Here is a 57,671-nt window from a genome sequence, read left to right as displayed (position 1 = left end):
TTTTTCTAATAAACATACTTGGTATTGTACTATTACATATGTAATGACTTTCGGGACATTTGCAGGTTTATCAGCAGCGTTTCCGTTAATGATCAAATTTTTATACGGAGATTTTCCTAATGCGCCGGATCCTTTAGTTTATGCTTTTTACGGTCCGCTTATTGGTTCTGCAAGTAGAATTGCTTTTGGTTTTATAGCCGATAAAGTGGGAGGAGCAATATTGACAACAATTACAGGTTTAGGAATTTTGGCAGGTTCAATATTATTAGTTACAGAAGGATTAGTGGCGCCAACAAGTATGGATCAATTCCCTCTTTTTGTAGCCGTAATTTTAGGAATGTTCTTCTTTACCGGAATAGGAAACGCAGGAACTTTTAGACAGTATCCAATTATTTTTGCCGAAAATCAGCGCCAGGCAGCCGGAGTTATTGGTTGGACAGCAGCAATCGCAGCATTTGGACCCTTTATCTTTTCTAAATTAATAGGAAATAATCTTTCTGCTAATGGTACTGTAAATCAGTTCTTTATTGGCGTGGCAATTTTCACTATCTTAGCTACAGGTATCAATTGGTGGTTCTATAATCGTAAAGGTTGTGAGAAACCAAGTTAACTAGTAATCATTAAATAAAATTAAGGATGAAAAATAAAACGTTTAATACCAAAGCTTTACTTGTTGCAACTCTTGTTTCTGCATTAACTATTGTACTAGTTTTTTACGGATCAAGACAATTGCAAAATTTTGATGCCGCATTAGTCACCTATTTATTCGGAACCATATTCGCTTTCTTCGGAATCGTTTACAGATATTCAGTTTGGATACAGCGTCCCCCAACGTGGATGTATTTTAAACGAAGCATTAAATTTCTGTTTACGGGAAAAATCTTTTCTCATATGTGGTTTTTAGGTAAAGAATCCGTAGAAAATATTGTAGTTCAAAAATTCATTTATCCCAGAAGCAAATACCGTTGGGCAGCACATTTTTGTATTGCCATAGGATGTTTGTCGGCATTTGCAATTACGATTCCGCTCACATTTGGATGGATTCATTTTACGCTGGCACCCAATTCCATCTCAATTTACGAAGCTCATTTTTTTGGATTCAAAATGATGGATTTCCAGATAGGATCTGTATTAGCATTTTTGATTTTTCACGCCTTAAACTGGTCTTCATGGCTGGTAATATTTGGCTCAGTTTATTATTTACGAAGACGATTGACAAATCCCGGTTTAATTGCAACCCAAACATTTGAGGGAGATTTATTACCGCTTATTTTACTGATTGCGATATCAGTAACAGGATTGTGTCTTACGTATTCATATCAGTTTATGAAAGGATTTGCATATGATTTCCTCGCAGTAATTCATGCCGTAACAGTAATTATGTTTTTAATATGGATTCCGTTTGGGAAATTCTTTCACATAATTCAGCGTCCGGCACAAATTGGAGCGCATATTTACAAAAAAGAAGGTATCAAAATGGGAATGGCAGTTTGTCCGCATACAGGAGAAGAATTTGCAACACAGCTTCATATCAATGATTTAAAAATCGTTACCAAACAATTAGGTTTTGATTTTACCCATGAAGACGGAACTTCACACCTCGATTTAAGCCCCGAAGGAAAAAGATCCCGTTTAGCAAAAGCACATTTAAAAGCAAGACTTGAAAATGGCGGGAATTTATTTGGATAAAGAAAAGAGTTTCAGGTTTCAGGTTTTTTTTGTTTCAGGTTACTTTACTTGGAACATAATTTTACCGCAAAGTTCGCAAAGGTTTTTCGCAAAGTTTTGAAGTTTTTAGGCTTGTGTAAAGTTGTTTTCTATCAAAAAAGGTTCGCCAAGCTACGTTCTAAAATCTTTGCCCAAAGCTTTGTGAACTTGGATAAATATTAAAAAATTAATTTAAAAAATCTCTGCGAAACTTTGCGAAAAACCTTTGTGAACTTTGCGGTTAAATCAACACAATCCAAAAACCTGAACAAACAAGCACGAAACAGGAAACCTGAAACAAAAGAAACCTGAAACAAAAGAAACAAAAAAGAAATGGCAAAATTACCCGTATCAACAGAAAAGATTATTGAAGATTTTGGACCGCATTTAAACTATGCACCAAAAGATGGTTACGCAGGTAGAGATGAACCGGACGAAGTGGTAAAAACACATTGTTGTTTTTGCGGAATGCAGTGTGGAATTCAATTGTTAGTAAAAGAAAATAAAGTAGTAGGATTTGAACCCTGGATGGAATTTCCTTTTAATGAAGGGCGTTTGTGTCCAAAAGGAGTTCAGCGTTATTTACAAAATAACCATCCGGATCGTATTCTAAGCCCTTTAAAAAGAGTAGAAGGAAAAGGCTTTGAGAAAACGACCTGGGATGAAGCAATGGATAAAACCGTATCTGAAATTAAAAGAATTCAGGAAAAATACGGTAAACATGCCTTTTCGATGTTATCAGGAGTTTCGCTAACCAATGAAAAAAGTTATTTGGTTGGAAAGTTCGCCCGCGTTGCATTAAAAACCAGAAATCTGGATTATAACGGAAGACTTTGCATGGTAAGTGCCGGAGCCGGAAATAAAAAAGCTTTTGGTCTGGATCGTGCTTCAAACAATTATTCAGATTTAGAATATGCTGAAGTAATTATCGTAGCCGGAGCAAATATCAGTGAAACTTTCCCCACATTAACGCATTGGATCTGGAAAGCAAGAGATCGCGGTGCCAAATTAATAGTGATCGATCCAAGAATGATTCCGTTAGCCAGAACCGCTGATGTGCATTTAGATGTAAAACCCGGAACCGATTCGGCTTTGTATGGTGCGATGCTAAAATATTTAGTCGATCACGATATGCTTGATCATGATTTTATTGACAATTATACGTCAGGTTTTCAGGAAACAATCGATGCCGTAAAAGATTATACGCTGGAATGGGCAGAAGAAATTACTGGAATTGATAAATATAAAATACAAGAAGCTGCAGAATTATGGGGTAAAGCAAAAACAAGTTTTTTACTTCATGCACGCGGAATCGAACATCACTCAAAAGGTGTTGATAATGTTTTAGGCTGTATTAATCTTGTTTTAGCAACAGGAAGAATTGGCAGACCATATTGTGGTTACGGAACTATTACCGGACAAGGAAATGGGCAAGGAGGTAGAGAACACGGTCATAAATGTGATCAATTACCTGGAAATAGAGATATTGAAAATCCTGAACATCGAAAATATATATCTGAAGTCTGGGGAATCGATGAAAAAGATATGCCAGGAAAGGGACTTACGGCGTATGAAATTATCGAAGCCATTCATAGTGGAGAAATCAAAGGATTAATTTCGATTTGTTTTAATCCGCTCGTTTCGCTTCCAAATAATAATTACGTAAGAGCTGCGCTTGAAAAATTAGAGTTTTACGTTTGTATTGATTTCTTTTTGAATGAAACTGCCCGTCATGCGGATATTATTCTCGCGGGATCATTACAAGAAGAGGAAGAAGGGACAACAACATCGGCAGAAGGGCGTGTGATTAGAATTCGTCAGGCAGTAACTCCTCCCGGAGATGCAAGAACTGATACATCGATATTTCTTGAATTGGCAAAAAGATTAGGTGAAGAAGATAAATTTACCTATGAAAATAGCGAAGCCATATTTAATGAATTGCGCGTTGCCTCAAAAGGAGGAACGGCAGATTATTTTGGAATATCGTATAAAAAAGTAGAAGAAAATATGGGTATTTTCTGGCCTTGTCCAACAGATGATCATCCGGGAACACCAAGATTATGGGAAGATAAGGTATTTGCAACTCCAGACAAAAAAGCACATTTTAATCCTGCGCCTTATAGAGAACCGGGAGAAATTACAAACGATGAATTCCCTATAACACTTACTACAGGTCGTGTAGTTTCGCAATATTTAAGCGGAACACAAACACGCCGAATTGGTAAACTGGTAGATCAGTTTCCGGAACCAATGTTAGAAATTCATCCGGAACTGGCGGCAAAATACGGTATAAAACAACGCGAATTAGTAAGAGTTGCAACTCGAAGAGGAGAAGGATTATTTCCGGCAAATATTGTAGAGACGATTAGAAAAGATACTGTTTTTATACCCTATCATTGGCCTGGAGCAAAATCTGCAAATCAACTCACAACCGGTATTTTAGATCCTATTTCAAAAATTCCTGAATTTAAAGTTTGTGCCTGTTTATTAGATCCGCAAGGAGTAATTGCTCCGCCATCGACAGAATCTCAAGCTTATGCAAGTGTTTAATCTATAAAAAAATGACACGATGAATTTAACTAATTTCAATAAAAACGAAGAGTTTTTTGTAGATCTGCAACGCTGCATCGGCTGTAAAGCCTGTGAAATGGCTTGCGCAGAATGTGAAACAAACGGTCAGGAATCTCTGATAAGCGTGAATTATGTGGAACGTTCTTCAACAATTCAAACAACCGTACAAGTTTGTATGCATTGTGAAGATCCGGTTTGTGCAAATGTTTGTCCTGCCGATGCAATTTCGCAAGACGAGTTCGGGATTGTTCATACCGCAAATACCGAGAGATGTATTGGCTGTTCTAATTGCGTTATGGCTTGTCCGTTTGGGGTTCCTAAAAAAATGGAAGAGTACGATTTAATGATGAAATGTACCATGTGTTATGACAGAACCAGCGTAGGCAAAAAACCAATGTGTGCAACAGTTTGCCCAAGTGGCGCTTTGTTTTACGGAACAAGAGCAGAAATCGAAGAAATGAGACCAAATAGTTCCCCAATCAATACGTTTATTTTCGGTAAAGAAACAGTAAATACCAAAGTGAATATTATGATGCCTAAAGGAAGTAATGAATTAAGAATATATTAAATCTATATCCATGTCAAAAGAAGATAATTTAAATGAAAACTGGAAAAAAGATTTCCCAATAAAAAAACAGGAATCCACACAAGTTAGCCGCAGGGATTTTGCCAAGTTCCTGACTTTTGTTTCCGGCGGATTAATGGTGGGCAGCGGATTTGTTGCCGCAAAAGCTTATTTATTACCAAAGGAAGGTGTACAAGGCGAACATTTTGTATGCAATAAAAGCGAAGTTCCGGTAGGAGGAACGAGAGGATTTGTGATTGAAGGAAGTACAATTCCGTATATATTAATTCACCTTGAAAGTGGCAATTTCAGGGCTTATGAACAAAAATGTACTCATCTTTCCTGTTCTGTGTTCTACAAACCCGGAACCGGAATTATTCATTGTCCGTGTCACGAAGGTTCATTTGATGCCATGACCGGAGATGTAATTGCAGGACCGCCGCCAAGGGCTTTACCGCAATTAGAAGTATTTTTTAAAGACAATGCCGTTTACGTAAAAGCACTTGTAGAACACAAAGAAAGTTAGTTATAATCCTAAATTGAATCAATATGAGTACTTTTAGAAGAAGTCAGAATCGGGTTAATCCAAATAAACTAAACAATATACTTTCGACACTTATTTTTATTTTAATATTGAATGTAAGTATCCAAATTTGGTTGCTATATGCTTCATTAAATAATGCATTAGATAATAATAAAGAGATATTATTACCTGCATTTATAGCTTCTGCGGTTTTGTTTTTCATTGGATTTGCATGGTTGTATTATTTACCTTCCGGAAATTTTAAAGGAAATAATTCGAATAATCTTCGCTAATTAAAATTCAAAAAGCTATTTATCGTTTTTTCTGGAAGTATATGAAGAATTAAGCCTAAATTTATATTCTTTAAAATTTTTAGATTATTAATGATTTAAACTAAGTAAAAGTACTTATATTTGTAATAAGTATTTTTTGCTTAATAAAATAGCAAACCATGATCCAAGTCGAAGAAGCCTTATTGATTATTGCAGAGAATAGCATTAAAATGCCTGTTCAGAAAATTCAAGTGAATAAATCACGGGGATATATTCTGGCAGAAACAGTTTATTCGCCAATTGCAATGCCGCCATTCCGCCAATCGGCTATGGATGGTTATGCATTTATTCACAGCGAAAAACATCAATATGATATAGTAGGGATTTCACAAGCCGGAGATCATTCAAAAATTAAACTGAAAGAAAACGAAGCTGTTAGGATTTTTACAGGAGCATTTGTTCCTAATAATGCTGATACCGTTGTCATGCAGGAACATGTAATGGCTACTGATGATTCGATTTTGATAACCAGAATGCCGGAGCAATTTGAAAATGTTCGAAGTAAAGGAGAACAAATTGGTAAAGATGAAGTTGTTTTTAATGCCAATACTTTGATTACTCCAGCAGCAATTGGTTTTTTAGCTTGTTTGGGAATTACTGAAATTTCAGTTTATAAAAAACCTAAAGTTGCTATTTTGGTAACCGGAAATGAATTAGTAGAACCGGGTGAGAAATTATCAAAAGGAAAAATTTACGAAAGTAATTCGGTAATGTTGCAGGCTGCTTTGCAAAATGTCGGAATAAAAAAAGCAAAAGTTTATAAAGTAAAAGATAATCTTAAAGCAACTAAAAAAGCTTTAAAAGAAATTTTAAAAAAACATGATATTGTTTTAATCTCAGGCGGAATTTCTGTTGGAGATTATGATTTTGTAAAAGAAGCTTTAGTTCAAAATGATGTAACAGAACTTTTTTATAAACTCAACCAAAGACCCGGAAAACCAATGTTTTTTGGATCGAAAAATGAAACTTTAGTTTTTGCTTTGCCAGGAAATCCAGCTTCGTCATTAACTAATTTTTATATTTATGTTTATCCGGCAATCAAAAACAGAATGGGATTTTCAGACATTCATTTAAATAAATTGCTTCGAAAAATAAATGATAATATTACAAATACAACTGGAAAAACATTGTTTTTAAAAGCATTATATGACGAAACCCACGTTACAGTTTTGGGCGGGCAAAGTTCAGCTATGTTAAATACTTTTGCAATTGCGAATTGTTTACTAGTTGTGCCACATAATGTTGAGTCGATTAATAAAGGCGAATTGGTAACGTTATTGCCGATAGATTAGAATTAGAAGAGAGATTTTAGAAGCAAGAAAATAGATTGCAGAGAGTAAAGATTCTAGAAATAGGATTTTTAATCGTAGAGTGCAGTGTGTAAAATAAAGCATATAGCAACCTGAAAGAAAGAAAACTGAAACAAAATTAAATCTGAAACAAAAAAAACAATTTTAAAACTTATGAATCTCCTTAGTTCCGAAAATATTGTCCTGTTTAGCTTTGCCTTAATTGTGATTGCTTTTTTATATTCTAGTGTTGGACATGGCGGAGCATCGGGTTATTTGGCTTTGATGACGATTTTTGCTTTTCCGGTGGCGATTATGAAACCTTCGGCTTTGTTGTTGAATTTGTTTGTTTCGAGTATTTCGTTTTTCTTTTATTACAGAATGAATTATTTCAAACCAAAGCTGTTTTATCCATTTGCTATTGCCTCAGTTCCGGCAGCATTTATTGGCGGTTTTGTGACATTAGACAGTACAATTTATAAAATTGTTTTAGGAATCGTATTGGTTTTTGCAGCGCTAAGATTATTCGGGATATTTAATTTTAAAGAAAAAGAAGTAGTTGAAATAAAATTACCTTTTGCATTAGCAATAGGATTTGCAATTGGTTTATTGTCCGGAATGTTAGGCATTGGCGGCGGAATTATTTTAAGTCCGATTTTATTATTTTTAGGATGGGCAACAGTCAAAGAATCAGCGGCAATTTCGAGTTTATTTATTTTCGTGAATTCATTTGCCGGAATGTTAGGATTCTTTTTGGGAGGAAAAACAATTCCAATCGAAAGTTTTTATTTAGTCCCAATTGCAGTTATTGGTGGAGTTCTTGGAGGATTCTACGGAAGTGGATATTTTTCTAACAGAACACTAAAAATGGTTTTGGGAGTTGTGATTTTAATGGCGAGTATAAAATTGATTTTTCCGTAAAGTATAAAAATTTATTGAATTATTTTTTGCCACAGATTTCACAGATTAACATGATTAATCTTTTTAATCCTTTAATCTGTGGCAAAAGAGATATAGTTGGAAAGTTATTTTTTCTCGCAGATTTTGCAGATTAAGCTGATACGGCTTTGCGAACTTTGTTGCTAAATTTTAGCCATTAATAAGCATGAAACTTTGCGAACTTTGCGAAAAACCTTTGTAAATTTTGCAGTAAAATTTTTTGAAACAGATTTTATAGAGTATTTAAAAATAAAGTTGACGTAGTTATTTTTTCTCGCAGATTTTGCAGATCGAGCAGATACTGCTTTGTGAACTTTGTTGCTAAATTTTAGCCTTTAATAAGCATGAAACTTTGCGAACTTTGCGAAAAACCTTTGTAAACTTTGCGGTAAAATTTTTTGAAACAGATTTTATAGGGTATTTAAAAATAAAGTGGACGTAGTTTTTTTTTTCTCGCAGATTTTGCAGATCAAGTAGATACAGCTTTGTGAACTTTGTTGCTAAATTTTAGCCATTAATAAGCATGAAACTTTGCGAACTTTGCGAAAAACCTTTGTAAAATTTGCGATAAAATTTTTTCTCATTTCAATTTGAAACCTGAAACCAAGAAAACCTGAAACAAGTATATTATCATGGAAACACTAACAGTATTTATTCTTTGTGGAGGAAAAAGTTCTCGAATGCAATCAGAGAAAGGATTAGTATTGTTTCAGGGAAAACCATTTATTGAACATATAATCAAGGCCATTTTACCCATTACATCAACAATAAAATTAATAACAAATAGCAAAGAATACGATTATCTGAGTTATCAAAAAATACCCGATATTATTATAGATAAAGGTCCGTTAGGCGGAATTTATACGGCGTTGACAAATGCTGAAACCGAATTTAATCTGATTCTGAGTTGTGATATTCCGTTAATTTCGACCGAATTATTATCGGAATTAATGTCAAAACATAATAAAGAGGCTGAAATTACTGTTTTTGCTTCTGAAAGCAGAATGCATCCGTTGATTGGGATTTATTCTAAAAAAGTATTACCCGTTATCAAAAGCGCAATTGATAGCGACGATTTAAAAATGATGAATTTAATAGCAAAGGTTCCGCATCAAATCATCACGATTGAAGAAAGTGAAAACTTTCATTTAACCAATATTAATTCGGTTGACGAATTAAATGACCTGAATATCAATTTAAGTTAAATGCTATGTGAGATTTAAAAACACAAAAACTGACCATTGTAGGCGCAGGTCCCGGAGATGTTGAATTGATTACTTTAAAAGCGATAAAAGCGTTAGAAAATGCTGATGTTGTTTTTTATGATGCTTTGGTCAATGAAGAATTATTACAATACGCGACAAAAGCAGAAATTGTTTTTGTAGGCAAACGTTTGGGATGTCATGCTTATACACAAGATCAAATTAATGAATTGATTGTTTCAATGGCAAATCGTTACGGACATGTGGTGCGTTTAAAAGGTGGTGATCCGTTCATTTTCGGAAGAGGAAGTGAAGAAATTGAATATGTGGAAAGATTTGGAATTGCAACAGAAGTTGTTCCCGGAATTTCATCTGCTTTAGGCGTTCCGGCTTCGGTTGGGATTAGTTTGACACAAAGACAAATAGCCGAAAGTTTTTGGGTAATTACAGGAACAACATCCAATCACGAATTGTCTAAAGATGTTAATTTAGCCTCAAAATCGAATGCAACGGTTGTTATTTTGATGGGAATGCATAAATTAGGGGAAATCATTTCGATTTATCAGGAAAACCGAACCGACGATTTGCCAATAGCAATTATCCAAAACGGAACAAAAAATACAGAGCAAAAAGTTGTTGGAACAATAAGTACGATTAGTAAATTAGTATTAGAAAATAAAATTTCGTCACCTGCTATTATTGTGATTGGCGAAGTGGTTAAAAATACTTCGGGACTGACTTCTTATTTTCAGGAACAAAAAGTTAAGAATTTATCCCGATAGCTATCGGGATTCAGAATTTAAATTTAGAATAATGATTGAGATAAAATATTTTGGAGCAGTTGCGGAAAAGACAAAATGTGAGTTCGAAAAAGTATTTTTTTCTGAAATATCCCTGAAGGAATTACTGCAGGATTTAGAAGAGAAATACCAATTTGAATCATTGTCTTTTAGTGTGGCAGTCAACCAGAAAATAGTGCCAAAAGCGACCGATTACACTTTACAAACAAGTGATATTGTGGCGTTGTTACCTCCTTTTGCAGGAGGATAAAATCAGTTTTATGAATACGAAAGATCGTTATAACCGACAAATTATACTTCCTGAGATAGGAGATTCCGGTCAGGATAAATTATCTAAAGCTAAAGTGCTGGTTATTGGAGCAGGAGGTTTAGGAGCTTCAATATTGCCTTATTTAACGGCGGCAGGCGTGGGTGAAATAGGAATTGTTGACGATGATGTAATTGAAATTTCGAATTTGCATCGTCAGGTGATTTATAAAAGTTCAGCTGTTGGAAAATACAAAGCTGATGAAGCTAAATTGATGCTCGCGGATTTGAATCCATCAATAAAAGTGAATGCAATTGCTGAGAAATTATTTGGAAATAACGCGATTTCAATCTTTGAAAAGTATGATATTATTGTTGATGCAACGGATAATATTGCCATAAAATATCTTATAAATGATGCCTGTATTGTAACAAATAAACCAATGGTTTACGGTTCTATTTTCAGGTTTCAGGGTCAGGTTTCGGTTTTTAACTATCAAAACGGACCCACTTACAGATGTTTATATCCGGATGAAAATACTCAATCTGTAAATTGTGAAGATGCCGGCGTAATTGGAATTACAGTTGGAATTATTGGAATGTTACAAGCCAACGAAGTCATTAAAATGATTCTGGAAATAGGAGAGGTTTTAAGCGGTAAAATTTTGGTTTATAATATTTTGAATAATGAACAGCAAAAGTATGATTTTGAAAAGAATACGACTGTTGTAATCAATAAAAAGGCTTTTGAAGAAAAGTATAACGTTGTTGAAAATCAGGTTGAAGAAGTTTTAGCCAAAGAAATTCTGGATAAAATAAATAATGGTGAAGTCCTTTTTTTAGATGTTAGAAACGAAGATGAAGTTCCGAAAATTAATTTCAAAAATGGAGTTCAGATTCCGTTAATGAATTTAAGAAGCGAAATGAAAAAACTAAATCCTAATCAAACTATTTATGTTTTCTGCCAATCCGGAATCAGAAGTAAAATAGCTGTTGAATTGCTTCAAAAACATCAATTTAAAAATGTAAAAAGTATAGCCGGAGGAGCTTTGGCATTGAATAAATTATTGAAAAGAAAAGTATAGCTAAAGATATAGCCCACAGATTTAACGGATTAAACAGATTAACACAGATTTTTAATTTTTAATTCTTGAAAATTTGTGTAATTGCTTCGCCTGTTCCCTTCGGTCGGGTCGTGGTAAAAAGAAAACCCGTTAAAATCAGTGTAAATCTGTGGGCCGACTCGCAATCTATGATTTATAAATCTGCGGAAAAAAAATAAAAAATGAGTAAAAATGTATTTGTAGAAGGACCAATTGCTCCTGAATTTATTGCGGAGTCAATTGCAAAACATCAGTCGAAACATACGATTGGTGCGCATAATATTTTTCTGGGTCAGGTTCGTGCCGATGTTATTCATGATAATACCGTTGTGGCAATCGATTATTCGGCGTATACAGATATGGCGAATGAAGCTTTGCACACAATTCGTGAAAAAGCTTTTGCCAAATTCGACTTAACCTGCATGCATATTTACCATAGTTTGGGAGTTGTAAAAGCAGGCGAAATTTGTTTGTTCGTATTTGTTTCGGCAACGCGAAGAAAACAGGTTTATGAAGCGACAGAAGCTATTGTAAACTGGATCAAAACCGATGTGCCAATTTTTGGTAAAGAAATATTTGAAAACGATACATTCACCTGGAAACAAAATACCTAATAAAATATAATGGTAGATATTACGCATAAAATAAGCACCTTAAGAACTGCAACAGCCACGGCAATTGTCAAAGTTAGCAAACAAGAAACAATTGATGCTGTAGTGAATAATCTGGTTCCGAAAGGGAATGTGTTTGAAATGGCAAAAACAGCCGGATTATTTGCGGTGAAAAACACGCATTTATCGATTCCGGATTGTCACCCCATTCCAATTGAATTTACATCGGTTGAATATAAGATTGAAGGTTTAAATATTGAGATTATTTTCCATGTAAAAACCGTTTACAAAACCGGAGTTGAGGTTGAGGCAATGCATGGCGCATCAATCGTGGCTTTGACAATGTACGATATGTTGAAACCAATTGATAAAGAAATTGAAATTTCAACAATCAAATTAGTGAATAAAGAAGGTGGAAAATCATCTTTTAAAAATAAATTCCCGAACGTAATAAAAGCAGCAGTTTTTGTTTGTTCTGATTCGATTTTTGCTGGCGATAAAGAAGATCGTTCCGGTAAAATTATAGTGGAAAAATTAATTTCGTACGGAGTTGAAACAGCGCATTATGAGATCATTCCAGATGAAATCGATATTATTCAGGAACGAACAAAAGCTTTCGCGAAAGAACATCAACTGGTCATTTTTACAGGCGGAACAGGTTTGTCGCCAAGAGATGTAACGCCCGAAGCATTATCACCATTATTAGAAAGCAGAATTCCGGGAATAGAAGAAGCCATTCGAGATTACGGACAACAACGAATGCCTTATGCCATGTTATCCAGAACTGTTGCAGGAACATTAGGAAAGAGTTTGGTTCTAGCTTTGCCGGGATCAACAAACGGAGCAAGGGAATCTATGGATGCTGTTTTCCCTCATGTTATGCACGTTTTTCATATTTTAAAAGGAAAAAATCATGATACCCTCTAAAACCATTTTAACAGATGATTTTGGGCGAAAACACAATTATTTGCGTATTTCGTTACTGGAGAAATGCAATTTGCGTTGTACATATTGCATGCCTGCTGACGGAATTGTTCTATCTCCAAAAGCCAGTTTAATGACGGCGGACGAGATTTTTTCAATTGCCCGGACTTTCGTTGAAAATGGTGTGGATAAAATAAGATTAACGGGTGGCGAACCTCTTTTAAGAAAGGATTTTCCTGAGATTGCATCAAAATTAGGAACGTTAGGAATTTCTCTATCCATTACAACAAATGGTATTTTGATTGATCGGCATATTGATGTTTTAAAACAAAACAAAATCTACAAAATCAATTTGAGTTTAGATACTTTAATTGCGTCTAAATTTCATTCTATAACGCTTAGAAATCAGTTTGATAAAGTAATTGAAAATTTGCATTTGCTTTTAAAACATGATTTTAAAGTAAAAATCAACGTGGTTCTGATGAAAGGTTTTAATGAAAACGAAATTATTGATTTTGTTAAACTAACTCAATTTTTGCCTGTTTCGGTTCGTTTTATTGAATTTATGCCTTTTGCAGGAAATGAATGGGACAGAAGTAAAATGGTATCTCAAAACGAAATTTTATCTGAACTTCAAAAAGCTTTTTCATCTGAAGAAATTCAAAAACTGGAAGATGAAAAAAACTTCACTGCGAGAACTTATAAAATAAATGGTTTTCAGGGAGATTTCGGAATCATAAGTTCTATTACAAATCCGTTTTGTGATGGCTGTAACAGAATCCGCCTGACGGCGAATGGAAAAATTAAAAATTGTCTTTTTTCTAATTCCGAAACTGATTTACTGACTGCTTTAAGAAATAGCGAATCAGTTACGAATTTGATTTCAGAATCTATTAAAAATAAAAAGAAGGTCAGAGCCGGAATGGTTACAATTGAAGAAATGGATGATCCTAAACTTCATTTTGATAATAGAAGTATGATTGCGATTGGGGGATGATTCTTCGATTTCGCTCAGGAGGATAGCTCAATTTTGTCATTTCGACAGAGGAGAAATCACATTAGAAACTCCGCAAATTAGATTGCCAATCTTTGTCGAGTTTTTTTGATGAGATTCCTCGTTCCTCCTTTAGAATGACAAACTTTACGAATAATAATATTCTAAACAAAAAAAAGGTTCAACTTACTAAGTCGAACCTTTTTTCGTAATTATTTCTTCTTTTTAGCTTTTGCCTTTTTTTGAGACTTTGCTTTCTTTTTTGCTATTTTTTTTGCTTTCGCCTTATCCTTAGCTTTTTTCGCTTTTTCTTTTTTCTTAGCGGCAGCTTTTTGTTTTGCTTTTTTAGCTTTCTCTTTCTTTTTATCCTTTTTAGCCTGATCTTTTTTCTTAGCTAATTTCTTTTTCTCTTTTTCCTTGTCTTTGTCTTTCACTTTTTTCTTCTTTTTATCTTTTGATTTATCCTTATTATTTGTTTCTGTTGATTCAGCTGAATTCTTGATTTTATTTTTCGAAGTTTTTTCTTTTTTCGTTTCTCCTATAATTACTTTTGGAGTTGATATTTCTTCGGTTTTTTCTATAGCAGCGGGATTTACTTTTCTTGCCGGAGCAGTTCTTGTTCTATTAGCCGGAGCAGTTGCAGCACTTTTTACTGTAGTTGCAGCTGCAGTTTTTGTTGCAGCTTTTGGCGTTACAGCAGTTACTGGCTTAACAGGCGTTTTTGCTGGAGGTGTATTTGCTTCTTTATTTTCTGAAGCAGGCTGAATATTTTCAGGTTTTGTTAAATCGGCTTTTGGTGTAATTTCTTCGTTGTTGTTTTCCATAATAATTGCGCTTTTGATAAGGATTTTGTTAACAATGTAACTAAATTGTTAATTAACAGTTAAGTAAAGATAATCATTAAACAAGTCCGCCAATGTTAAGCTTTTCGAGATAAATAAAAGTTAAACTATTTATTTTTAGTTGATTAAGTTTTTGGCGAATTTTAAAAACTAAAATCTCTTAACAATTATGCTGAGAAATGAAGTAAATACCTGATAAATAAAAAGAGTTGAAAATTATAACTTTAAAAGATTTATTGAAAACGAATGTCCTAGCCCAGATCGAAGTGATATCCTTTTGTTTTTTTCTTTAAAAAATAAAAGATATAGCGGAGAGCTGGAAATAGCTCCTGATTAACATCTAAGTAATTAAGTCTTTAATTAACGACAACTTCTAAAATCTTAAAATTGTTTTTAGGTGATTCGCATAACGGGCAACAGTAATTTTCAGGTAAATCAGTAAACAATATTCCTTTTGGAATTCCCTGGCTTTCATCACCATATTCTGATTTGTAAAGCGTTAAGCATTCCTGACATTGGTAAATGTCCAATTGTTGTTTTTCTTTTTTCTGAAGATTCTCTGTTGTTTCGGTAACAGAAGTTCCAAGTTCATCGAAATATTTTCGGCTTAATTCAATTAAAATATTTGGTAGTTCGAGTTTGTCGATGTCTTGTGAATGTACAATATATTCACGTGTATTAGGATCGAAATTCTTCGCAAACAGAATATTATAGGTATCTCTGATTTTAATAGAAGCCAAATCTTTTGGTAAATCATTTTTTTCGACTACAATCGAAGTAAAATAATGTCCGTCGCGATTGTATTCGGATAAACCAAAAGTTAATCCGTAAGTACTGATATCAAACTGATCAAGTGTTCTAACAAGATATGTTTTAAGATTTAGCGCCCAATCCATCGCTACGGGCAAATGCCAGTTAAGCTCTAATAATGAATGACGGACATTGATTCCTCTTTTGCCTAAAAACTTCTCCCATTCCAGTTTTCGATCTTTTGGGATTCCTTTTATTATGAAGGATTTCCAGGGCGTAATACATATTTTGCCAATTTTGCAATCAAAACATAGATCGCACATTTCTTTCAGAAACTCTAAATCGTATAAATTATTTCTCCAATATAAACCGAGCCAATATTGATCAATTCCCATTCTGTTCATGCCTTCGTAATAAGGAAAAGGATAAAACGGAATATTCAATGGTTTGTCTATTGTTCGATTATTGGTGTCTAAAGTTTCGCTTACAAGTGCAAATATCATATCGATACCAATAGATTCTTCGGCTGTTATTTTTTCGATTTCGTAATAAAATTGAGCAATATCCCAACTGTAAATTAAAATTGGATATACCTCCATACGCTCCCAATTTGGTAAACGAATGTATAAATACCAGTAATCTTCATGTTCTGAAGCAATAAAATTAAGGTGACCTGTAAACAACGGAACCAGTTGTTGCTTTGGGTCATTAATATTGACTTTTAATCTTGGCTGTTCTTTGAATTGCTCTAAAATATATAAAAACTTATTGCCGGTAAGCCAATTGGTATTTCTGAAAACATCTGTAGAAACATAAGACGAAACGATATTATTGCCGCTTTTTTGTTCCGGAAAAACAAAATGATGTTTGCCTAGTTTTTCTTTATCCAAAATTTTAAATCCTTTTGGGAAAATGATATCCTGTCTTGAACCAAAGGAAATCGAATCTAAACCCTGATCGATAGCCATATTGACTACTTCTTTTAATTCTCCAGGGGAGATTACGCCACCTTTTACTATAAGTCTTGTTAGTTCCATATTTTTTTAGTTTTCAGTTTTCAGTCTCAGTGTTCAGTCTCAGTTTTCAGTTTCAGTGTTCAGTTTCAGTGTTTGGTCACAGTTTTTAGTCTCAGTCTGTTAGTTTACACAGCATATTGCGACTGTGAACTGCGACTGCGACTGTCAACTGAAAACTGTGACTGTAAACTATTTACACTTCGCTAAAATCTCTTTAACCTCTGTTTTACAACTTCCGCAGCCTAATCCGGCTCCTGTATTTTTACATAAATCGGTAAAATTATTGACACCGCTTTTAATAGTTTCTTCGATGTTTCCGGCTCCAACCTGACTGCAGGAACACACTAATTTTCCCAGAACAGGTTTTGCGGTTGAACTTCCTCTGAGTAATAAATTTCGTTTGTCTGATAATTCGATTTTACTTTCGATCATGGTTTTGAATTCGGCAAACTCATTTTTATCTCCCATTAAAATTGCACCCACAAGAAGATCATCTTTTACGATACACTTTTTGTAATAGCGTTTTTTCAAATCGGCAAAAATGATTTCTTCATACGAATCATCGTTTTCGGGAATTTCGATATCGCCAATACTGCAAAGATTAATATCCTCGAGTTTTAGAATATTCATTAAAATCGAACCTTTGTAAAAACTGCTGATATCGCCAGCCAAAAAATTGGCCAAAATATCAGCTTGTTCTTCGGCAGCAGAAGTGATTCCAAATAATTTATTGTTGAACTCGGCGATTTCTCCAATAGCAAAAATATCAGGATTTGAAGTCTGTAAATACTGATTGACTTTTACGCCACGTCCGCAGGCAAGACCGCTTTCACGGGCAATTTCGATATTTGGGATTGTTCCAATGGTATAAACAATAGCATTTGCCGTAATGATTCTGCCACTTTTTAAGGCGATTTCAATTTCGTGTGGATTATCAGTTTCAAAAACGGTACTGACTTCATTATCAAAATAAATCTGAATGTCACGAAGCTGAACTTCCTCAGCCAATAATTTACTTGAAATTCTATCCAATTGGCGTTCCATCAAGCGGGAAGCTCTTTGAATAATAGTTGTTTTTACTTTTTTATGTTTTAAAGCTGCTGCTAATTCTAAACCTAACAATCCTCCACCAATAATAACAACATGCTGTTCTTCAGGAGGTAAATTAGTACTGTCAAGATGTTTTTTTAAACGATCAGCATCTTCTTTTCTGCGTACTGTAAAACGACCCGGAAGATGAAGTTGTGCATTTTCAGGAACAAAAGGTCGGCTTCCTGTGGCGATGATTAAAGAATCAAAATGGTGTGTTTCGCCTAAATTATCTATTATTGTTTTTTGATTTGTATCTATTGTGGTAATGGCAACGCCCGCTTTCATGGTAATTTTCAACTTGTTTAAAGCCTCGCCATCTTTTACTTTTAGCAATTGCTCCCAGGTAAATTCTCCCGTCATATATTCCGGAAGTAATACACGATTGTAAAACGGATTTACTTCATTCGAAAAAACAATTATTTCATCGGTTTGATTGAATTCGCGATAATTTTGAATGAATCTAAAAGATGCTGCGCCTGCGCCAACGATTGCAATTTTTTGAAATGGTTTTACATACTTATTAATATTAACCGTAGTGTATTTAAAATCAGGTTCTTTTGAAACGGGATCAACAACGGTATTGGTTAAATTATTGGTTCGGTTCAAATCATTTTCGAGTTGTTTCCCCCAATGCATGGGCAGGAAAACTACTTTTTCTTTTATTGAATCAGTCACTTTTGCTTTTACCCGAACTTCTCCGTTTTTACTCGAAACAACCACGATATCGCCATTTTTTATCTCATTTTTGAAAGCATCAATTGGGTTGATTTCTAAAACAGGACTTGGCGTATGCGTCATTAATCTGGAGACTTTTCCGGTTTTTGTCATCGTATGCCATTGATCACGAACTCTTCCTGTGGTTAAAATAAAAGGAAATTGGGGACTTGGTGGTTCCGATGTATTTTCAATATGTGTTGGCAAATTAAAAATCGCTTTTTGTGATGGAGTATAGAATTTTTTATCGGTGAAAAGGCGAGGAGTTCCAGGATGTCCATAATCAGGAACCGGCCATTGAAAAGTGCCTTCGGTTTTTAAACGATGATAATTTAAGAATGAAATATCGATGTTTGTATTTTTCGTCAAAGCGCAATGTTCCTTGTAAATTTCTTCGGCACTATTAAAATTAAAACCGTTGAAATTCATTTTTTTAGCAAAGCGAATTAAAATTTCAATATCCGAAAGTGCTTCGCCCGGAGCGTTAATTCCTTTAGGCAAATACGAAATTCGACGTTCAGAATTTGTCATTGTACCTTCTTTTTCTAACCAGCCGGCGGCCGGCAATAATAAATCAGCATATTTTGAGGTATCTGCATTATGCGAAATATCCTGAACCACTACAAATTTGGCATTTTGCAAGGCTTTTTCGATTCTGCGTGAATCGGGTAAACTTACTAACGGATTGGTGCAGATAATCCATACGGCTTTCATTTTTCCGGATTCTAATGCATCAAACATTTCAGTTGCGGTTAATCCGGGTTTGTCTGAGATTTCATCAACGCCCCAAAAATCAGCAACTTCTTTTCGATGTTCAGGATTTGCAATGTCTTTGTGTGCGGCCAAAAGTGTTGCCATTCCGCCCACTTCACGTCCGCCCATTGCGTTGGGTTGTCCTGTTAATGAAAATGGTCCTGAACCTGGTTTTCCTACTTGTCCGGTTAATAATGATAAATTCAATAAAGCAGTATTTTTATCTACGCCAACTGCACTTTGATTCAATCCCATTGCCCAAAGCGAGATAAATCCTTTTGCTTTGCCAATAATATCCGCTGCAAGTTTGATATCGTTTACGGAAATTCCGCAAATCTTAGACGCTTTTTCTAATGATGTGCTTAAAACTAAGTCTTTGTATTGTTTAAAATTTTCGGCATTATTCTTTACAAAATCATGATCTACGTGGCCTTTTTCGATAATGCGTTTGGCAATGGCATGATACAAAATAATGTCTGATCCGGGAATAATCTGCAAATGCAAATCGGCGAAAGCAGCTGTATCTGTTCGTCTGGGATCAATAACGATAATTTTTATTTTAGGGTTTTTCTCTTTGTGTTTTTCAATTCTTCTAAATAAAATCGGGTGACACCACGCTGGGTTTGCGCCTGTAATAAGGAAAGTATCGGCAAGTTCAATATCGTCATAAGCAATAGGAACTGAATCTTCACCAAAAGTTTTTTTATATCCCACAACGGCAGAACTCATGCAAAGTCTGGAATTGGTATCGATATTATTGGTTTTCAAAAATCCTTTTACAAGTTTGTTTACCAAATAATATTCTTCGGTTAAACATTGACCTGAGATGTAAAAACCAACGCTGTCTGGTCCGTGTTTTTTAATAATAGAAGTGAAAACCGCCGCGGCACGATCTAATGCTGTATCCCAACTTACGCGTTCCAGCGGGTAAGATTTACTGCCACGCATTTCCGGATATAAAATCCTGTCTGAAGTATCGTTAACTACGTAGTGCAAATTCATTCCTTTAGAACATAACATTCCTTTATTGACAGGATGGTTTTTGTCGCCCGTTACCATTACGCCATCCTTAGCGTCTTTGGTTACGATTATGCCACAGCCAACGCCACAATAGGAACACGTAGTTTTAATTTTGGGATTTTGCATTTACATTTCTTTTTAAGTACTACTGATCGAATTTTAGTTCAAATGTAGATAATTCACTTATTTATCTTTAAACAAAAATAAGTATTTATACGTAATAATACTTATTTTTTGAATTTATTTTTCTATTTTTGATAAAAATAAACAGAGAACAACAAATTAGTTTTTAACTGCAAATAATTATAACTCATGAAAGAAGATCAGCCAATTTGTTATAGTTGTCTCAATGAAAATTGTTTTATCAAAAAACATTTACATTTAGAAAAGATGAAGCAATATGTTATAAAAAAAGAGAGTTTTGTTTGTAAAAAATCGAATCAGTTTATTACCGAAGGGGATTCAATTCAAGGACTTTATTTTATTTGCAGCGGAAAAGTAAAAACAATAAAAACAGGAATTAACGGACGTGAACAAATCGTTCGATTAACTAAAAACGGAGATACTATAGGTTTTCGCGGATTTGGAACCAGTAAAAAATACTTAATTGGCGCTTCTGCATTAGAAGATACCGTTTTGTGCAATTTTAGTAATGAAACTATGTTTGAGATTTTGCAAAACGTTCCTGAATTTACGTACGCATTAATGCTTTTTTATGCCGATGAATTGAATAAAAGCGAAAACAACATTCGGAAAATTGCTCACATGAATGTGCGGGAACGTGTGATAGATTTGTTATTGTATATTCATCGCAAATTTGGACAAATAAATGACTTAATTGACATTGAACTTTCGAGAAAAGAAATTGCAGATTTTGCCGGAACTACAGAGGAACAGGCAATTCGTGTCATTTCTAATCTAAAAAAAGAAATGCTGATAAAAACAGTTGGGAAAAGAATTGGGATATTGAATATATCTGAATTACGTTCTGAAATTATGGAACATAAATATTTTTAAATTTCTAACACATAGAAACATAGGTTTTTTTAATATGTTGAAGAGATGGTGAAGGAAATCTTAATTTTTAAAACATAGCTATGTGTGTTTTGTAAAATGAAATGCCTTTTAAAGAAAGTTGAGCTATGTCTCTATGTGTTAAAATGATCGCTAAGAATACTGTCTTTTTTTGCCTACAAATCGAATTACTGAACCTTTTCGGTTATGAAATGAGCCTTCACTCAGTTCGATTTCTTTTTCTTCTAATTCAATGATTTCATAATCTGGAAAATCAGATTGTATTTCTTCAATAGAAAATAGGGATTCAATATCTTTTGGACCGCCAACTTTATCATTTATGGCAAGATATTCTAAATGCTTTTTGCTGAAAGCTTCAAAAATAATAATGCCGCCTTTGCGCAGATAAGTTGATAAAGTTCTATGAATATCTGATTTAATTTCTGCCGGAAAGTGGGCGTAAATCAAAGCAACGGCATCAAATTGTTCCGTTTGATAATTTAGCGTTTCTAATTCTCCAACCTGATACCCAATTAGGAAATAAAAGTCTTCGTAATAAATCAAAAAAATACCCTTTTTCCAAAGAGAAAAAGGGTAAATTATAAATGTATATTTTAGAAAAAATCTATTTCTTCCAGTTGAATATTCTAGGATTTACAGAAATCATTAGCCAAGCCCAATTATTAGTATGACCCGCATCTCCGGTTTTTATAAATTCCATAGTTTTAGAGCCAAACATTTGAGAATAACCTCCAGTAACCACAATTTCTTTTTTAAATGTATATCCAAAAGTAGCATCAATCTCAGTTCCCAAATACGAATCAAGTTTTTCATTTAAAGGCGTAACTACATCAGCAGCAGCTAAGAAAACATGCGGAATCAAAGCAAATTGCCATTTGTTAACGTTGTAGTTTAGTTTCAAGAAAGCATCTTGTAAACCTACATTGTTCAGGTGATTTCCAACATAAAAATAATCCATATAACCATTAAAGGCGTGGTTCGTTCCAAAGATTGGGTTGAAAGATTTTATAACTTTACTGCCATCATTTGTATCTTTTCCGGATAAAAATTCATATCCTAGACCAGCTTTAAAGGAATCGGTTATATTATATCCAAAGTTTATTGCAGCATTATACGCGCTAACTTGCAAATCGTTACTTTTTCCGGTTTGACCGTATAAACTTAAGTTAGTGTCAATTTTTTTAGTCTTATAAGTTAAGTAAGTTCCAAAAGTCTGTTTGTAATCTACTAACAATTTTGCATCGGGATTAGCATATTCATATCCAGTATTCAAAACAAGAAAACTAATACCTAAATCACTTACAGTTGTATGATACCATGCATATTGCATTGCTTTGTAACTGTTTACCGTATATTGGGTTTGAACATTATTTTCGGCAGTTGAATTATAAGCAATTCCCATATCAAGCTGATGATTTTTTGGGTGAAAAGAAACCATTAGCGCATCATGGCTTTGACCTTGTTGTGCCCAGTCCATTTCTCCCATTATACGTTGATTATCATATGAAAGTACCTGGCGACCCATTCTTGCGCTCCATTTTTCGGTCAGATTATATTGTGCCCAAGCTTCAAAAACCGCAACGCCATTTTTATCATTCAGCGCTGTGGTTGCAACATCTCCCCAAGTTCTGGTGTTCTGTAATGTTAATTTTACAGTCAATTCATCTTGTTTGTAATTGAAGTTTAGTCTTGAACGTTGCGAGATTTGCGAAGTCCCTTCCTGACCTTCCGGCAGAAGTGATTTATATCCGTTTCTATATTCAAAACGCGGTCTTATTTGTAAATTCACATCTAATTCCTGTGCCTGAATGTCAAAGCCTAATCCTATTACTAGAAGTACAAGAATTATTTTAAGATTTTTCATAATTGGTTTGTTTAAATAATGGAGCAAATTTATAAGAAAAAGATGTCTTTCAGGGTGATAAAAATCATATTTATTATTTATTTCTTAAAAATCTAAAATAAATTATTGTCTATCAATTACTTTTGATAAAATGGGTTGTTTTTCATTCATAATTTTTGTGATGGTATAATGCATCCAGATTAAACAAACAACAGAAAACATCAGGATAAAAATCCATGAACTTGACCACATTCCTGTTGCAGTGAGCAAATATCCAAAAATTATAGGACCAAAAAAACCTCCTAATCCACCAATCATACCTACCATTCCGCCAACAACGCCAACTTCTGTAGGGAAATATTCCGGAATATGTTTGTAAACGGCAGCTTTTCCTATTCCCCATGAGATTCCTATAAGTATTACTAATACCAGAAACACCCACATATTAGCATCAAATTTAATAACTGTAATGCCTTTTGCAAGCAATTCTTTTTTCTTAACGGTTTGATTTTGTTGCACTACAATTTGCTGCCATGAAGTTTTGGTTGGAAAAATGGCATTTTCATTGTTGTTTTCTTTCTTTTGAGCAACTGCAAAATCAGTATTTCCAATTTTAATATTTTCATTTGAAACAGAAGTTACAGTTCCTTTTTTAGTTGCTAAAACGCCGGGTCCTGTTGTCGTAATTTCCATTTTCGGAATCATTAATAAAGCGCTTAAAATAACCGAAGAACTTAAAACCCAATACATCACTTTTCTTGCTCCAAATTTATCCGATAAATAACCGCCAAAAGCTCTGATAACGCCAGAAGGTAAACTGAAAAGTGTAGCGAATAATCCGCCCATCACCAAACTTGTTTGATAAACGTTCATAAAATTGGGTAAAAGCCATTGAGAATACACGACGAAACAGCCAAAGACTAAAAAATAATATGCTCCAAAACGCCACACTCTGGCAGATTTTAAGGAGTGAAGCATTTGAGAAACGGTTTTGGTGTTATTTTCCTGTTTTTTATTAGTTGCAAAAATTAAAAAGGCAATTCCAATAACTACCAAAGCTACAGCGTAAATAACAGGAAGTATTTTCCATCCATTTTGAGGATCGTTTACAGAGAAATGATTTAGTAATGAAGGCGCTAAAAAAGTGGTAATTGCTGCGCCGGCATTTCCCATTCCGAAAATTCCCAGAGCACGTCCTTGCCATTCTTTTGGGTACCAAATTGATGTGTAGCCAATTCCAACCGCAAAACTTGTCCCCACCATTCCGAAAAAGAAACTCAATAAGGCAAACATAAAAAAGCTATCTGCAAACGGCAATAAAAATAGCGGAATTGAGCTGAGCAGAAGCAACAGCGAAAATACATATTTGCCTCCAAATTTATCAGTAAGAATACCAATTGGTAATCGCATGATTGAGCCAGTCAGAATTGGGATTCCCAATAACCAACCCACCTGAACAATGCTCCAATGGAAAATGCCGTTATCGACTAAAAACGTGACTAAAACTCCGTTTAATGTCCAACAGGCAAAACACACTGTAAAAGCCAATGTGTTCAAAAATAAAATTTTGTATGATTGTGATAATGCGTTTGTCGTTTTCATAGTACTTATATTTTTGATAAAAATAAGTACTATAACTTAGTTAAAAGATGCTAAAACGCAGTTTTTTAAAAATAATTACGTATTTATACGTAATTTATAATAATGAATATTCTGTAGCTTTATTAGATAGTTCCATCAGGTTCTTTACTTTTAATTTTTTCATTAAATTAAAACGATGAACTTCTGCTGTACGTTTACTAATTTCAAGGGCTTCAGCGATTTCTTTGTTTCCTTTTCCGTATAATAATAGCGTCAGGATTTCTTTTTCTCTTTTAGTAATCATCATTTCTTCGCCTAAATTTTGCTTCGGTTCAAATGAGTTTGAAGAATTCGTTAATTGACTAATTAATATAGAAGAAATGTCTCCGCTAAAATATTTACCACCCGCAGCTACGGTATGCAATGCCTTTAAAAATTCTTCTTTGCTTGAACCTTTTAATAAATAACCATCTGCTCCGGCTTTGATTGATTTCAAAACGTACTCCTCAGATTCGTGCATGGAAAGCATGATGATTTTTACGTTATTATTTTCGTTTCTAAGTTTTTCTACTACCTCGATACCTGTTAAGTTAGGCATACGAATATCTAGTATAAGTAAATCGGGATTGCTTGATGCAACAACTTCAAGAGCATCGGCTCCATCAATTGCTTCACCTACAACCTCGATGTTTGCTTCGTTTTCCAGTAATGATTTAATTCCATCCCTTACAAAAACATGATCATCTGCCAGTACTACACGAATGATATTACTCATAATTTACTTAAATTTTATTTTGGATTTTTACGTATATTCATCTACAAAGAAGATGCTAATATACGTAATTTTTGAAAATTAAATTTCAATTTTGTAAAATTCCAAAATCCAATGTTAAAGTGAACATTAAAATTTCATTAGAAAATTGATGATGTTATAATGAGTGGCAAACTCTGATAATCTGAAAAGTTTTTGAATTTAGTTTCTAAATCGGAATATTAAAAGTTATTCTAGTGCCTTCTCCTAAAATAGAATTGATGAAAACGCGACCATTAATGTATTGAATTCTTTCTTTCATAAACAATAATCCCATTCCGGATTCGCTGTTTCGTTTTTTATCGACCGCCTTAATATCAAAACCCTTCCCGTTATCATCGATAATAACACTCAACAAAGAATTACTGTGAGAAAGCTGTACAATAATGTGCGATGACTCGGCGTATTTTATGGCATTATTGATGGCTTCCTGCGTTAAACGGTAAATATTAATTTCGATTAAAGAATCTAAACGCTGGTTGAAATCAGTTTTATTGTAAAACAGAATTTCTTTTCCGGTTAGTTTTGATAGCTCCTGAGTGAGTTTTGCAAGTGACGATACAATGCCATGATCACTCAATTCGGGAGGCATTAAATTGAAAGTTGCTGTGCGGACACCTTTGATAATATGAAGCGATAATTTCTTTAAATATTCAATTTTTTGAGCCGACTTTTCTTTGTCATCTAAATTAATGCTTTCTAAACTAAACTTTAAACCGGTCAGCATTTGCCCAATTCCGTCATGAATTTCCTTTGCAATTCGGTTTTGTTCGTTTTCCTGATTTTCAACAATTTTACTCGAAATTATCTTTTGCTGATTTATTTTTTCTGTGCTATTTTCGATATTCAGGCGTTCGACTTCGCGCTGTGCTTTTTTACGTTCAGTAATGTTAAAACAAATAATTAAAAGTTCAGATTCTTCTTTTTTAATTGTGACCGGAACCATTGATAAATCCAGCCAGAAAGTTTGTCCTTCTTTGTTGATGATTTTAATTTCGCCAGTCCAGCCGCTTCGCTGTTTTTCGAAAATAATTCGGTCAATATTAAGTTGTTCTTTTTCGTCAGTTGTTAAAACTTCAGAGAATTTTTTGTTTGATGAAAACTTAGTGTAATTGATAAGTTTGGCAAATTTTTCTCCAATATGAATAATCGAACCATCAGGATTAATACGGCAATATAGCAGCGTATTTTCCATGGCATAATTCAAAGATTTTAATTCTTTAACCGAATTTTCCTTTATTTCACTAATAATTTCAGTATCATAAGCGAGTTTTAGTGCTTTCTTTTCAGAAGATAAAAGTTTGGCAATCAATTTTTCGATCTTTTTATTGGTTGGTTTAAAAATGAAGAAAAATTCCATCAGTAAAACAAATAGGGTAAAGGCAAAAATCCAATATTCTATTTTACGTTGTTCCGTAACTTTTTCGTGCGCTTCAAGATCATATTGACTTACAATCTGGTTCATTCTCGAAAGAAAATTTCCTTCATTATTTAGAATAGTTTGCACCAGTTTTTGATTATCTGCGTTTTTACTCTTTTGTTTTAAATTCAAAAGAAACAAATCAGTTGCCTCAGTAATACTATTGAAGATCGGATTGATTTCAGCATATAATTTACGAAGTGTTTCGCTTTTTTCTTTTGGAAAAGCCAAACTATCGCTGCCATTTTCTAATGCATTTTGAGTCGTTTTCCAAAGTTCTACAACGCTCTTTAAATGTGAAATTTGTTTGGGAGAAGCCGTGTCAGAAACATAATGCAAAATCAAAACTTCTTTCACAATTTTCTGGCTCAACATTCTTTGTTTACCGGAAATATTGATGATTTTAGAATCGCTTAATTGTTGCTTTAAATTGTACTGAACTAATATCTGACTTAAAATGACAGTTATAGCAATAGTCCAAAGTGCAAAAAAATACCAACGGCGTAAATTTTTGAAAGTAATTTTATCTGCAGCTTCCTGATTGCTTTTTTTCATTCGAAGACAATATTTCTTAAAACTAATTATAAACCTAAAGAAGCTTTTATCAAGTTTAGATTTTCTTCAGAATAATTAATTTTCAAGGCTTCCTGATGTCCTTTGTCAGACATTTTATCCCAGGTTTTTTTGATGATATTTTTTAGTTTTTCATCATCGTGTTTGTGCACAAAAGGATCTAAGTAATATTCTAAAAAGACCAGACAAATAATATCCTCCAGTAATTGAGTCTCGGCATCTTTCTTCAATAATTTTTTTTCAATTAAAAAAGAAACCCGATCTATAAAATCCTGATTATATCCTGCTTTTTCTAAAATTTCGCCAGTTGTTTTAGCATGAAATTTTTTAAGATCTTCTCTCCATCTCAAATAACCCACACGATCCATTGGGTAGGATTCTCGCGCTACTTTCCATCGGCAAATGTGTTGTGCTTTTGAGGCAATCTGAATTTGTTCAGATGCTTCAGGCTCGAATTGCATCAGTCTTTCATACATTCTGTTCGAATATAATAATTCCTTTGGATATTCTGTATTTTGGTCGATTTCGATATTCGGATCTTGTGCATTTTCGGCGTCAATCCACTCGCTTGCTTTTTGAAAAGGTGTCGTCATTGTTGGTAAAATAATAGATTTTCAAATATACGGAATTAACTTTTAAAGCTTAATTTTTCTAAACACATAGAAACATAGGCTTTTAGTTTTTTAGAAAAAGAAAATTAAAAAGAAACTAGTTTCTAACACATAGCTATGTGTGTTTGAATTAGTAAAACGCCTTTTTAAGATTTCAAAAATCTATGTTTCTATGTGTTTAAATTGTTCAATTGATATAATTAATCCGCAAAACCAACAAATACTTCGTTTTCAATAACTTTAATAGGATAGGTTGCAATTTTAAAATCGTCGCCATTTAAGTTAGAACCATCAACCAAAGAGAATGTTTTTTTATGCATCGGGTAGGCAATTTTCGGGATATCATCCGTAGATCCTGTCATGCCTCTTGCCAGAACCATTTCCATTTTATGCGGACAGGCATTTTGGCAAGCGTACCATTCGTTGCGTCGTGCAAAATTGAAAACGGCAATTTGTTTGTTTTTGTATTTAATGCAGCCGCCGCGATTCGTCGGGAAATCTTCTACTTTTCCAGCTTTGAACCAAATTGTTGCGTCACTTGCATGAACTGTTTCATATTGATTTAAGATTTCTTCCATTTCAGTATTTTTGTGTTTCTGTTCTTATCCCTCTTTTTACAATCAAGAGAGTTGATGGCGCAGTAAAAAAGAGGGCAAGAGACAGCAAACGTTTTTGATATTTGATTTTTTTTTTTTTGGAGCTTATTTTTTTTAAACACATAGAAACATAGGTTTGAAGAAAGAAAATAAAAAAGAAACTCGTTTCTTCACACATAGCTATGTCTATTTAAATTGAGTGAAACACCTTTTTCACTCCTATAAACTATGTTTCTATGTGTTTAAAAATTATTTATAATGTTACGACCAGGCTTTTGGTGCCTTCTGATCTCTTAAGGGTACAAAAACAACATTGTCGTCTTTCTCTTCTGAGTTCACAAAATGATTGAAACGTTTTAGTAATCTTGGTTTTTCTAATACTTGTTTCCATTCGCATTCAAAAGTATTGACCAATGTTTGCATTTCGGCTTCTAAGGTTTCGCAGATTCCTAAACTGTCCTCAATGATTACTTCTTTCAGATAGTCTAAACCACCGTCCAGTTTTTCTAACCAAGTCGCAGTTCGAATCAGCGGACCAGCCGTGCGGATATAGTACATTAAAAAACGATCAAGATATTTAATAACCGTTTCTTTGTCGATTTTCTCGGCTAATAAAACAGCGTGTTTTGGGTTTGCGCCACCGTTTCCTGCGATGTATAAATTCCAGCCGCCTTCAACAGCAATTAATCCAAAATCTTTTCCACGAGCTTCGGCACATTCGCGAATACAGGCCGAAACACCGCCTTTAAGTTTATGCGGAGAACGAATTCCTTTGTATCTGTTTTCTAATTTAATCGCAAATCCAGCGCTATCGTCCATTCCGTAACGACACCACGCATTTCCAACGCAGCTTTTTACGGCACGAAGCGATTTTCCGTAAGCGTGACCACTTTCAAAACCATTATCGATTAAGATTTTCCAGATTTTAGGCAAATCACTCAAATGTGCTCCAAATAAATCAACGCGTTGCGCTCCGGTAATTTTAGTATAAAGATCAAACTGTTTGGCAACTTCACCTATTACGATAAGTTTCTCTGCAGTAATTTCTCCACCGGCAACTCTAGGCACAACTGAATACGTTCCATTACGCTGAATATTAGCCAAAAACCTATCGTTTGTATCCTGCGTTGTTACGTGTTTATTGGCCGTATCATTGTAAATACTGGAGAAAATAGAAGCTACAACAGGTTTGCAAACTTCGCAGCCATCGCCTTTGCCATGATGATCAATAACGTCATAAAAATTCTCGTATTTATTAATTTTGACCAAATCGAATAATTCCTGACGGTTATAGCTAAAATGTTCACAAATAACATCATTTACTTCTTTTCCGAGGGATTTCTGAGTCGCTTTTACCAAATCAGAAACCATTGGTTTACAACCTCCGCAACCCGAAGTTGCTTTGGTATGTTTAACGACATCTGAAAAATTAGAGCAAGTTTCGTCAAGAAGTGAACAACAAATTGAACCTTTCGTAACATTTTCGCAAGAACAAATTACGGCTGTATCCGGCAAGTCTAAAACGCTGCCTAAACTTGAACCTTCAGAACCATCTCTTGAACCCAGAATCAAATCTTCAGGATTTTTTGGCAAAGGCATAGCATTGCTGAAAATCTGAAAAAGGGAATTATAATCGCTGGAATCTCCAACCAAAATCCCACCCAATAAGGTTTTAGAATCTTTGGTAACGTTGATTCTTTTATAGATTCCGCTTAATTTATTTTCGTAAATAATCGCCGTTACATCATTATTTTCGACAAATGGATCACCAAAACTCGCCACTTCAACACCAATTAATTTTAATTGTGTCGACATATCGATGGTTTCTCTCATGGTTTTAGAACCTTTTAAGATTTGCTCGGCAGCAACATCAGCCATTTCGTAACCCGGAGCAACAAGTCCGTAAATGTTTTGATTGTAGAGTGCCACTTCGCCAATGGCATAAATAGAAGGATCTGATGTCTGCATTTGATTGTTTACCACAACGCCGCCTCGTAAACCAACTTCAAGTCCTGAAAAACGAGCCAGTTCATCGCGAGGTTTAATTCCGGCGGATATAACCAACATGTCTACTTTTAACAAATCATCATCGGCAAACATCATTCCTGTTATACATTCCTTTCCGTCAATATATTGTGTGGCTTTGTTAAGATGTATGCCAATATTTAATTCTTCGATTTTAGATTGGAGCATATCGCTCGCGCCTTTGTCTAATTGTCTCGGCATCAAACGCGGAGCAAATTCAACTACATGAGGATTCAGTCCTAAATCACGAACTGCTTTTGCCGCTTCAAGACCTAATAATCCTCCACCTAAAACAGCAGCTTCGGTAGCACCTTTTTGTTTTATTTTTTTGGCGTAAGCCATAATTGCATCCAGATCTTCTATGGTTCTGTATACAAAAACACCTTCTTTTTCAACTCCATCAATGGGAGGAACAAATGCTGACGATCCTGTAGCTAAAACTAAGTAATCGTACGTATGCGTTTTTTCTAAATATGTATGTATTGTTTTTTCTGATCGGTTAATATCTGTAATTAATTCAGAGGTATTGAGAGTAATATTGTTTTCTGCGTACCATTCACTGGTTGAGAGTGATAAGTCATCTGCAGTTTTTCCTCCAAAGTATTCACTTAAATGAACTCTGTCGTAGGCGCGCCTTGGTTCTTCGCCAAAAACGGTAATATGATACTTTTCATGTCCTGATTTTGCAATGAATTTTTCGCAAAATTTATAACCAACCATGCCGTTTCCAACTACTATTACTCTTATCATGATTTCTTTAATTAAGTATTACTACGCAAATATAAGTATTTATACTTATTAAAATACGTAAATAAATTATTTTTAATCTTTAGATAAGTTTTAGAATTACGTATTTTATCATAAAAGTCTACGTACTTTGGGTTTGTGAAGAATTGAAGACACGGAAAATATTTTAAATTTGAAAAGATTCTAAATAAAAATCTCAAAAAAATGTCGTAATTTCATAAGAATTTTATATATGTTTTGTTAAAAAAGAATATTCTTAATAGAAATCTTATGAAAAATATACTTTCAATATTGCTATTATTGTCTTTGACAATAGGTTGTAAATCTACAGCAGGCAAAAATCATGAAGTAAGTGGAACGACTTCTGAATACGGAACTCAGGAAGATCAAATGAAATATTATCTCACAGCAACCGGAAACGAACCTTTTTGGGCATTGAAAATGGGAAATGAAAATACCGAGTTTACCTCATTAATTCCCGGGAAAGAAAAACTTGTTTTTCAGGCAAGTGAGCCTATAAAAGCGATGGATGCTAACGTAAAAATGTACAAATTAAGTAATGAAACATCGAGTGCAACGATTTCAATTCAGCAATTAGAATGTCAGAATTCTATGTCCGGAGCAATTTCACCTTATAAAGTTTCAATTGAAATAAAAAATAATTCAGAACTTGAATTTAAAAAATTAACCGGATGTGGTAATTATAATACTGATTATCGTTTACATGATATTTGGGTTTTAGAAGAACTAAACGGATTCAAAGTTTTTATAACCGATTTTCAAAAAGAGCTTCCCAGAATAGAAATTAACTCTGCCGAAAATAAGTTTATGGGTTACGGAGGTTGTAATGCAATTAGTGGCAATATTTTTTACGAAAAAGATCTACTCCGATTTTCTCAGGTTATCTCAACCAGAATGGCTTGTGCGCCTGGTAATAAAGAAGGGGAGTTTACAAAAGCACTTCAAAGTATAACGACTTATTCCATTGGTGATAACCGACTAACGCTTTCGAATCCGTCCGGAAAGATTTTGGTTTTTAAGAAAGTAGACTAATTATCGAATTTAAAATGTCTTAAACTGTTTTAAAAATAACTTTTAGCATTAGAATATCTTTTAGCACAAGAATATTTTTGTAAAATAAAACTTATAAAAATATTTTACATGAAAAGGATTTTAATGCTATTTATTGTAGTTTCATTGGCTTGCAGTTGTAAATCTGCTAAAGACAAGAGTTCTACAGCTTCGACTAACGAACCATCAATTGAAAAAAAATTACAGCAAACCTGGGTTTTAGAGAATTTAAACGGAAAATTGGTTACTGAAAAGGATTTTTCTACTCTTCCAAAAATCGTAATGAATTCTTCTGCTTTTTCCGGTTCAACAGGATGTAATGCAATCAAAGGAAATTTGCTTTCAAAAGGAGAGCAACAAATTCAGTTTTTGAATCTTACTTCAGAAACTAAAAAATGTGATGCAAAAAAAGAAGTCGAGTTTTTACAGCTGTTAAGAACGAATTCGGGTTATTCCATAAAGGATAATAAACTATTCCTTTCTAACCAGTTTGGATTGACAATGTCTTTCAAAAAAGGGTAATTGAAAAAGGAAAATGAAATTGAAAATGAAAAGGCTTCGAAATTAATTGAAGCCTTTTTTTAGACAGAATTATGTTTGTTCAAAGTTTAAGTACGATTTGTAGTCATTTATGTTTAATAGATTACAATCAACTTTAAAAACATGAATAATAAAAAATCCGTGTAAATCCGCGTTTTCGCTAAGCGAATCCGTTTCATCCGCGTGCCATTTTCGTATTGTTATTCCAATTCCTTAGGATCTTCTTTATCGTCTTCAATAAAATCAAGTTCCAAAGCTCTAACCGTTTGAACTGCATTTCCGGCAATACCACGAATAGATCCGTACATTCCTAAAGTGTTATGCACTACTTTTTCAATTTGTTTTTCGCGTTGTTTCCAGATACGCTGCATGGCTCTTTTTTCAGAATCAAGATCTCCTTGCATTTGCGTAAAGCCTTCTACAATTCCTTCAATTTGTAAACGGAATTCGTTGCTCGTTAAAAAATCATACAACATTGACATTTTATCGCCTTTGTTTTCCTGCGCCTGAACAGCCTGACTTACCTGAATTAACGATTGACGCAAAACCGCGCTCAAGCCTTTAAATTCTTCATAAGTACAAATCCAGATTCCGTCGCGCATTCCCATTCGGTCCATTCCGGCTGGCATAACTTCGGTAACTAAAACACCAATATTGGCTCTTTTCGTTCTAATGTCATTTTTGAATTTCTCAATCCATGCGGGCTGAAAAGCTTTTGTACGCTTGCTTTCGTAATAAATTGAACCACAATTTTGTAATTCACGGGTATTTACAATCTGCAGACAATCGGCACCATTAGCGCCTTTTTTGACTTCATCAATACTATCAAGTGGAAAATTATTGGCTAGCCATTCTTCGATCGCTAATTCCATAACTTCACCTTGCAATTGCATAGAACCTTGTTCCTGCTTGCGTTTCATTTCTTCGATCAGCTTTTTTTGATCATCAGATTGCTTTTGGTATTCTTTTATTTTTAGCTCGTTTTTTTCTTCTTCCTGTTTACGGATTTTATCACGTTCCAGAACCAAAGTTGCATTTAATTGTTTTTGGGCTTCGGCTTCGATTGCTTCTTTCATTTCCAGTTTTTCACGCTGTAATTTTGCAATTTCGCCTGTCATTTTATTAAGTTCACGAAGTTTCTCAGATTTCTCAGAAAGTTCTTTTTCCATCGAAAGCAAGCGATCTTTATTTTCTTCGTCGAGTTTGGTTTTTAACTTTTCGGTAATTTCTTTCTCGGCAACCTTTTTCTCACGCTCTAAACGTTCTGCAAAAAGTTCATTTTCTTGTTTCTTTTTGGCTTCAAATTCTGATTTAGCTTTCTCAAATTGCTCATTTTTAAGTTCTAATTCCCGACTTTGAGCATTGGCTTTTTGTTGGTATTCTTTACGAATATTATCTTCTAACTGATGTTTTAAAATGTCATTTACATCGATAGTTGTTCCGCAATTTGGACACTGAATTGAAGATTGTTCTGCCATTTTTTATTGATTTTATTTAGGTAATGTAATAATCTGCTAAGGTATTTAAAAGTTGGTTCTTTTCAAGGGATTTCTATGTGATAAATTGTAACTTTTTTGCCACGAATTTTAATTAATCTCGCAAAGTCGCAGAGGCGCAAAGTTTTTTGTTTCACGCAGATTTTATAAGATTTAAGCTGATTACACAGATGATTTATTCTCATTTTTGTCATTTCGAGGAACGAGAAATCACACTAGAAGATCCGTATCGTATGTCGTCAATCTTTGTAGAGTTACGCGTGATTCTCCCTTCGGTCGAAATGAACTGTGCATAATCAATACTTATATAAAAAATTTGCGCCTCTGCGATTTCGCGCGATTATTTTAAAGCATGCAATTTAAATACTTCTTATGATTAACTTTTACGGATTTCCATCGTTTTAAATTAATTCGTGAAAATTCCCGAAATTAGTGGCAAACTTTTTATTTCTTAGAAAAATGCAATAGAAAATCTACAGCCGATTTTGTAATTTCAGATTCGTCTTCTTTTGAAGTAATTAATGAAACATCGGTGAATAAATTAACTTTTTTTAATTCGATAAAACCAATTTCCGGATCTTGATTATTCTTGGCAATATTGGACGGAACAATCGAAATTCCTAAACCGTTTTTTACTAATTGTACAATTGAATTGATATTGTTGGATTCGTGAACTACTCTTGGCGTAAAGCCATAAAAGGCGCATAATTCTAACAGAACTTCATGATAATGCGGTGCGTAATCTTTATTGAAGAATACAAAAGTTTCGTCTTTTAGATTCGGGATTTCTTTCTCGGAATTAATCTGGATTAAACTCTTATTATAAACTACCGAAAATCCGTCCTGAAACCACAATTGCGATTTTATTTTAGGAGATTTTATAGGCGAGCGGATAATTCCTAAATCAATTTTGCCTTGTTCAAGAGCGTCTATTTGTTTAGTTGTAGAAACTTCAAAAAGTTTGAAATTAACGTATGGAAATTCTGTTTTCAAATGTTTAATCAAATCTGATATAACAGATGAATAAATAGAACTGATGTACGCGATTCTGAACTCGCCGGAAACATTCTCGGCTATTTTTTTCGTTTTCACGGAAATGCGTTCGAGGTTCTGCAAAAGTGCTGTCACTTCTTTTTCGAAATACTTTCCGGCTTCGGTTAGTTCGACTTTTTTATTGTTTCGGATGAAAAGTTTCGCCTGAATTTCGTTTTCGAGTTCGATGATTTGTCGGCTCAAAGGAGGTTGAGAGATGAAAAGTTTCTCAGCGGCTTTGGTAAAGTTTAATTCTTCGGCTACAGCCAAAAAATATTTAAGATGACGTAATTCCATAAATACCTATTAAGTATTAATAATTGACAAAATAAGTATTTTTGAAGTATATATCAAAGTGGTAATTTTGATAAAAAATATATGGGCCACGGGTTTTACGGATTTGAACGGGTTTGCACGGATTTTATTTTTTTGTAAACGAAAAAGTTTTGCCACAGATTAAAAAGATTTACACAGATTATTTTTTCATAATCAAAATGAATTTTAAAATCATTTAAATCATTTAATCTGTGGCAAAAAAAAAATAAAATCCGTGCAAACCCGTTTAACCAGCGTCATCCGTGTGCCATAAAAAAAAACAAAAAACTATGAAAAAATCAACTATTGCAGAAATTAGAGAACGTTTTGATAATGATGTCGAACGATTTTCGAATTTAGAAACAGGACAAGTTGCGACAATTGATGCGACGATCTCTTTAGAATTAATCACCGAAGCTTCAAAAAGAATTGTTCCTGATGCCAAAAAAGTTTTGGATATTGGTTGCGGAGCGGGAAATTATACTTTGAAAATGTTGTCTAAAGTACCGAATTTGAATAGTACTCTAGTGGATTTGAGTTTGCCGATGTTGGACAGAGCTTTTGAAAGAGTTTCGGCAGCAACAAACGGAAGGGTAGAAGTGAAGCATGGTGATATTCGAGAAGTTGATTTACCGAAAAGTCATTTTGATATTATTTTGGCTGGAGCCGTTTTGCATCATTTGCGTGATGATCAGGATTGGGAAACAACTTTTATTAAGATTTTTAAATTATTAAAACCGGGTGGATGTTTTATGATTTCGGATTTGATTACTCAGGATACTGAATTGTTGAATGAATATACCTGGCAGCGTTACGGTGATTATTTGGAAGGAATTGGAGGTGCAGAATACCGCAAGAAAATGTTGGATTATGTGGAGAAAGAAGACACACCAAGATCAATGAATTACCAACTAGATTTGATGAAGAAAGTGGGTTTTAAAAGTGTTGAAATTTTACACAAGAATATGTGTTTTGGTGCTTTTGGCGGAATCAAGTAAAAGTTTTCTGCCACAAATTTCACGAATTCGCACTAATTTTGTTCCCTCAAGAATACGGATAAATTCGTGAAATTCGTGGCGAAAAAAATTACAGTATTTGTGCCGTTTTATAAACCTGAATGGGTGAAGCAACTAAACTTTTGCTTTTTGCAATGAAATCAAGTAAATAAGGCTGATTGTTATGGATGTCAAGGCCTGGCTGATCTTTCCATTCTTCCCAGATAATGAAAATATTTTCAGATGCGTGAAGGTCATAACGCACGCAAGCAGCTTCTTTTCTGGTTTCGGTAACCAAATGATTCAACATGCTTTGTAGTTGTTCTTTATTTTCTGGTTTGCTTTTGAATATTGCTGTAATTGAGATCATAATTATAAAGTTTTAAAGGTTTGTTCTAAATGTCTGGTATAGTTTTTCTTAAAGATATCGATATTTTCTGCAGTAGCGCCTTTTTCAACATCATGAAAATGAAAACCGTCCAGTTTTTCCATTCCTGTAAATTTATTCATTTTATGAAAGCCAAACATAGCTCCGTCATCTACAGATGTTTCTTCGAAGAATTCTCCCGGAAGTGTAAAGGCTGTTGCGGGTGCATTCCAACTTGTGGTAAGCATGTATTTTCGTCCGTATAATTGTCCGCCGGTTCCGTAATTGATGTCCGGATTTGTTCTGGTTCTACCGTCGCTTCTATAAATTCCTTTGTTGTGTCCGGCTGTGAAAACGTCGTCGATGTATTTTTTGAATTGGTTTGGTAATTGAAACCACCAAACTGGTGTATGATACACTATTACATCTGCCCAAACGAATTTTTCGACTTCTTCGTCGAGATCAAAATCTTGTTTTATGTCGGTTGTTTTTATTTCGAATTGCTTGCTGTTTGTTAAGTATTCGATTGTCCAATTGGTAACGGTTTCATTGAATTTTCCGCCTGAATGAGCGAAATTTTGACTTCCGTTGATGATAAATATTTTCTTCATAATGTAAATGTTCTTGTGGATTCGTGGGTTTGTGTGAGGGATAGAAGTGAAAATCCTTTTTTATAAATTTTTTCTATTTATAAAAAAGATTGTAACGAATAGCCCGACCCGGAGGGACACACCCAAATTCTTATTATTGTTGAGTGTAATTTTTTAAACACATAGAAACATAGGTTTTACTTTGTCCTTGGAGAATGCAAAAAGAAACTAGTTTCTTCACATAGCTATGTGTATTTAGATAAAGTGAAAAGCCTTTCTACATTTCCATTGGCTATGTTTCTATATGTTTAAATATTATTTATTTTAATTTTGAAATAGCCTGATTGATAAAATCTAATTCTGAAAGGGATAAGTCAAAATCCATTGTTTTTGCGTTTGAAATCGCTTGTTCTGCGTTTCTTGCTCCGGCCAAAACAATTGCGATTCCTTTTTGTAAAGTGGTCCAGCGCAATACTAATTGTGAGATTGAAATGTGTTTTGCGTTTGCCAATGAACTTAATTCTTCGACTAAAGTTTTTACTTTTTGAAGATCAAATTGACCGAAGTAACCGTTCCTGTGATCGTTTTCTTTTAGCTTACTATCTGTGAAATATTTTCCGGTTAGTAATCCTCTTTCCATTGGACTGTAAGCAATGATTCCGATGTTTTCTGCGGTTGTGTATGGAATTACTTCAGCTTCAATACTACGATTCAACATGCTATACGGAACCTGGTTGGATGCCAATTGAATCGTTTTTTGTGCTTCCTGAAGTTGCGAAAGACTATAATTACTTACCCCGGCTGCTCTTATTTTTCCTTGTTTAATTAAGGTTTCAAGGGCTTCCATTGTTTCGTGAATTGGCGTTGTAGCGTCTGGCCAGTGAATTTGTAATAAGTCGATATAATCGGTTTGAAGGCGTTTTAAACTGTTTTCAACTTCTTTGATGATGTTGCTTTTTGAAGCGTATTTGTAAACTGGTATTTCTTTTCCGTTTTCTTCTGCATTAAAGAAAAATTCTCCTTTTCCTTGGTTGCTTCCGTCGCAAACCAAGCCAAATTTGGTTAACAATTGAACTTTTGATCGGTCTTGTGATTTTAAAGCTTCGCCAATCATTTCTTCGCTTAAACCAAATCCGTAGAAAGGAGCAGTGTCAATTGTGGTCACGCTATGATCGATTGAAGCGTGAATTGAATCGATTGAATCTTTCTTTTCGTTTCCGCCCCACATGTTTCCTCCAATGGCAAATGCGCCGTATGTAATAGTTGATAATTCAAGTTCAGTGTTTCCTAATTTTCTATATTCCATAATGTTGTATTTTGATGCTTTAAAATTGTTTGGCAAAATTATACCATTTTTAAGACTGTTAACTTGTATATATTTGTCTTTTTTATGTAAATTTGTAGCCGAATTAATAAAGTATATTATGAAAAAAGAAAATTTATACGAGCCTTTTACGGTTTCTTTTGAAACTCTGGATGAGTATCCGGATGTTGGAGATCGTCATAATTTCTTTGAATTGGTTTATATTTTGGGCGGAACGGGAAGACAGTGTATCAACAAAAATATTTTTGAATATGATGCTGGACATATGTTTTTATTGACCCCTGAGGATTGTCATAATTTTACAATTGAAACGGAAACGAAGTTTTTCTTTTTGAGGTTTAATGATATTTATTTGAAAAATTCGAGTTTGCAGAATGAGAATATTCAACGTTTAGAATATATTTTGCAAAATGCGAATCATCAGCCGGGTTGTATTTTGAAAAATCATGCTGATAAATGTCTGGTAAAAGTGATGGTTGAAGCGATTATTCGTGAACGTCAGGATAAGGATGTTTATAATAAGGAATTGATTCAGCAATTGGTAAATACCTTAATTATTATTGTGGCGCGAAATATTGCGAAATATTTGCCGGAACAGGTAAATATTAGTACCGAAGCTAAAGCCATGGATATTCTGCAATACATTCAGAATAATATTTATTATCCTGAAAGAATTAAAGCGGAATCGCTTAGTGAGTATTTCGGGATTTCGAATACGTATTTAGGTCGTTATTTTAAAAAACATGCCAATGAAACGATGCAGCAATATATCAGTAATTATAAAACGAAACTGATTGAACATCGTTTGCAGTTTAGTGATAAACGTATTAACGAAATTGCGTATGAATTTGGTTTTACGGATGAAAGCCACTTTAATAAATTCTTTAAGAAACAGAGAGGGAATAGTCCTTCTGAGTTTAGGAAAGTGATACGTGTTAGTGCGTTAAATTAGCACGCAGATGACGCGGATTCGCAACACGGATTATCACGGATTTTTTATTATAGATTAAAGAATAAGTACTTAAACACGAATTACACTAATTTGCACGATTTTTTTTGCCACCGATTTTGCTACGCAAGTTCGCTATCGCTCGGGTACAAATTAAAAGAATTTTTTAATCTGTGTTAATTTGTGAAATTTGTGTTTAAATTATTTTTTTTATTACTCTAAGTTTATGAGTGTGTTTGTTGAGTTCCGGATTGTAAATTCCTAAATGGTCTAAACGGTCAATGCGGACTTTTCCGCTTGCGTGGATGATGTAATTGTTTTCCATTATAATACCAACATGTGTGATATTTCCTTCGTCGTTGTCAAAAAAGGCTAAATCTCCAACTTCACTTTCTTCTATAAAGCTTAAAGCTTCTCCTTCAAGGGCTTGTTGCGAAGCGTCGCGGTGAATCTTGTATCCGTTTAGTTTGTAAACCATTTGTGTAAAACCGGAACAGTCGATCCCAAAAGGTGTTTTTCCGCCCCAAAGATAAGGTGCGTTTAAATACATAAAAGCGGTATTTATTAAGGCGCTTTTTGGTTTTATTCCACTGGTTTTTGTGCCTTCGAAATCGAAGTTTGAAGTATTGATTTCGTTATTATTTAAAAATGATAATGATGCACCAAGCGGAATTGGTAATAATAAATTATTAGATGAAGTGATATAATCAATTAAATCAGCATTTAAGATAATGGCTTCATTACTTAATTGATTGTAATTTGTTTCTGAAATAATCTGATATTGTTTAGAATCTACCCAGCCTTCGTAGTCATCGTATTGTATTTTTATTCGCGCCCATTGATTTTGGCGTTCTAAAATCTCGATTTGTTCGCCAAACAAAAGTTGTGTAACGATTTCACTTCTGTCACTTGGCTCAGATCGAACGGGTACTATGGCTAGATTGCAAATTCCGAACATTTAGGGTAATTTATTAGTTGAAATTCAGGAGTTATTTACAATTAAAATAACCCCTGAATTAATATTATTTAAGCTCTTTCAATAACAATTGCTGATGCACCACCGCCACCATTGCAAATTGTAGCAGCTCCGATTTTAGCATTGTTTTGTTCTAAAACATTTAGCAAAGTTACGATGATTCTTGCTCCTGAACATCCTAATGGATGACCTAATGAAACCGCTCCACCATTTACGTTTACTTTATCGTTATCTAAACTAAGAATTTTTGAATTAGCTAATCCAACAACAGCAAATGCTTCGTTGAATTCGAAATAATCAACATCGCCAATTGCAATTCCGGCTTTCTCTAAAGCTTTTGGTAACGCTTTTGCAGGGCTTGTTGTAAACCATTTTGGTTCCTGAGCAGCATCGGCATAACTTTTTATGTAGGCAAGGGGTTTTAATCCTAATGAGATTGCTTTTTCTTCTGACATTAAAACTAAAGCTGCAGCTCCATCATTTATTGTTGAGGCGTTTGCAGCTGTAACTGTTCCGTCTTTAGTGAAAACAGCAGCTAATGAAGGGATTTTGTCCAGTTTTACGTTTGTGTATTCTTCATCTTTTGAAACAATGATGGGTTCGCCACGTCTTTGCGGCACTTCTACAGGAACAATTTCGTTGTCGAATTTTCCTGCATCCCACGCTTTTGCACTTCTTTGGTAAGACTGAATGGCAAAATTGTCTTGTTCTTCACGGCTAATGTTGTATTCAGATGCACATAAATCAGCGCAAACTCCCATTGCGTTGTTATCGTAAGCATCTGTCAAACCATCTTTTTGCATTCCGTCAAGCATTGTTGCGGGACCAAATTTAGTTCCGTTACGCATTTGTACGTAATGCGGAATCAAACTCATGTTTTCCATTCCTCCGGCCACTACAATTTCGGCATCGCCACAAGCGATTGCCTGAGCAGCAAACATTACGGCTTTCATTCCTGAAGCACAAACTTTATTTACGGTTGTAGCAGCTACTTCTTCAGATAAACCTGCAAAAAGTGCTGCCTGACGTGCTGGTGCTTGTCCAACTCCGGCTTGTACTACGTTGCCCATAAATACTTCATCAACTAATTTTGGGTCAAGGTTAATTTTTTGAAGTGCGCCTTTAATAGCGGCGGCACCTAATTTTGGTGCGGGTACGGTAGATAAACCTCCCATGAAACTTCCGATAGGTGTTCTAACGGCAGAAACGATAACAACTCTTTTGTTCATTTTCTGTTAATATTAGTTAATCAAGCAAATTTACTCTTTATTTGAATAAATTCAAATTTTGGGGCAATTCGATTGAATTTTAAATTTAATATCAAATTTTTGTTAATTCTATTTGTTTGATTGTGAAGCCGTTTAAAAAAAAGATTGAAAAAAGATAAAAAAAAGCGCAAAAATAGTTGTGAGATATGGAATGTTGTCATACCTTTGCAACCGCAAAACAGAACACGTTTCTTGAGCTTGGAGAGGTGCCAGAGCGGTAATGGAGCAGATTGCTAATCTGTCGACGGGTAACCGTCGCCAGGGTTCGAGTCCCTGTCTCTCCGCTTAATAATTTGCTTTTGAGGTTTTGAAGTAACCTGAGTAATGTGTCCTGATTAAATTGGGAATAGCACATATAAAATCTTCGGGGTGTAGCGTAGCCCGGTTATCGCGCCTGCTTTGGGAGCAGGAGGCCGCAGGTTCGAATCCTGCCACCCCGACTAAACTTTACCATAAAGTTTTAAAACAAATGGACGCATAGCTCAGTTGGATAGAGCACCTGCCTTCTAAGCAGGCGGTCGAAGGTTCGAATCCTTCTGCGTTCACTTTTAGATTTAGAAATTTAGTCATTAAATGTTCTAAACCCTTATAAAACCTGCAATCTTCAGATTTGCAGGTTTTTTTATGTCCGCTAAATACCGCCAAAATTTTCAAAAATGCACAAAATTTTAGTGCAAATTCGTGGCAATTTAGATGGTGAAAAAAAACTGCCACGAAAATGAGCTTAAATTGTTTGTAATCAACATGTAAAGCTGGTTTACGTCTTGATAAATTGATGTTATAATTCGATCTTTATTAATTTTAAAATTATTGAATTATGCTAGAGAGCAGTATCGGAACAATCTTCTTTTTGAAGAGTTCTACAAATGGCAGCAATGAAAGATTTATTTATCTAAGAATCAGCGTAAATGGCATTCTTAAAGAGACCTCTACCAAAAGGAAATGGAGTGCAAATCGATGGGAGCAGAAAACAGGTAGGGCAATTGGAACCAAAGAAGATGCTAAATGTTTAAATTTCTTTTTGAATTCACTAGAATTGAAAATTAGAAAATTTGCTGATCATCTTTTAGATAAACAGGAATCCCTTACTAGTGTAAAACTCATAAATTTTGTTTTAGGTAAAACGAAACAGAAAAATACAGTTATGCAGGAATTTCAGATGCATAACGATCAAATGCTTGCTCTGGTAGAAAAAAATGAATTCGCCATCGGTACTCATGTTCGGTATAAGATATCAAAAAATCATGTAGAAGAATTTATGCGGTTTAAATATGGTGTTTCTGATATGGAATTTAATGAGCTGAATTTTGAATTTGTAAAAGATTATGAATTTTATCTGAAGACTGTAAAAAGCATAAGTAATAATACTGCTCTTAAATATATTTCTAATTTTAAAAAAATTGTACTCGTGGCAGTTGATAAGGAAATTATTCCATCAGATCCATTTAAACGATTTAAATCAAAAAAAATTAAAGTTCCAAAGAAGCCTTTATCGGGGTTTGAATTATCATTGCTTGAGAAGCATTCGTTTTTAACTTCGCGGCTTAATATTGTAAGAGACGTTTTTGTTTTTCAATGTTATACAGGTCTAGCGTACATTGATGTTTTTAATCTAAAACGATCTGATATAAAGGTAGGCGTGGACGGAGAACAATGGATCTTAAAGGAAAGACAAAAAACAGGAAGCCCGATTAGTATTCCTTTATTGCCAAAAGCTGTTGAAATATTAGAGCGTTATAAAAGTCATCCTCTTTGCATAGAAAGAGCTTCTGTACTTCCTGTAAATTCAAATCAGAAAATGAATGAATATCTTAAAGAGATTGCAGATTTGTGCGGTATCACAAGTACGTTAAATACTCACAAAGCAAGAAGAACCTTTGGTAGTACCGTAACATTAAATAATGATGTGCCGATTCACGTGGTTAAAGAAATGCTGGGTCATCAATCAGTTAGCCAGACTGAAGAGTACGCTATTACGGAACAGATTTCGATTGGACGCGAAATGCAGGGTTTAAAACAAAGATTAGCAGATAAGGATGATGGCATAGAAAATTCAACTTTAAAAACAATTCAAAGGATGGAACTAGAATTAATTGAAATGAAGAAGCAACTTAATTTTTTTAAATTAAAAGATATTGGGTAGAACCAATGGGTATTTCGTTCGATACTTGTATTTTATTTTAAGGATAATTTAAGCACTGAGCTAAAAGTACAATTTAATGCATTTTCGAACCTAAACTTTTTAGATCATATTTTAGAATTTTACTTAAGTTATTGGTCATTTACGACTTCTTTTTTATTGATGTTTTTTTAAGTAAATATAAACAACAAAGCTTCAGATTTCTCTGAAGCTTTGTTTTAGTAGCGGGAAGCATTCAAATATCTAACCATTTTATGACTGATTTTTATAAGGTTGCAATCGAATTTCAACTGTAAGAATAAAATTTAAAAAGTTAAAATTTTATTTTCCAACTAAGCCTAATTCAATTTTTACATCACTTCGTTCAGTTATTTGTATTGGATTTACACTCCATTTTTCTGCTACTTTCATTACTAATTCTTCATCAGCATAATCCAAATCCTCCCTTTGCCAATAACTATCAGATTCTGCTTCCTCAGAAAGAGAATTAAATAGGTTTAAGCCATTTTCGGCTTCGGTTTTTTCTCCAAACACTTTTATGTTTTCACCGGTTTCTCCAATATAAGCATATATTCTTTCCATTTTTCCGTTTACAGATTTCATCCAATTATGATATTCGATAATCCTTTGTGTTCCAAAAAACTGGGCTTCACCAAATTCGGTACTTAATTTATTAAGTATTTTTTCAAGTTTTTCAATACTTGCTTTATTATCACCTTGAGGTAATTTATTTCCTATTGCTAAAGTCCATTTGCCAATTTGAGGTGTTATAAAAACACTATTTTCATAAGCATATTCTAGTCCACTTTTCCAATTTGAAGATTGTGTGTCTTTTAAATCCAGAATTTCTGCCAAGGCAATTTTGTCATCTGTACTTACAGCTATCCAAACTGTTTTAAATCCAAAATCTATAGGAGTGTCAGGATTAGTCGAAATTATAGTTAGTTTGGAATCTGATTTGTATTTAGCAGTTATTCCATTTTGTTTTGCTAACCAAACTGTAAAAGATATAAAAGCAATTATTCCTATTATAATAAATATGTTCATTTTAGTTTGTTTTAAAATAAGAGGTAATGTATTGAAATTTTTGTTAATAAAAAAAAGTAAATATAAACAAAAAAGCCTCAGATTTCTCTGAAGCTTTTGTCTGTGTAGCGGGAACAGGACTCGAACCAAAAAAATAACGCTAATATTTCTGCAAAGCTATTACGTGAAAAATTCTCCTCAATGTAAACACTGTTGATAATAGAAATTTGTTTTAGAGTCATTTTGTTAGAATAACAGAAGTTGGTTATAGATTAAATAACTTCCTAACCCTTGTCACTTAGGTACATGGGGATTTTCGGTTTCCAAATGATATTTTTGAATTTTTGAGCCTATTTTAAACTAATTACATAATTTTATATAAAAATAGTTGATGTTGAATTTTTAAAATATTGATTATGGCTCAGAAAACTATTTCAACAATAAAGAAAATAATTATTGGACGACTGGTGGTCTCTAAAAATTTAAACGTATCGAAATGTGCTCGAGAACTTAAATTATCAAGAAATACAGTTAAGCGCTATGCTGATCTATTTGTAGAATTTATTAACGTTTATCCTGATAATATAGTTCAAAATCAATATGAAATATTTTTGATGAAGCCACTGGCGGAAATTCGGCCTAGAGCTTTTCAATTGCTTAATTTTTTATCTTTTTTAGCGGAAAATGAAATCAGCAGGCTTGCAACTGCAAAAACTGCATGGCTTAAATATATTGCCAAATATCCTAGCGGTTACCAATATTCACAATTTATGGTAATTTACAATAAATGGATAAAGGAACAAAAGAAGATAATACGAAAAAATTGGCAGGTTCAATTTATTCCGCAAGAAGACGTAAAAACCTTAAAGTGCTGGAATTCCTCTAATGTGCGACGAAAATGGGAATTATCGGTTGTATTAACAGAATCCTATAAAAATACCCTAACATCCCAAATTGCCGCAAAGGTGGAACGATGTTCAAATGTTGTTAGGGATTGGATAAATATATATAAATCTCAAGGATTGATAGGCTTTGAAAAGAAAAAGCGCTATACTAATCCGATAACACATCAGTTTATAGAGGAAAAACGTTCAAAATTGATCCGGCTCCTTCATGAATCACCAAAATTTCACGGAATTAATCGTACGTCGTGGTCACTCGCTGACTTAGCTCTCACCTACAAGAAATTATATTCAATAAATATTTGCAGTGCGACAATTTCTCATTATTTGAAAATGGAAGGTTTTGTCTATAAAAAGGCTAGGAAAGTTTTAACTAGTCCAGATCCGAACTTTAGAGAAAAAATGGACAAAATCAAATATATTCTTAAAAATCTGGGAACGAATGAAAAGTTTTTCTCTATCGATGAGTATGGTCCATTTGCAGTTAAGATAAAAGGTGGGCGCTCGCTAATGAAAAAAAGTGAGATAAAAACTTTTCCACAGATTCAAACGAGTAAGGGTTTTACAATATGTACTGCAGCATTGGAGTTATCCTCGAATCAGATTACGCATTTTTATTCTCAGAAAAAGGACACTAATGAAATGATCAAATTGATAGATTTATTATTGTTTACATACAAAGGACAAGATAAGCTTTATTTATCTTGGGATGCAGCATCTTGGCATTGTTCAAAGCAATTAAATGAATACATCTATAAAATAAATGATCAGTATTATAGAAAAACACATCATAATCCAATTGTAGAACTAGCGCCATTACCAGCATCAGCCCAATTTTTGAACGTTATAGAATCTGTATTTAGTGGTTTGGCAAAGTCTATTATTCATAACAGTGATTATTCAAGCCTTGATGAATGTAAAAATGCAATATCTCTTTACTTTGAAACAAGAAATAAACACTTTCTTACTAACCCAAAAAAAGCTGGCAATATAATTTGGGGCAAGGAATTAGTAATACCAGTTTTTAAAGATAGCAATAATTGTAAAGACCCAAGATATCGATAGCTGTCATTAAGAATGTTTTCTTAAAAAATCATATATTGAAATCATTAAAGTAATCAATGATGTGATGCAGCCAAACAATTTTAATTTTAAGACTCAGATGGAAAATAATTTGATTTCAATGATTGAATTGCAGCTAAGAAATTTTACAAATGACCTTCGGCCAATTGACGAAGATATTCGAAAGGAATTGGATTTTGGCTTTAGTTGGGATGGACAAACAGCTTTGCTCTTCGAAATCCGCTCAAAATGGAATAGTCCAGATGATATTTTACATGTCCATTTTGCTAAATTAAAATACAGTAAATTACGGAAGAGCTGGAAATTGTATTGGAAACGTGCCTCAGGAAAATGGGAATTGTACGGATCTAGAAGCGAAAGTAAGAATCCCAATGAATTACTGGATGAGATCATTCGAGACCCCTATGGCTGTTTTTTTTCTTAAAGGTTAAAATTTCTAAAAGTTTCGAACCTAAACTCGTTAGTGCTTGATTTTTAATACACTAAATTTTATAACACTTATTGTTGTGTAAGTGATTGTTTCATAAAATTGTACCTTTTAAGGGCTACTGCTGTTTGATAGGGTCGAGGGCTTTCTAAATCTAAAAATTAACGAAGTGGTGACTTAAACTGTTCGCAGTTCAGTCATTAAATCTACTAGTGACTTAATTTCCGATGCAGAAATTAGCAACTCAGTATTTGCAAGGATCTACAAAGGTCGAGGTACAATTGAGGTACAAAATTTAACAAAGTATCGCAAAGCAAAAACAAACAAACAAACTTTATTTTTTTAATAGAATGTAGAATTTTGTTAAACTATAATAACATTTTTTTAAGAACACATTAATCCAGTAGTTAAAGCAAATTTTTTAAAAAAAATATGAGTATTTACACTGGTACTAGTTCTTTAACAAAGGTATTAATGTGTAATATATTTAGAAAGTCAAAAAAGACTGTTTATCAATTTAGAAAGCTTTTGCTGCTTATATTTATTAGTCCCTTAATAGTTATAATGCTTGCATCTGTAGCCGAATCTAAAATAATAAAACCTTCATTATCGAGCATTATTAATGCATCTAAAACTTTTGCCTGATTTGACCTTTGGATAAGTAAACTCTCTTGTATGGATTCATTCAAACAAGGAATAACCATACTAGTTAAATCTTCAAAAGGGTAAGTTTTTTCAGGGTTTTGCGCCAGTAGATTAAGAATCATCTCAGAAATAGTAAACTTGGTATACATAAAATAGTTTTACTTAAAATTATGCAAAATAATTCAATTTTAAAACTCATCTATAGCTTTTATATTTTCGATTCTGAACATACTTCCATTTTGCGTAAATTGTCAATCGTGCTTTCGCCAATTAGCAATATCTGAGGATAATAATTCTGAATTCGCAGTATTGAGGTACGTGCAATTGTCAAAGATCTGGAAGTTTTTATTTAAAAGCATATTCAAAAATAAAAATATTAAGGCAATAATAATATTATAATATCTAATGCGAGTTTTATGGTCAGTTTCATCAATAAATATATTAAAAGCTATTTAAATATCACTGACTTGTTTTTTATTATCAGATGGTTTTTATTTCAACACCATCAATCCTTATTGCAATACCCGTGATCCACTTTTAACATTGAAACCCAATTCGGCAGTGCTTGATTTTGGTCGATTTTTATTTTTTTTATATTATTTTAGCAGGATTTATTAAATCCCATAACAGTAGTTTTCGTTAAAATAAGTTCTTTAATATAACTGTGTAAACAAAATTGTTTATTTTTGTATTATGAAAAGTACATTAAATATTATAAAAGGAATTCATCCTGGATTTGTGCTGGAGCGCGAACTTAAAAAACGAATGCTGGGCAAGGGACAATTTGCTATTTCACTTGGTGAATTTCCCCAGACCCTTACGGCTATAACAAAAGGAAAGCGCAGAATGAATATACCCCTTGCTATGAAAATTGAAAATTCACTTTCTCTGGAGGAAGGGTATCTAATGACCCTACAGGTATATTATGATATTGAACAGCAGAAAAAGAAATTAAATAGAAATAAAACTGATAAGAAGCCCGATTTAAATAAGATAAGAAAGATAATTTTTTGGGACACTGACATGAGTAAAATCGACTGGCAGAAACAAAAAAAAGCAGTTATCCAACGGATTTTCGAAAGAGGAAATGAAATTGAAAGAGAAGAAATCATTCGATTCTATGGGAGTGATACTATTAACGATGTCAAAAGAACTAACTAATGCCTTTACATTTTAACACCGTTACCCCGCTATTGCGAAATATTCTTGAGGATTTGATGCAGGCAGAAGAATTTCAATCTTTTCGTCTTGTCGGCGGCACAGCGCTGAGTTTGTATTATGGACACAGAATGTCTGTAGATATTGATCTTTTCAGTGATGCTGATTATGGAAGTCTTGATTTTAAGGCAATAGATGATTACTTAAGGACAAATTATTTTTATGTGGACAGTCTGGATATTTCTCCGGTGGGAATGGGAAAGTCTTACTATGTGGGCAGAAATGCTGAAGAAAGTGTAAAGCTGGATTTGTATTATACAGATGCGTTTATCGATGAGGTAAAGTTATTCGGCACACTCAGACTATCTAGCAGACGTGAGATTACAGCTATGAAAATTGATGTAGTACAGCGTACGGGCAGAAAAAAAGATTTTTGGGATATCGACATGCTGAAAGAAGATTTCAGCATTGCTCAGATGTTTGCCCTGCATGAACAAAGATATCCTTATACACATGATCGCAGTCTGCTCATTGAGAAATTCACTGACTTTTCGCAGGCAGACATTGATTTCGAACCACTCTGCCTAAGGGGGAGGCACTGGGAGCTTATAAAGCTTGATATGATTGAGCTGATCGCAGAGTTATAACATCAAAGTAGAACTTTCCTAGCACAAGAAAGCCTTATATAGACCGATATCGGCTTTGTCCCATCTACAGATTCAAAAAATATTAAATGAATACGAAAGTTCATTGTTATCCCACAGCTATAATTCTTCAGGGAGTCTATTTCAAATTAAGATTTACATTGAGCTATAGAGATGTTGAGGAAATAATGAAAATGCGTGGAATAGAAATTGATCATGCTACAATTCAGTGTTGGGTATTTAAATTTGCTCCAGTGATTGAATTACAGATGAAAAAGAGAAAGAGCAGAGTAGGAATCAGCTGGAGAATGGATGAAAACTATATAAAAGTCAAAGGTCTCTGGTGTTATTTATATCGTGCTGTCGATAAATCGGGTAATACAGTTGATTTTCTATTGACCAGACGAAGACAAAGAATGAGTGCCCAGTCATTTCTAATTAAGGAAGTAAATAATAACTGCAGACCAAGGGTAATAAATAATAGACAAAAGCGACTCGAACACCTGCGAAATGAGAGTTTACAACAAGAGCTCTTTTTCGAATATCAGATTCGGCAATGCAAATATCTTAACAATATCTTTGAGCAGGACCATCGATTTATTAGATGGAGAATACAAAACGGTTTGGGTTTCAAAAGTTTTGAATCTGCCAAAAGAACCTTGGGAGGAATTGAAGTGATACATAAGTTGAGAAAAAATCAGATGCTTAATCCAGGAACAACTATGTTTAAATCATTCTGTAAATTGGCAGCATAATTTTAGTTCTGATATTTCTTTATGTTTTTATAAGACGGATGCGACAGGACGAAAACCTAAATTATTGAAAACGTAACAAGTTTTGGACCGTTTCTACATTCGGTTTCCTCCATTGGCATTTGATTGTGGATAATAGAGCATTGCTCAATCGTTGTTTATTACTTATTTTTCAACAAATTCACGACAAATGTCGCTCCGGCGCCCGGCTTGCTTTCAACCCGGATATAACCTCCGTGGTTTTCGGCAATTTTTTTGCATAATGCGAGACCTATTCCGGTTCCCTGCTTATCATTGTTAAGCCTATGGAACATTTTAAAAATCCGTTCTGTAAATTTGGCATCAAACCCGACGCCGTTGTCACTCACCGAAAACTTATAATAGTGCCTGCCATCTATACTTTCCTCCTCAGCAATTATAGTGATTTTCGGTTCGTCTTTATTATATTTTAAACCGTTATTAATTAGGTTCGCGAAAAGCTGGTGCATTTGTATAGGGATCGCGGTAATTATTGGTAGGCTGCCATACACTATTTCTCCGTTCTTGTCCCTAAGCAAAAGCTCAAAGTCACTTTCGATGTTATGTAATACTTCGTTGATGTCAACTTCTTGAAAAAGATTTTCATCACCTTTCATCTGTGAATAATTCAACACACTGGTAATTAAATTTCCCATCCTTTGCGCAGCGTGGGTTATTTTTTCAAGCACGCGTAAGGATTCAGAACCTGTTGAGATATTATCTTTCAACAGATTGCTGAAAGTGATAATTTTTCGCAAAGGTTCCTGAAGATCGTGCGATGCCACATAGGCAAATTCCTCAAGCTGTTGATTTTGAAGAAGAATCTGGTCATCGGCCTCCTTTTTATGGGTCAGGTCGCGTGTCACTTTCGAAAATCCGGTTACATCTCCCTGCAAGTTATGCAGTGCGGTGATAACTACACTCCCCCAGAAACGCGACCCATCCTTGCGTATGCGCCAGCCCTCAAGGGCGGCCTTATTATGGCGGCTGGCTTCTGCTAATAATTGCTGAGGGAGTCCATTTTCAACATCATCTGGCAAATAGAAAATACTGAAATTTTTTCCCAAAATTTCCGCTTCGCTGTAGCCCTTTATTTTCTGAGCCCCCTTGTTCCAATTCTGGATGTTCCCTTGACTATCGAGCAAGATAATAGCATAATCTTCCACCTCGGCAATCATGCGGTGGTACCTTTCCTCACTTCGTGTCAGTAAGTCGTTCTTGTATTGAAGCTCTGAAGAGAAACGTTCCTGTCGCTCTTCGGCCATTTTTCGCTCGGTAAGGTCCCGGGTAACTTTAGAATATCCAATAACCCTGTCCATATCGTCATGCAATGCTGTAATTAGAATGGAGCCCCAAAATACATTGCCGTCTTTTTTGACCCGCCAGCCCTCATGAGTTGCCGCGCCATCCTCTCTTGCTTTTGTTATTAGCCTATCGGGAAGGCCAGTATCAATATCTTCCTGAAGGTAGAATTGACTGAAATTTTTACCAATGATCTCATTGGCTGAATACCCTTTGATTCTTTCTGCACCTTTGTTCCAGTTCAATATCTGTCCGCTGTTATCCAGCAGTATAATCGCATAATCGGCAATCTCAGCAATCATGCTATGATATCTCGCTTCACTTTGCTTCAATTCTTCATTTTTGTGCTGTAATTCCATTGCATGTCTGCGTTGTATTTCTTCTGCTGCCCTACGTTCTGTAAGGTCGCGGGTCACTTTAGAGAGTGCAATGATATTATTTTCAGAATCATGCAGCGCGGTAATCAGTACCGAACCCCAGAACTTGCTTCCGTCTTTTTTTATTCTCCAGCCCTCATGGTTCACTTTGCCTTTACGCATAGCTTCGTCAAGTAATTTCTCGGGAAGGTGATTCGTCCTGTCTTCGGACGAATAGAAAACCCTGAAATTTTTTCCTACAATCTCATCTGGCGTATATCCTTTTATATTTTGGGCGCCCTTGTTCCAGTTAAGTAAAGTGCCGTCAACATCCATAAGTAGAATCGCATAGTCAGCAACCTCATCTGTCATTTTATGATATAGCGCTTCTCCACCCCCAAGTCGATGTAAGGTGTTTGTAAGGCTGTGTCCATTTCTATTATAATTTTCCATAGCTTATAAAACGTCTATTGTAAAGATAAAACAATCTCTTCAAAAATGCAATAATATTAGCAGCTAGAGTCACTACAACTATATTTTGGGAATAAATCAAATAAAACGTATTTTGTTCCAAGTGTGAAAAAAAATGGTTAACCGGATTGATAAACTAAGTAAAAAAATAAGCAGAAACATGATTTTATTTAAAGAATCCTGCATATAATTTTTATTTTTCAGTAATGTACTATTAAATTTCAGCATTTACAGATAATAATTAATTATGATATACAAGTCGATATAATATAAACCGTTTTATTTACAATAATTAAATGGTGTTTGTAGAATATTTGTAAACTTTGTAAAATGATAAAAGACCGGAAAAAATTGATGCGAGATGGTTAAGAAAAGAAATTTACAGTATATTTGTTCTAGTAAATAGTGCTATAATTACTATACAGAAATTAGCTATACCAAACTGAACCTTCGATCTCAATTAAAGTATTAATAAAGCGTTCTAATGAATTTAAATGGAGAAATAATCGTTGTGGAAGATGATGTGGATGACCGCGAGTTTTTAGATGATATTTTTAAAAGTCTTCAGATTCCAAACAAGGTGGTTTTTTTTGAAGATAGTACAGAGGTGGTTCAATACCTCCTTAAGGATGAGGTTAGGCCGTTCTTGGTCCTATCTGACATCAATATGCCTAAGCTGGACGGGTATGAACTGCGCGTCCAAATAATGGCAAATGAAATCTTACTTAAAAAATGTGTTCCCTATATTTTTCTTTCAACTTCTAAAGAGCCAGAATATATCCGTAAGGCATTTGAACTTGCCGTGCATGGCTACTTTCAAAAAGAGGAGGATTTTGGAAAATACAAGGAAATTATAAGCAATATAGTTTCCTACTGGAAGAGCTGCCAGAGACCGCTGATTGGATGGTGATTTCGTATTTCTGTGCGCCGATTTTTGACTGTTGAAATTGGAAATCAATGGATACAGGATCCCATTGACGTCGCAGACCGCACTATTGGTGTACTAATTTGAGTCTTTGAAATTTAACAACTCATTTTTACAGAATTTAAAACTTGTAATCTCATACCTGCTTTTTACGATTCAATCATATCTGAAACTGTAGTAATTTGAAATTTGTTTTCGATTAAAATCAATAATATAATAGTTTCAGCACATGTAATTCATGAAAAATTACTTTAGCGGTAGTTCTTTATTTTTTCTCCAATGTAGTTCATAGCAATTTTATAAGTTTCTATTCCGTGCCCGACGTTTTTAAAAATTTTCACTTCTTGTAAGGTATTAATATGCTTTTGGACATTTTTTATCGACTTGTGAAAAGGAAACAATAAATCTTTCTCTCCTTCCAGAAGATAGATATCTACATTTATTTTGTCCAATTCTTTATCCATGTAATATGGCTTTTGGGTGTTATCCTTATAGCGGCTGATTGCAAAAAGTTCATAGTCAACTAACAAGGCTTGAGATACTTCCGACAAACAATGTTGAGGTTTTGAAAAAATGGCTTTGTCTAGAAATTTCAGAACATTTTTTGAATTTGGCTTCAAAATCGGAAGGAGGTTATAATACAGATTATTTAATTTCAGTGAAAACGGCTGTAAACAGCCAGGATTAAGTAAGAAAGCTGCAATTATTTTTTCTGGACTTACGATACTTAGTTTGGCACAAATCAGTCCTCCAAATGATGCGCCTGCTACAAAAGCTTTTTCAATTTTCAGATTGTCAAATAATTCTGCAGCCCAGATACCATAATCCAGCGAGTGAATGTCGGGAGTATCGCCGTCACTTAGATTTGGCAGGCCATTGGTCTCGACCATAAAAATTCTCAGCTTGAGGTTTAAGCTGTCAAGCCCATTATCAAAATCCCAAATTAATGAGGTTGTTCTTGCACCTGGAAATATAACTAATGTTTCAAGATGATTTTCATTTGTTTTAAGACCCCAGACATGGGTTTTGCCCAGTGAAGTTAAAATCTCATAGCGCTCATACTTTCTTTCGTTTTGAATCTCCAGCTTTTTAACCCATGTTTCAAAATATAAAGTGTCCGACTGTCTGTCTATAAAATGTTATCTACCTTTTATTTTCATAATTACTTCAATTATTTATTCGATGCAAATCTACATATAAATCGAAACAACCTTCCAATTCTTTAATACCTTTTACAGGAATGAGGATTTAAAAAAAATAATTGGGTATTCTGCTGATAAGCATTATAAAATACAGGCAGACAGTGGGCTTCCATTTACTAAATTGGAAGATAGATTTCTTTATGATGCTGAAAAATTGAAGAAATTCTTCGAGAGAATAGCAGTATTTAGTAGAATTAGTACGATACAATTTAATAGATTTAGCACAGCATGATATAATAGAAATTGAACGACAATTTTACTAACGGTACTTTGTTACGACCGGTTATCTCGCTTACGAAATGAAAAATTGCTACCGCAACTGCCTAGGTAATGTTTTTATATGGTATTCAGTATCGGTAATTAATAGATCTAGTGGAATGTTCACTTCACTTAAATATGAACAATTTAAAACCGTGAACAAATAATTTATTGGTTTATTACTGCTAAATGAGGTCAACACAGGTCTCTAAAAGTTTCGAACCTAAGCTTCTTAAAGCCTTATTTTGCTGGATTTGTTGTTTTCAAAAACACCATGTGCCACGATTCTGCCACGAAAATTAAACGCTTAAGATTCAATAATTAAATGGTTAATTCGCCCTAGCTTTTTGTGGCAGAAATAGTAAGAACTTCAATAAAAATAAAGTACGCTATTGCGTCGTTGTTTTTTACTATTTTACTAAATTTACTAGCAAAGTTAATTTTAGTTAACACGAATCAACCAGGTAAAATATGAAACCGGAGATAACCACTTTAAGAAAGTTCAGAGATATGATTGCATATATGAACTTACCCGTCTTCTCTTATATTGATAACGACGATTTTGCTATTATAAAAATTCATGAGATGGGATTAAAAATGCCCTATATTACACCCACCTTTAGGCCGGATTTTTATACTTTAATAATTGTAAGTGAAGGAAAAGGTACTTTTATGGCAGGCGATCATGTATTTGAACTTGGTCCTCAGCATGTGTTTATGAAATATCCTGATAGTTATTTATCCAGTGGCTGGACAGAATCGCCGGTTGGATATAACATTTCTTTTACGGAAGAGTTTCTAACTAAATACTTTCCTGATGGACTTGATGAAATTCCTGTAAAGGATATAACAAACGCATTTAATTACGGACTCAGTGATGATGATTATAAACCATTTGATGACATTTGCGCGGAAATATATAATGAAGCTATTTCTTCTTCAAATAATAGATATGAAATGATCGCAAATCTCCTTATTCATTTTTTGTTACTAGTCCAACAACATCAAAATAAGATTAAATTAGAGATTCAGAATGAAAAAAATGCCCTTATCCTGGCATCATTCTTTAAAAATGTTGATCAGAATTTCAACATGCTCTTATCTGGTGAGAGTGCAATCGTTCTTCGTACAAAAGAACATTCTAAATTGTTAAATGTTAATGAAACTTTTCTCTCAAAAGTAATTAGTAAAACCTCAGGCAGAACAATCAATCAATGGATAAACGACAGACTTATTGATGAAATAAGCTATTTATTAAAAAATACTCATAGACCAATTCCTGAAATTGCACAAATGTTTGCTTTTACCGATCTTGGATATTTTTACACATTTTTTAAAAGGAATACTAAAGCTACTCCAAGTTCAGTAAGAAATGATTTTAACGCTTTGGATTCTGATCGCACTCATGTGTATCGCGGTGAGGTTGTAAAAATAAGGACGAACTGGTAATCTGTTGGCAGAATAGATAATTAATTTTCCATTTTTGAAAAGCTTTGAACATATGATATGTTATTGAAACAGCGTTCTGGACTGGATTTAAATCTAATTACAACACTTGTATTTATTTCGCTAAATTTGATTGACTAATCAATGTGGTAATTAAGAACTTAAGCGTATCTGAAATGAAACCAGAGCTAACCTCCTTAAAAAAGTTTAGAGATATATTGGCCTTTATGAATCTGCCTGTCTTTTCTTATATTGACAACGATGATTTTGCCATAATAAAATTACACGATATGGGATTAAAAATGCCTTATCTTACCCCAATCTATAGACCTGATTATTATACTTTAACCATAATACAAGGTGGCAAAGGCACTTTTGTTGTAGGTGATCATATTTACGAACTTGGTCCTCAGCATGTATTTATGAAACAGCCAGATCTCTATTTTTCAAGTGGCTGGACAGAATCGCCAGTTGGATATAGTATTTCATTTACTCGATTTTTCTTCGAGAAATACTTTCCCGATGGTATTGGTGCAAATTCTGGCAAAAGTGAGCATACCATTCCGGTAAAAGAGATCAGTTGATTCCGGTTTAAAGTGACCACCCTATTCTTGTAAAAGAGATCAGTTGGTTCCGGTTCAAAGTGACCACCTCAAAAAGTAGTGTTTATAAAGAATATCTTACTTGTTTTTAAAACAAAAGATATGGCAAATAAACGACTGGATATGAGAAACATTTTGCAATTATTACGTTTATAT

General features: G+C 34.0%; 50 protein-coding genes, 3 tRNA genes and 1 pseudogene (1 of these 54 running past the window's edge). 32 read left to right on the top strand and 22 right to left on the bottom strand.

The genetic code is table 11. The annotated features are described in order from the left end of the window. The 15 genes from KHA90_RS10155 to moaA all read left to right on the top strand — a co-directional run. Positions 1-610, top strand: partial view of a magnesium transporter MgtE N-terminal domain-containing protein gene (locus KHA90_RS10155; RefSeq protein WP_213298774.1) — the final stretch only. It extends 983 nt beyond the left edge of the window; 610 of the gene's 1,593 nt are visible here — the last part of the coding sequence; its start codon lies beyond the left edge, outside the window; the stop codon is at positions 608-610. A 26-nt stretch (positions 611-636) separates the two neighbouring features. After that, on the top strand, positions 637-1,689 hold the full coding sequence (locus KHA90_RS10150; protein WP_213298771.1) for an MFS transporter: 1,053 nt from the start codon (positions 637-639) through the stop codon (positions 1,687-1,689). 351 nt (positions 1,690-2,040) lie between these two features. Beyond that, entirely contained in the window at positions 2,041-4,257 is a 2,217-nt protein-coding gene (locus KHA90_RS10145) for a molybdopterin oxidoreductase family protein (protein WP_213298769.1), read from the top strand. 19 nt (positions 4,258-4,276) lie between these two features. Continuing rightward, the gene (locus KHA90_RS10140) at positions 4,277-4,846 is read left to right on the top strand and encodes a 4Fe-4S dicluster domain-containing protein (protein WP_213298766.1); all 570 of its coding nucleotides are present in this window, start codon (positions 4,277-4,279) and stop codon (positions 4,844-4,846) included. A 10-nt stretch (positions 4,847-4,856) separates the two neighbouring features. After that, positions 4,857-5,369, top strand: coding sequence for a QcrA and Rieske domain-containing protein (locus tag KHA90_RS10135; RefSeq protein ID WP_213298763.1), 513 nt, complete (start codon positions 4,857-4,859; stop codon positions 5,367-5,369). 23 nt (positions 5,370-5,392) lie between these two features. Further along, positions 5,393-5,659 (top strand): DUF6755 family protein, encoded by a 267-nt coding sequence (locus KHA90_RS10130; protein WP_213298760.1) that lies wholly within the window; start codon positions 5,393-5,395, stop codon positions 5,657-5,659. A 158-nt stretch (positions 5,660-5,817) separates the two neighbouring features. Continuing rightward, entirely contained in the window at positions 5,818-6,990 is a 1,173-nt protein-coding gene (locus KHA90_RS10125; RefSeq protein ID WP_213298757.1) for a molybdopterin molybdotransferase MoeA, read from the top strand. A 171-nt stretch (positions 6,991-7,161) separates the two neighbouring features. Then, the gene (locus tag KHA90_RS10120) at positions 7,162-7,908 is read left to right on the top strand and encodes a sulfite exporter TauE/SafE family protein (protein ID WP_213298753.1); all 747 of its coding nucleotides are present in this window, start codon (positions 7,162-7,164) and stop codon (positions 7,906-7,908) included. A gap of 650 nt (positions 7,909-8,558) precedes the next feature. Beyond that, entirely contained in the window at positions 8,559-9,131 is a 573-nt protein-coding gene (locus KHA90_RS10115; protein ID WP_213298751.1) for a molybdenum cofactor guanylyltransferase, read from the top strand. 29 nt (positions 9,132-9,160) lie between these two features. Then, entirely contained in the window at positions 9,161-9,910 is a 750-nt protein-coding gene (gene cobA / locus KHA90_RS10110) for a uroporphyrinogen-III C-methyltransferase (protein ID WP_213299079.1), read from the top strand. Positions 9,911-9,941: 31 nt separating this feature from the next. Next, a complete protein-coding gene (locus tag KHA90_RS10105; RefSeq protein ID WP_213298748.1) occupies positions 9,942-10,178 on the top strand; it encodes a MoaD/ThiS family protein in 237 nt (78 codons plus the stop codon). 10 nt (positions 10,179-10,188) lie between these two features. Further along, positions 10,189-11,259, top strand: a complete 1,071-nt coding sequence (moeB, locus tag KHA90_RS10100; RefSeq protein ID WP_213298745.1) for a HesA/MoeB/ThiF family protein — start codon at positions 10,189-10,191, stop codon at positions 11,257-11,259. Positions 11,260-11,459: 200 nt separating this feature from the next. After that, the gene (locus KHA90_RS10095; protein WP_035683031.1) at positions 11,460-11,891 is read left to right on the top strand and encodes a molybdenum cofactor biosynthesis protein MoaE; all 432 of its coding nucleotides are present in this window, start codon (positions 11,460-11,462) and stop codon (positions 11,889-11,891) included. A 9-nt stretch (positions 11,892-11,900) separates the two neighbouring features. Beyond that, complete coding sequence (moaCB, locus tag KHA90_RS10090; protein ID WP_213298742.1) at positions 11,901-12,815, top strand: bifunctional molybdenum cofactor biosynthesis protein MoaC/MoaB; 915 nt, start codon at positions 11,901-11,903, stop codon at positions 12,813-12,815. After that, entirely contained in the window at positions 12,802-13,809 is a 1,008-nt protein-coding gene (gene moaA, locus KHA90_RS10085) for a GTP 3',8-cyclase MoaA (RefSeq protein ID WP_213298739.1), read from the top strand. The genes moaCB and moaA overlap by 14 nt, the downstream gene beginning before the upstream one ends. A gap of 209 nt (positions 13,810-14,018) precedes the next feature. On the opposite strand, the gene KHA90_RS10080 is transcribed toward moaA, so the two are convergent. From KHA90_RS10080 to KHA90_RS10070, 3 genes are all read right to left on the bottom strand, one after another. Continuing rightward, entirely contained in the window at positions 14,019-14,630 is a 612-nt protein-coding gene (locus KHA90_RS10080) for a hypothetical protein (protein ID WP_213298736.1), read from the bottom strand. Between the two features lie 374 nt (positions 14,631-15,004). Beyond that, the gene (locus KHA90_RS10075) at positions 15,005-16,435 is read right to left on the bottom strand and encodes a rubredoxin (RefSeq protein ID WP_213298733.1); all 1,431 of its coding nucleotides are present in this window, start codon (positions 16,433-16,435) and stop codon (positions 15,005-15,007) included. A gap of 168 nt (positions 16,436-16,603) precedes the next feature. After that, the gene (locus KHA90_RS10070; protein ID WP_213298730.1) at positions 16,604-20,119 is read right to left on the bottom strand and encodes a nitrate reductase; all 3,516 of its coding nucleotides are present in this window, start codon (positions 20,117-20,119) and stop codon (positions 16,604-16,606) included. A 186-nt stretch (positions 20,120-20,305) separates the two neighbouring features. Between KHA90_RS10070 and KHA90_RS10065 the strand changes: the two genes are divergently transcribed. After that, positions 20,306-21,010: a Crp/Fnr family transcriptional regulator gene (locus KHA90_RS10065; protein ID WP_213298726.1), complete on the top strand. Its 705-nt coding sequence runs from the start codon at positions 20,306-20,308 to the stop codon at positions 21,008-21,010. A 150-nt stretch (positions 21,011-21,160) separates the two neighbouring features. On the opposite strand, the pseudogene KHA90_RS10060 reads toward KHA90_RS10065, so the two are convergent. From KHA90_RS10060 to nirB, 8 genes and pseudogenes are all read right to left on the bottom strand, one after another. Then, positions 21,161-21,541, bottom strand: a pseudogene (locus tag KHA90_RS10060) (SAM-dependent methyltransferase); the annotation flags it as partial. A gap of 91 nt (positions 21,542-21,632) precedes the next feature. Then, positions 21,633-22,892 (bottom strand): alginate export family protein, encoded by a 1,260-nt coding sequence (locus KHA90_RS10055; RefSeq protein ID WP_213298723.1) that lies wholly within the window; start codon positions 22,890-22,892, stop codon positions 21,633-21,635. Between the two features lie 102 nt (positions 22,893-22,994). Next, entirely contained in the window at positions 22,995-24,473 is a 1,479-nt protein-coding gene (locus KHA90_RS10050; protein ID WP_213298720.1) for an MFS transporter, read from the bottom strand. Positions 24,474-24,567: 94 nt separating this feature from the next. Further along, complete coding sequence (locus KHA90_RS10045) at positions 24,568-25,227, bottom strand: response regulator transcription factor (protein ID WP_213298717.1); 660 nt, start codon at positions 25,225-25,227, stop codon at positions 24,568-24,570. 205 nt (positions 25,228-25,432) lie between these two features. Then, positions 25,433-27,238, bottom strand: a complete 1,806-nt coding sequence (locus KHA90_RS10040) for a PAS domain-containing sensor histidine kinase (RefSeq protein ID WP_213298714.1) — start codon at positions 27,236-27,238, stop codon at positions 25,433-25,435. A 26-nt stretch (positions 27,239-27,264) separates the two neighbouring features. Next, positions 27,265-27,849: a DUF4202 domain-containing protein gene (locus tag KHA90_RS10035; RefSeq protein ID WP_213298711.1), complete on the bottom strand. Its 585-nt coding sequence runs from the start codon at positions 27,847-27,849 to the stop codon at positions 27,265-27,267. Positions 27,850-28,067: 218 nt separating this feature from the next. Then, entirely contained in the window at positions 28,068-28,445 is a 378-nt protein-coding gene (gene nirD, locus KHA90_RS10030) for a nitrite reductase small subunit NirD (RefSeq protein WP_213298708.1), read from the bottom strand. A gap of 279 nt (positions 28,446-28,724) precedes the next feature. After that, a complete protein-coding gene (nirB, locus tag KHA90_RS10025; protein ID WP_213298705.1) occupies positions 28,725-31,238 on the bottom strand; it encodes a nitrite reductase large subunit NirB in 2,514 nt (837 codons plus the stop codon). Positions 31,239-31,505: 267 nt separating this feature from the next. Between nirB and KHA90_RS10020 the strand changes: the two genes are divergently transcribed. Together KHA90_RS10020 and KHA90_RS10015 are read left to right on the top strand one after the other, a co-directional pair. Next, complete coding sequence (locus KHA90_RS10020; RefSeq protein ID WP_213298702.1) at positions 31,506-32,288, top strand: META domain-containing protein; 783 nt, start codon at positions 31,506-31,508, stop codon at positions 32,286-32,288. A gap of 108 nt (positions 32,289-32,396) precedes the next feature. Further along, positions 32,397-32,828: an META domain-containing protein gene (locus KHA90_RS10015; RefSeq protein ID WP_213298699.1), complete on the top strand. Its 432-nt coding sequence runs from the start codon at positions 32,397-32,399 to the stop codon at positions 32,826-32,828. A 218-nt stretch (positions 32,829-33,046) separates the two neighbouring features. On the opposite strand, the gene KHA90_RS10010 is transcribed toward KHA90_RS10015, so the two are convergent. Next, on the bottom strand, positions 33,047-34,324 hold the full coding sequence (locus tag KHA90_RS10010; RefSeq protein ID WP_213298696.1) for a DUF2130 domain-containing protein: 1,278 nt from the start codon (positions 34,322-34,324) through the stop codon (positions 33,047-33,049). 462 nt (positions 34,325-34,786) lie between these two features. Beyond that, a complete protein-coding gene (locus tag KHA90_RS10005) occupies positions 34,787-35,671 on the bottom strand; it encodes a LysR family transcriptional regulator (protein WP_213298693.1) in 885 nt (294 codons plus the stop codon). 308 nt (positions 35,672-35,979) lie between these two features. On the opposite strand from KHA90_RS10005, the gene KHA90_RS10000 reads away from it, so the two are divergent. Continuing rightward, positions 35,980-36,687, top strand: a complete 708-nt coding sequence (locus KHA90_RS10000; RefSeq protein WP_213298690.1) for a class I SAM-dependent methyltransferase — start codon at positions 35,980-35,982, stop codon at positions 36,685-36,687. Between the two features lie 88 nt (positions 36,688-36,775). Here the strand turns inward: KHA90_RS10000 and KHA90_RS09995 are convergent, their stop codons facing one another. From KHA90_RS09995 to KHA90_RS09985, 3 genes are all read right to left on the bottom strand, one after another. Beyond that, on the bottom strand, positions 36,776-37,054 hold the full coding sequence (locus KHA90_RS09995) for a putative quinol monooxygenase (protein WP_213298687.1): 279 nt from the start codon (positions 37,052-37,054) through the stop codon (positions 36,776-36,778). A 2-nt stretch (positions 37,055-37,056) separates the two neighbouring features. After that, the gene (locus KHA90_RS09990) at positions 37,057-37,662 is read right to left on the bottom strand and encodes an NAD(P)H-dependent oxidoreductase (protein WP_213298683.1); all 606 of its coding nucleotides are present in this window, start codon (positions 37,660-37,662) and stop codon (positions 37,057-37,059) included. A 298-nt stretch (positions 37,663-37,960) separates the two neighbouring features. Further along, positions 37,961-38,947 (bottom strand): aldo/keto reductase, encoded by a 987-nt coding sequence (locus tag KHA90_RS09985; protein ID WP_213298680.1) that lies wholly within the window; start codon positions 38,945-38,947, stop codon positions 37,961-37,963. A gap of 118 nt (positions 38,948-39,065) precedes the next feature. Here KHA90_RS09985 and KHA90_RS09980 point away from each other — a divergent pair, with 118 nt between their 5' ends. Next, positions 39,066-39,917 (top strand): AraC family transcriptional regulator, encoded by an 852-nt coding sequence (locus KHA90_RS09980; protein ID WP_213298677.1) that lies wholly within the window; start codon positions 39,066-39,068, stop codon positions 39,915-39,917. A 193-nt stretch (positions 39,918-40,110) separates the two neighbouring features. On the opposite strand, the gene KHA90_RS09975 is transcribed toward KHA90_RS09980, so the two are convergent. After that, on the bottom strand, positions 40,111-40,872 hold the full coding sequence (locus tag KHA90_RS09975) for a C40 family peptidase (protein WP_213298674.1): 762 nt from the start codon (positions 40,870-40,872) through the stop codon (positions 40,111-40,113). Between the two features lie 68 nt (positions 40,873-40,940). Next, positions 40,941-42,119, bottom strand: coding sequence for an acetyl-CoA C-acyltransferase (locus KHA90_RS09970; RefSeq protein WP_213298671.1), 1,179 nt, complete (start codon positions 42,117-42,119; stop codon positions 40,941-40,943). Positions 42,120-42,358: 239 nt separating this feature from the next. Between KHA90_RS09970 and KHA90_RS09965 the strand changes: the two genes are divergently transcribed. The 4 genes from KHA90_RS09965 to KHA90_RS09950 all read left to right on the top strand — a co-directional run bounded on the left by KHA90_RS09965 (position 42,359) and on the right by KHA90_RS09950 (position 44,301). Beyond that, positions 42,359-42,442: transfer RNA gene (locus KHA90_RS09965), tRNA-Ser, on the top strand. A gap of 81 nt (positions 42,443-42,523) precedes the next feature. Further along, positions 42,524-42,598 (top strand) — tRNA-Pro (locus tag KHA90_RS09960). Between the two features lie 31 nt (positions 42,599-42,629). After that, positions 42,630-42,703: transfer RNA gene (locus KHA90_RS09955), tRNA-Arg, on the top strand. Between the two features lie 272 nt (positions 42,704-42,975). Continuing rightward, positions 42,976-44,301 (top strand): site-specific integrase, encoded by a 1,326-nt coding sequence (locus KHA90_RS09950; protein ID WP_213298668.1) that lies wholly within the window; start codon positions 42,976-42,978, stop codon positions 44,299-44,301. Between the two features lie 318 nt (positions 44,302-44,619). Here the strand turns inward: KHA90_RS09950 and KHA90_RS09945 are convergent, their stop codons facing one another. Continuing rightward, positions 44,620-45,345: a hypothetical protein gene (locus KHA90_RS09945; RefSeq protein WP_213298665.1), complete on the bottom strand. Its 726-nt coding sequence runs from the start codon at positions 45,343-45,345 to the stop codon at positions 44,620-44,622. 395 nt (positions 45,346-45,740) lie between these two features. On the opposite strand from KHA90_RS09945, the gene KHA90_RS09940 reads away from it, so the two are divergent. Together KHA90_RS09940 and KHA90_RS09935 are read left to right on the top strand one after the other, a co-directional pair. Next, positions 45,741-47,291: an IS630 family transposase gene (locus KHA90_RS09940; protein WP_213298663.1), complete on the top strand. Its 1,551-nt coding sequence runs from the start codon at positions 45,741-45,743 to the stop codon at positions 47,289-47,291. A gap of 97 nt (positions 47,292-47,388) precedes the next feature. Next, complete coding sequence (locus KHA90_RS09935; RefSeq protein WP_213298661.1) at positions 47,389-47,733, top strand: DUF3024 domain-containing protein; 345 nt, start codon at positions 47,389-47,391, stop codon at positions 47,731-47,733. Between the two features lie 515 nt (positions 47,734-48,248). Here KHA90_RS09935 and KHA90_RS09930 read toward each other — a convergent pair. Next, a complete protein-coding gene (locus KHA90_RS09930; protein WP_213298658.1) occupies positions 48,249-48,530 on the bottom strand; it encodes a hypothetical protein in 282 nt (93 codons plus the stop codon). A gap of 544 nt (positions 48,531-49,074) precedes the next feature. On the opposite strand from KHA90_RS09930, the gene KHA90_RS09925 reads away from it, so the two are divergent. The 3 genes from KHA90_RS09925 (at position 49,075) to KHA90_RS09915 (ending at position 50,938) form a co-directional block, all read left to right on the top strand. Continuing rightward, entirely contained in the window at positions 49,075-49,542 is a 468-nt protein-coding gene (locus KHA90_RS09925; RefSeq protein ID WP_133509357.1) for a helix-turn-helix transcriptional regulator, read from the top strand. Next, positions 49,542-50,186: a nucleotidyl transferase AbiEii/AbiGii toxin family protein gene (locus KHA90_RS09920; RefSeq protein WP_133509358.1), complete on the top strand. Its 645-nt coding sequence runs from the start codon at positions 49,542-49,544 to the stop codon at positions 50,184-50,186. Before KHA90_RS09925 ends, KHA90_RS09920 begins: the two co-directional genes overlap by 1 nt. An 86-nt stretch (positions 50,187-50,272) precedes the next feature. After that, complete coding sequence (locus KHA90_RS09915; RefSeq protein ID WP_213298654.1) at positions 50,273-50,938, top strand: IS6 family transposase; 666 nt, start codon at positions 50,273-50,275, stop codon at positions 50,936-50,938. A gap of 158 nt (positions 50,939-51,096) precedes the next feature. On the opposite strand, the gene KHA90_RS09910 is transcribed toward KHA90_RS09915, so the two are convergent. Further along, entirely contained in the window at positions 51,097-53,064 is a 1,968-nt protein-coding gene (locus KHA90_RS09910; RefSeq protein WP_213298651.1) for a PAS domain-containing sensor histidine kinase, read from the bottom strand. A 502-nt stretch (positions 53,065-53,566) separates the two neighbouring features. Between KHA90_RS09910 and KHA90_RS09905 the strand changes: the two genes are divergently transcribed. Further along, positions 53,567-53,992: a response regulator gene (locus KHA90_RS09905; protein WP_213298648.1), complete on the top strand. Its 426-nt coding sequence runs from the start codon at positions 53,567-53,569 to the stop codon at positions 53,990-53,992. A 266-nt stretch (positions 53,993-54,258) separates the two neighbouring features. Here KHA90_RS09905 and KHA90_RS09900 read toward each other — a convergent pair whose 3' ends face one another. Then, entirely contained in the window at positions 54,259-54,897 is a 639-nt protein-coding gene (locus tag KHA90_RS09900) for a serine aminopeptidase domain-containing protein (RefSeq protein ID WP_213298645.1), read from the bottom strand. Between the two features lie 1,041 nt (positions 54,898-55,938). Here KHA90_RS09900 and KHA90_RS09895 point away from each other — a divergent pair. Continuing rightward, complete coding sequence (locus tag KHA90_RS09895) at positions 55,939-56,916, top strand: AraC family transcriptional regulator (protein WP_213298642.1); 978 nt, start codon at positions 55,939-55,941, stop codon at positions 56,914-56,916. A gap of 224 nt (positions 56,917-57,140) precedes the next feature. Continuing rightward, positions 57,141-57,497 (top strand): hypothetical protein, encoded by a 357-nt coding sequence (locus KHA90_RS09890; protein ID WP_213298639.1) that lies wholly within the window; start codon positions 57,141-57,143, stop codon positions 57,495-57,497. Positions 57,498-57,671 lie beyond the last annotated feature (174 nt).

The organism is Flavobacterium psychroterrae (genome assembly GCF_018380615.1).
Classification (GTDB): domain Bacteria; phylum Bacteroidota; class Bacteroidia; order Flavobacteriales; family Flavobacteriaceae; genus Flavobacterium; species Flavobacterium psychroterrae.
This window is presented reverse-complemented; position numbering and strand designations above follow the sequence as displayed.

Excerpts from the sequence above, each read along its gene's own strand:
- nirB (WP_213298705.1), bottom strand. The coding sequence starts at position 31,238 with ATGATAAGAGTAATAGTAGTTGGAAACGGCATGGTTGGTTATAAATTT.
- KHA90_RS09980 (WP_213298677.1), top strand. The coding sequence starts at position 39,066 with ATGAAAAAAGAAAATTTATACGAGCCTTTTACGGTTTCTTTTGAAACT.
- KHA90_RS09990 (WP_213298683.1), bottom strand. The coding sequence starts at position 37,662 with ATGAAGAAAATATTTATCATCAACGGAAGTCAAAATTTCGCTCATTCA.
- KHA90_RS10015 (WP_213298699.1), top strand. The coding sequence starts at position 32,397 with ATGAAAAGGATTTTAATGCTATTTATTGTAGTTTCATTGGCTTGCAGT.
- moaCB (WP_213298742.1), top strand. The coding sequence starts at position 11,901 with ATGGTAGATATTACGCATAAAATAAGCACCTTAAGAACTGCAACAGCC.
- KHA90_RS10130 (WP_213298760.1), top strand. The coding sequence starts at position 5,393 with ATGAGTACTTTTAGAAGAAGTCAGAATCGGGTTAATCCAAATAAACTA.
- KHA90_RS10010 (WP_213298696.1), bottom strand. The coding sequence starts at position 34,324 with ATGGCAGAACAATCTTCAATTCAGTGTCCAAATTGCGGAACAACTATC.
- KHA90_RS10065 (WP_213298726.1), top strand. The coding sequence starts at position 20,306 with ATGAAAGAAGATCAGCCAATTTGTTATAGTTGTCTCAATGAAAATTGT.
- moeB (WP_213298745.1), top strand. The coding sequence starts at position 10,189 with ATGAATACGAAAGATCGTTATAACCGACAAATTATACTTCCTGAGATA.
- KHA90_RS09920 (WP_133509358.1), top strand. The coding sequence starts at position 49,542 with ATGCCTTTACATTTTAACACCGTTACCCCGCTATTGCGAAATATTCTT.
- KHA90_RS10120 (WP_213298753.1), top strand. The coding sequence starts at position 7,162 with ATGAATCTCCTTAGTTCCGAAAATATTGTCCTGTTTAGCTTTGCCTTA.
- KHA90_RS10005 (WP_213298693.1), bottom strand. The coding sequence starts at position 35,671 with ATGGAATTACGTCATCTTAAATATTTTTTGGCTGTAGCCGAAGAATTA.
- KHA90_RS10145 (WP_213298769.1), top strand. The coding sequence starts at position 2,041 with ATGGCAAAATTACCCGTATCAACAGAAAAGATTATTGAAGATTTTGGA.
- KHA90_RS10000 (WP_213298690.1), top strand. The coding sequence starts at position 35,980 with ATGAAAAAATCAACTATTGCAGAAATTAGAGAACGTTTTGATAATGAT.
- KHA90_RS10105 (WP_213298748.1), top strand. The coding sequence starts at position 9,942 with ATGATTGAGATAAAATATTTTGGAGCAGTTGCGGAAAAGACAAAATGT.
- KHA90_RS09975 (WP_213298674.1), bottom strand. The coding sequence starts at position 40,872 with ATGTTCGGAATTTGCAATCTAGCCATAGTACCCGTTCGATCTGAGCCA.
- nirD (WP_213298708.1), bottom strand. The coding sequence starts at position 28,445 with ATGGAAGAAATCTTAAATCAATATGAAACAGTTCATGCAAGTGACGCA.
- KHA90_RS10135 (WP_213298763.1), top strand. The coding sequence starts at position 4,857 with ATGTCAAAAGAAGATAATTTAAATGAAAACTGGAAAAAAGATTTCCCA.
- KHA90_RS10050 (WP_213298720.1), bottom strand. The coding sequence starts at position 24,473 with ATGAAAACGACAAACGCATTATCACAATCATACAAAATTTTATTTTTG.
- KHA90_RS10115 (WP_213298751.1), top strand. The coding sequence starts at position 8,559 with ATGGAAACACTAACAGTATTTATTCTTTGTGGAGGAAAAAGTTCTCGA.
- KHA90_RS09970 (WP_213298671.1), bottom strand. The coding sequence starts at position 42,119 with ATGAACAAAAGAGTTGTTATCGTTTCTGCCGTTAGAACACCTATCGGA.
- KHA90_RS09945 (WP_213298665.1), bottom strand. The coding sequence starts at position 45,345 with ATGAACATATTTATTATAATAGGAATAATTGCTTTTATATCTTTTACA.
- KHA90_RS10045 (WP_213298717.1), bottom strand. The coding sequence starts at position 25,227 with ATGAGTAATATCATTCGTGTAGTACTGGCAGATGATCATGTTTTTGTA.
- KHA90_RS09915 (WP_213298654.1), top strand. The coding sequence starts at position 50,273 with ATGAATACGAAAGTTCATTGTTATCCCACAGCTATAATTCTTCAGGGA.
- KHA90_RS10125 (WP_213298757.1), top strand. The coding sequence starts at position 5,818 with ATGATCCAAGTCGAAGAAGCCTTATTGATTATTGCAGAGAATAGCATT.
- KHA90_RS09940 (WP_213298663.1), top strand. The coding sequence starts at position 45,741 with ATGGCTCAGAAAACTATTTCAACAATAAAGAAAATAATTATTGGACGA.
- KHA90_RS09910 (WP_213298651.1), bottom strand. The coding sequence starts at position 53,064 with ATGGAAAATTATAATAGAAATGGACACAGCCTTACAAACACCTTACAT.
- KHA90_RS10150 (WP_213298771.1), top strand. The coding sequence starts at position 637 with ATGAAAAATAAAACGTTTAATACCAAAGCTTTACTTGTTGCAACTCTT.
- KHA90_RS10070 (WP_213298730.1), bottom strand. The coding sequence starts at position 20,119 with ATGCAAAATCCCAAAATTAAAACTACGTGTTCCTATTGTGGCGTTGGC.
- KHA90_RS09995 (WP_213298687.1), bottom strand. The coding sequence starts at position 37,054 with ATGATCTCAATTACAGCAATATTCAAAAGCAAACCAGAAAATAAAGAA.
- KHA90_RS09900 (WP_213298645.1), bottom strand. The coding sequence starts at position 54,897 with ATGGTCGAGACCAATGGCCTGCCAAATCTAAGTGACGGCGATACTCCC.
- KHA90_RS10020 (WP_213298702.1), top strand. The coding sequence starts at position 31,506 with ATGAAAAATATACTTTCAATATTGCTATTATTGTCTTTGACAATAGGT.
- KHA90_RS09905 (WP_213298648.1), top strand. The coding sequence starts at position 53,567 with ATGAATTTAAATGGAGAAATAATCGTTGTGGAAGATGATGTGGATGAC.
- KHA90_RS10080 (WP_213298736.1), bottom strand. The coding sequence starts at position 14,630 with ATGGAAAACAACAACGAAGAAATTACACCAAAAGCCGATTTAACAAAA.
- KHA90_RS10040 (WP_213298714.1), bottom strand. The coding sequence starts at position 27,238 with ATGAAAAAAAGCAATCAGGAAGCTGCAGATAAAATTACTTTCAAAAAT.
- KHA90_RS09895 (WP_213298642.1), top strand. The coding sequence starts at position 55,939 with ATGAAACCGGAGATAACCACTTTAAGAAAGTTCAGAGATATGATTGCA.
- KHA90_RS10055 (WP_213298723.1), bottom strand. The coding sequence starts at position 22,892 with ATGAAAAATCTTAAAATAATTCTTGTACTTCTAGTAATAGGATTAGGC.
- KHA90_RS09925 (WP_133509357.1), top strand. The coding sequence starts at position 49,075 with ATGAAAAGTACATTAAATATTATAAAAGGAATTCATCCTGGATTTGTG.
- KHA90_RS10140 (WP_213298766.1), top strand. The coding sequence starts at position 4,277 with ATGAATTTAACTAATTTCAATAAAAACGAAGAGTTTTTTGTAGATCTG.
- KHA90_RS09930 (WP_213298658.1), bottom strand. The coding sequence starts at position 48,530 with ATGTATACCAAGTTTACTATTTCTGAGATGATTCTTAATCTACTGGCG.
- KHA90_RS09950 (WP_213298668.1), top strand. The coding sequence starts at position 42,976 with ATGCTAGAGAGCAGTATCGGAACAATCTTCTTTTTGAAGAGTTCTACA.
- moaA (WP_213298739.1), top strand. The coding sequence starts at position 12,802 with ATGATACCCTCTAAAACCATTTTAACAGATGATTTTGGGCGAAAACAC.
- KHA90_RS09890 (WP_213298639.1), top strand. The coding sequence starts at position 57,141 with ATGAATCTGCCTGTCTTTTCTTATATTGACAACGATGATTTTGCCATA.
- KHA90_RS09935 (WP_213298661.1), top strand. The coding sequence starts at position 47,389 with ATGGAAAATAATTTGATTTCAATGATTGAATTGCAGCTAAGAAATTTT.
- KHA90_RS09985 (WP_213298680.1), bottom strand. The coding sequence starts at position 38,947 with ATGGAATATAGAAAATTAGGAAACACTGAACTTGAATTATCAACTATT.
- KHA90_RS10075 (WP_213298733.1), bottom strand. The coding sequence starts at position 16,435 with ATGGAACTAACAAGACTTATAGTAAAAGGTGGCGTAATCTCCCCTGGA.
- KHA90_RS10035 (WP_213298711.1), bottom strand. The coding sequence starts at position 27,849 with ATGACGACACCTTTTCAAAAAGCAAGCGAGTGGATTGACGCCGAAAAT.
- KHA90_RS10095 (WP_035683031.1), top strand. The coding sequence starts at position 11,460 with ATGAGTAAAAATGTATTTGTAGAAGGACCAATTGCTCCTGAATTTATT.